Source organism: Rhodococcus sp. ZPP (genome assembly GCF_017656075.1).
Lineage (GTDB): Bacteria > Actinomycetota > Actinomycetes > Mycobacteriales > Mycobacteriaceae > Rhodococcus_F > Rhodococcus_F oxybenzonivorans.
Genome location: NZ_CP058638.1, coordinates 346,030 through 400,642, shown reverse-complemented (window position 1 = coordinate 400,642; position 54,613 = coordinate 346,030). Strand labels below are relative to the sequence as shown.

Here is a 54,613-nt window from a genome sequence, read left to right as displayed (position 1 = left end):
TCCACGGCAGCGGGGTGTCCCTCATGCTGGTCCGGCCGGGTTTCGTCGTCGGACGGATGACGGAGGGGATGTCCGCGGCACCGATGTCGAGTACGCCTGGGCAGGTCGCGGACGCTGTGGTCCGCGGACTGCGCCGGGGGTCGGCCCGGGTGTGGGTGCCGGGACGGCTGCGCCCGGTGTTCTTCGTTCTGCGGCTGGTGCCGCAGGCACTCTGGCGCCGGATGCCGCGATGAGTGATGTCGTCGCCGTGGTGGGTATCGGCGCGGACGGCTGGGACGGGCTGTCTCCGCGCGGGCAACGGGAGATCCGGGAAGCCGATGTGCTGATGGGCTCGAGTAGGCAACTCGCGCTGATCCCCGAATCTCCTGCGCTGCGGGTTGCATGGCCGTCGCCGCTGGTGCCGGCGCTCGGTGGTCTGTTGGACGCTCATGCCGGCCGGAAGGTGTGCGTGCTGGCGAGCGGCGACCCGATGTTCCACGGCATCGGGGTGACACTGGTCGAGCTGCTGGGTCCGGAGCGGGTGCGCGTCGTCAGCCATCCGTCTTCGGCGACGCTGGCCTGCGCCCGGTTGGGCTGGCCGGCGCACGACACTCCTGTGGTGAGCCTGGTGAACCGGCGGCCGGAGACATTGTTGCCCGCCCTGCACGAGCAGGCGCGCATTCTGGTGCTCAGCCGCGACGAACACACCCCGGCCGCGGTGGCCGCGCTGCTGCGAGGTCACGGGTTCGGCGACTCGCACCTCACTGTGCTGGGGGAGCTGGGCGGGCCCGGGGAATCCCGGGTCGACGGGACGGCGTCGATGTGGAACCACGCCGCCGGGGCCCGGCTGAACGTGATCGCCGTGGCGTGCCGCGCGAGCCCGGACAGCCCACGGCTGACCAGGCTTCCCGGCCTTGCCGATGCGGCGTACTCGGGTGACGGTCAGATGACCAAGCACGAGATCCGGGCACTGACGCTGTGCGCCCTGGCGCCGGCTCCGGGAGAGGTCCTCTGGGATGTGGGCGGCGGGTCGGGCACGATCGCGATCGAATGGATGCGCAGTCATCCCCGGTGCCGGGCCGTCGCGTTCGAGCGTGATCCCACGCGCGTCGTCCAGATCGAGGCGAATGCAACAGTACTCGGGGTGCCCGCCCTCACCGTCCACGGTGCCGCGCCCGCGGCGTTCGGTGACGTGCGGGAACAGGAGGGACTTGTGCCGGACGCCATTTTCGTCGGTGGCGGCCTCACCGAGGACGGTGTTCTCGACGGGTGCTGGTCCCGGCTCCGTGACGGCGGCCGATTGGTGGCCAACGCAGTGACGGCGGAATCGGAGGCGCTGCTGCTGCGGTGGTTCTCCGTGCACGGCGGGCAGCTTCGCAAGTTCCAGGTGTATCGCGGCCAACCGCTCGGCGGATTCACCGCCTGGCGTCCACAATTGCCGGTCGCGCAATGGTCGGTGACGAAGCAGGCGAAAGGTGATTCAGCATGACGGTCTACTTCATCGGGGCCGGTCCGGGAGCGGCCGATCTCGTCACCGTGCGGGCGCAGCGCATCATCGCGGCCAGCCCCGTGTGCCTTTACGCGGGAAGTCTCGTTCCCCGAGAGTTGCTCGCCGAATGCCCCGACGGCGCACGGGTGATCGACACGGCCCGCCTGAGTCTCGACGAGATCGTCGCCCTGCTGATCGAGGCCGACGCCGCCGGTCAGGATGTGGCGCGGCTGCATTCGGGGGATCCGTCGATCTTCAGTGCGGTCGCCGAGCAGGCGCGCAGGCTCGACGCCGCGGGCGTCGCGTACACCATGGTGCCTGGAGTTCCCGCGTTCACCGCTGCGGCAGCGTCGCTCGGGCGGGAACTGACGGTGCCCGGCGTGTCCCAGTCGATCGTGCTGACCCGGGTGTCCACGTTGTCCACCGCCATGCCGGAGGGAGAGGATCTGCGGTCGCTGGGTCGCAGTCGCGCCACCCTCGTGGTGCATCTCGGGGCGCACCGGATCGATCAGATCGCCCTGGAACTGACCGAGAACTACGGTCGCGACTGCCCGGCCGCCGTCGTCGCCTTCGCGTCCCGACCCGACGAGATCGTGTTGCGCGGCACCCTCGCCACCATCGCGGACCAGGTGAAAGCTGCCGGCGTCACGAAGACGGCTGTTGTGATCGTCGGCAAAGTCCTTGCTGCCGAGGGCTTTCCGGACAGCTACCTGTATTCGGCGGCCCGCGAGCGCACCACCCACTGACCGTGCGGCGGATACTGATCCTCGGAGGTACCGGGGAGGCGAGGTCGCTGGCAGCGGCGTTGGCGGATGATCCGTCGATCGACACCGTGTCCTCCCTCGCCGGCCGGGTTCGGGATCCGCGGATCCCGGCCGGCGACGTCCGGATCGGCGGATTCGGTGGGGAGGACGGCCTCGCGGACTGGTTGCGGGGCAACCCCGTCGACGCGATCGTCGATGCCACCCACCCGTTCGCCGCACGCATCACCGAGAACGCGGCCGAGGCGGCCCGGCGCTGCAGAATTCCCCTGGTCGTGCTGCGACGGCCCCAATGGTCACCCGTCCCGGGCGACGACTGGCGCCGCGTCCCGGACCTCACCGCGGCCGCCACACTTCTTCCCGGGCTCGGAGCGCGCATCTTCCTCACCGTGGGACGGCAGGGTGTCGGGGCATTCGCCGACCTGCGTGCACTGTGGTTCCTCGTGCGCGCGATCGATCCACCGGAAGTCGACCGTCCGGCGCGCTCGATTCTGCTTCTCGCCCGCGGGCCGTTCACCGTGCCGGCAGAGATCGACCTCATGCGGGAGCACCGCATCGACGTACTCGTCACCAAGAACAGCGGTGGTGAGCAGACCGCCGCGAAACTGCACGCGGCGCGCGACCTCGGGCTTCCCGTGGTGATGATCGACCGCCCACCGTTACCCTCCGCCGCCGCGATCGTCGGCGACGTTGCGGGCGCACTCGACTGGATCCGCTCGGACCGGTAGGTCCCGGCACAGCGTCAGCACGTGACGGCGGGCGCGTCCTCCGACAGGGGTTTGCCCTCGGGTTCGGTGTAGAACGCCAGCAGAACCAGTGGAACCTGCCCGAAATTGGAACCGATGTGCACGTGGTCGCTGCCGAAGTTCTCGGTGATCGCCTGCCCGGCAGCGGTCACCACTGTGGTGCAGTCGTCCAGAGTTCTTGTGAGCACCCCTGATTCGACGAACGCGTAGACAGGACCGTCGTGGTAGTGCCACCCCGTGGTGCCGCCGGGTGCGATCTCGATGCGGCGCAGGGTGAGGTCGGTGGCACCGGTCTCCGCGGAACCGGTCATGGCGGGCACGGTGGTTTCGAACAGGACCTGCGCCGTCACGCCCGACGACGGAGTGGCCTGCGCAGGGGAGGGAAGAAGCACTGCCAGGGCTACGCAGGACAACGCAGCCAGACTCGGTTTGACGGACATCGCCACCACCTCTCGGGGCACGGAAGTGCCCGAACACCCCAGCCTACGGTTGGCGGGGTGACCCACGGGCCCGTTTCGGGATCGGATACTTCGGGCCCATTTTCGCCTCCCGCGCCCATCACACCGGGTTAGAGTCGGGACGGTTTTTCCTTCGTCAGCAGGGTGGGATCACGATGAACTTGGTGAAGAAGACAGTAGCGTCGGCTCTCGTTGCGGGAGCGTTGACCATGGGAGCGGGTACGGCGCACGCCGATCCGGTGGAGCCGAGCGGTATCGTGCCCGCTCAGGTTGTTCCCTTCCGGCACGAGGTCGACAAGCAGAAAGCCCTCGAGAACATGCTCAACGAGCTCGGCGTCGGCTGGGCCAACGGCGGAGCGGCGGGGACGGCGATCGGCGCCCTGATCGGTCTCGGGGTGGGGTGTGTGTCGATGTTCCCCGGTAGCCTCGCCGGTTGCATGATCGGGACCCCCATCGGTGCCATTACGGGCGCCATCGTGGGTATCGGTAACGGAAATCCCAGGGCACAGCAGGCCATTCAGGAATACATCACCACGCCGTAGCGGTGAGCGGTGGTCCGGACGGTGACCGTCCGGGTCACCCACGCTTGCGGAGAGCGTCGATGACGGGCGCGAATGCCTCCATGTAGGGGTCGTGAACGGTGATGTACGAGAAGCCGTACCTTTCGCGGTGCCGCGCGAGTTGTTCGGCCATCTCGTCTACGGTTCCCAACAGCAGGTATGGCGTATCGAGCACGGCGTCGGCTGTCATGCTTCCGGCCATCCGTTCGGCGATGCGCTGCGCCGCGGACTCTCGGTCGTCTGTCTCGACGACCATCTGCACGAGCAGGTGCCATTCGATGCCGTCCGCCCGATTTCCGGCGTGTTTGCGCACGAATCGGATTCGTTCGTCGGTTTCTTCGGCTGTGGCGAGCCGGAACGTACCCGGTGGCTTATCGGGAATCTGGAATGTGCCCGCCACCCCGACGGTGTCCGCGTGTGCCGCAGCGATGCGCAGCACACGATCACCTGTGCCGCCGATCAGCAGGGGCGGTCCCGACCCTTCGAAGCCCGACCGCTGGAGTGGTCGGGGTGCGTCCCGTTCCTTGGGGAGTTCGTCGAAATCGGTGGTGAAGAACGTGTGGAGTTCGTCGACCGTGGTCGCCAACTGTTCGACCCGCCCACCGAACGGTTTCCACTCGATGTCGGCGGCGTCGAACTCCCACTTCATGTGCCCCGCGCCGAGACCGATCTCGAGCCGGCCGTCGGTGAGGACGTCGGTGGTCGCGATCTCCCGCGCGAGGAGGGCCGCGTTCCAGAACGGCGCATTGAGCACCAGGGTGCCGACCCGCTGCGGGGTGGCGTCGGCGATGGCCACCAGCAGCGGAAATGGTGCCGGTGCGCCGAGATGGTCGGCGGCGAGCACGACGTCGTAGCCCAGTTCCGCGCTGCGGCGACAGCGATCGATCAGCGCGTCGCGGGAACCGACATCGAGGATGTTGAAGGAGAACCGGAAATCGCGCATGACCACCACGATGCCTGATCGGCGGGGGAGTGCGCAGGAAATCCGGGACCGCTGTCGTGAAGCGATGGTAACGATAGTTCTGCGGTGAACGACCTAACGGCACAGAATTGTCGTGTCCCCGCCATGTGAAGGAGCTTTCGTGCAGAAGAAGTCCGTTCGGCGAACCGCAGCACTCGTCGGCCTCCTGGCCGCACCTCTCGTTCTCGGATCCACCGTCGGGGCAGGCACGGCCGGGGCCGACCCCTGGCATGTCGGGCCCGTCTACCGCGCCGAGACGTCCGGTGAAGGTGGCGAGTACTTCTGCAACAAGGCAGCAGCGCTCGAGCAGACCACCGGTTACATCATCATCCCCTGCACCTTCGATTCCGCGGCGGACGTGTGGTATCGCGTGGTGTTCAATCCGGTCAACTGGGCTTTCGACATCTGATCCGTGACGAGTCGGGTCGGCACACCTGACGAAGCGGCAGCTTTGTGTGCCGGGCACACTCCACTTCGGCGAGTGTGTCCGGGTGCCGGTCTTCAGCAGACTGTCGAGCATGGCAGAGCGTAGAGCGACATGAGTATCGACATGGTCCGGACCTCGTCGGCCGATGCCCTGATGGCCCGCAGCTGGTTCCTGGTTCCCGCAGTCGATTCCGAAACAATTACCGCCGCAGCACAGTCCGGAACCGACTGCCTCGTCGTCGACCTGGAGGACGGGCTGCCTTCGGCCGCAAAGGACGACGGACGTGCCTGCGTTGCCGGCTGGCTCGACGGTCAGCGCGGCTGGGTACGTCTCAATGACGCGACCACCGACCAGTGGCAGCGTGACCTCGAGTCGATCCGGGGGTCGAGGGGCCTGCAGGGGGTGATGTTGTCGAAAACGGAGTCGCCCGAACAGATTCGTGCCACCGCCGTGGCACTTCCCGGTGTGCCGGTGGTTGCCCTGATCGAATCGGCCGCCGCGGTGGTGGCCGCCGACGAGATCGCCCGCACTACGCCGGTGGTGCGGCTGGCATTCGGGATTGGCGACTACTGCCGCGACATCGGCGCGGGCCGCAGCCCGATGGCGCTTGCGTATGCGCGGTCACGGCTGGTCAACGCCAGTCGCGCCGCGGGCATCGGTGCGCCCGTCGACGGGCCGACACTCGTGCTCGACGCCGAGGTGACGCGGTCCGATGCCCTGCTTGCTCTCGACATGGGTATGACGGGCAAGCTGACCTTGTCGAGAGAGCAGGTCCCGGTGATCAATTCGGCGTTGGCCCCGGGTGCGGACGAGGTGGTCTGGGCCGAGACGATCATCGACCGCCTCGGCGCCGACGGCAGTCGCGCCACCCATGGCGGTCACCGACCTCAGCTCGCCCGTGCCCATGACATCTTGCGGCGATCCGCGCACTTCACGGGGCGTCGAGCGCTCCGATGACCGCCGTTGTGGTCTCGGCAATGGCGTCGCTGTTCGGTTGAGCTGCTTCCTGGTTGGTCGAACTGTCGGTCAGGATGACGAGCAGGAGGGGGTTGCCCTCCCGATCCCACACCACGCCGGCGTCGTTGGCGGTTCCGAATCGTCCGGTTCCGGTCTTGTCGGCGGCGGACCACCCCGGCGGCAACCCTGCCCGGATACGCGTGTCGGAGGTGGTGCTCGCGCGTAGCCAGTCGAGCAACTGCCGTCGGTGGGTGGGCTCGAGCTCGTCGCCGAGGAGCAGTGCCCGGTAGCCCTCGGCGAGGCCGTCGGTCGTGGACGTGTCGCGGGGATCGCCGCGGAGGGCGGTGTTCAGTTCGGTCTCCCAGCGGTCGAGTCGGGTGGTGTCGTCACCGATGCTGCGAGCGAGTGAGGTGATGGCTTGCGGACCCCCGATTTCCGTCAACAGTAGGTTTCCGGCGGTGTTGTCGCTGCGGGTGAGGGCCGCTTCGGCGAGCTCCGCCAGCGTCATCGAGGTGCCCACTGCCGCCGCGGTGACCGGTGAATTCTCCACCAGAGCAGAGGCTTCGACGGGAACCGCCTTGTCGAGTGACGAGGTGCCTTCACTCGTACGGCGGAGAACCTCTGCGGCGGCGTACGTCTTGAACGTCGAGCACAGGGCGAACCTTTCGGCGCCGCGATGCCGGTACACGGCCCCGGTGGTGGGATCGACTGCCGTGACACCGATGCGGGTCGAGTGCCGCGCCTCCAGCTCAGCGATGCGTGAGTCGAGGAAAGCTGCCTGCGCCGATGAGACCGCCGACGCGACGGCCGGTGCCGACGTGGCGGGTGGAACGGATTCCGCGGCGTCCGTGCAGGCGGCGAGCAGCAGAGGCAGTGCGAGCGCGAGGGTGTAGACGTGGCGAGGAGATCGGGGTCGGGTCATGCACACAATCTCGGCCTGATGGGGCGCGAACGCAAAGACGTGAACGCCGCCGCACCGAGTCGTCTTCGATATCACCGCAGCGTGGCACCCGCCCGCACAGGACCTTTTTCGTGGACGCACCCGCCGCGTTGTTCGCCGCTGGTTCAATGGTGGGCATGGATCTTCTCCGCCATCTCCGTTTCTTTGTCGCCGTTGCGGAAGAGGGTCACTTCGGAAACGCCGCAACCCGGTTGGGGATGACACAGCCGCCGCTGTCGCAGGGACTTCGGCGGCTCGAACAGCGACTCGGCACCGAACTCGTTTCCCGCAGCGCGCGCGGTGTCGGGCTGACGGAGGCGGGACGGCACCTGTTGCCGCGGGCGCGGCTGCTCGTCAACGATGCCGCCCGGTTCGAGGACGAGGCGCGCCGCCTCGCCGTCGGAAGCGACGCGGTGGTGCGATGGGGTGTGACGCCCGCGCTGGGCGACGATGTCGTGGTGCGGTGCGTTCGTGTCCTCCGCGACGCGGACCGAGCCCACCGGACGAGGGTGATGACGCGGACAGCGGCAACGACCGACTTGGTGGAAGAGGTCCGCAGCGGCAGTCTCGACGTGGCGGTAATCGAACATCCCGCGCTGCTCACCGGGCTCGGCAGTGGGCCTGTGCTGAAGATCCGGCGCTGGGTGGTGGTTCCGGACGATCACCCCGCAGCGACCGCCCGACAGCCGCAGGTCCGAATGTTGCGGGGGTTGACGCTGTCGACCGGCCCACGCTCGGACAACCCACCGGCGCACGATCTGTTCGTCGACCTGTGGCGGGCCCGCGGCCTCGACCCGGACGTCGTCGTCGCGCCGGGACCACGGGAGGTGCTCGCCCACGTGGCGGCCGGTGGCTGTTTCGGGGTGACCACGACTTCGCCGACGGACATGCCGGGGGTGGCCTGGCTCGACCTGGTCCGCCACGACCTGGCCTTGCGCGTGCGCATCGTCTGGCGGTCGGGCAGCGACGTCTCCGTCTCCGCAGGCGCACTGGACCGGGTGCTGTTGAAGGGCGGGCGATGACTTCGTCACCCGAGAAACGGATCCGTGACGTCTTCGCCGACGCCGGGTGCGTCGGCTGGCTCCACGCGCGCCGGGTCGGCCCGACCGATGACGGCGTTCCGGCCGTCACCGTCGACGGTGACGACCTGGTTGTCACCGCGTCGGTGTACAAACTGCCGCTGCTGGTCGCCCTCTGCCGCGCCTTCGACGCGGGCACGCTGTCGCCGACGTCGACGGTGCGTGTCAACCCGGCGGACTGCACGCCGGGGCCGACCGGGGTGTCGATGTTCCGCGATCCCGTGGTGATGAGCTGGCGGGATCTCGCGCTGTCGATGATGACCGTCTCCGACAACGCCGCGGCTGATCTGATTCTCGGCGGAGTCGGTCTCGACGCCGTCGACAGGGTGCTCACCGACCTGTGTCTGACGCGGACCCGCATCGTGGGCGGGACGGCGGACGCGCATCGGAAACTGGTGATCGACTCCCACGCGCACACCACTGCGGAGGCGTTCGCCGCGCTCGCCGACAACGACGATGCGTGGACGGTGTCGGCCTACGACCCCTCGTACGCGAGTGCCACCACCCCGCGTGAGATGACGGCGCTGCTCGACGCGATCTGGACGGACCGGGCGGTGTCGCCGGTGCAGGGCGAGTTCATCCGGCAGGTGATGGCCGCGCAGGTGTGGCAACACCGAATCCGCTCGGGATTTCCCTATGCCGACGTCACGGTGGCGGGGAAGACCGGCACCATCGGGGCGATCCGCAACGAGGCGGCCGTGGTCACCTTCCCGGGCGAGATCCCGGTGGCCGTGGCCGTGTTCACCCGGGCCGCGCGGGCGGATCCCCTTCTGCCCATGGTGGATCAGGCGATCGGCCGCGCCGCCCAGATCGCGGTGACCGAACTTCGGTCCGGACGCATCGAGTGAGACCCGGTGTCGATGTGCTGCGTCCGCTCAGCCGGGGTAGCGGCGGGGGGTGAAGACCCGGGTGCCGTGTTCGCTCTCGACGACGGTGGTCATCGAGGAGCCGACGATCAGCAGGCACCGCATGTCGATCTCGGCGGGGTCGAGATCGGCGAGGCGGACCACCCGAACCGATTCCTGCACGCCGGCCACATCGCGTCCGATGATCACGGGGGTGTCGGGGGAGCGGTGCTCGAGCACGAGGTCGCGCATCGCGGCCACCTGCCAGGTACGTGACTTCGACGCCGGGTTGTAGACGGCGAACGCCATGTCGGCGCTGGCGACGGCGGAAATGCGTTGCGCGACAATGTCCCACGGCTTCAGCCGGTCCGACAGGGACAGGACGGCGTAGTCGTGGCCGAGGGGAGCACCGACACGGCTCGCCACCGCGTTGGCGGCGGTCATGCCGGGGAGCACGCGGACGGGAACGTCACGCCACTGGTCCTCGGCAGCCACCTCGAGCACGGCCGCGGCCATGGCGAACACCCCCGGGTCACCGGAGGACACCACGGCCACCCGGGCACCGTTCTTGGCCAGGTCGAGCGCCATCGCCGCGCGTTCGGCCTCGACGCGGTTGTCGCTGGCATGTCGGCGTTGACCGGGCCGTTCGGGCACCCTGTCGATGTACGGACCGTAGCCGACCACATCGGTGGCGAGGGACAACTCGTACTGCACCTCGGGGGTGGTCCAGGCCTGATCGCCCGGGCCCAGTCCGACGACGACGAGTTCGCCGGTGGGTGCTGTGGTGTCCCCGCGGCTGGTGGACGGGCTCGGGATCACGGCGATCGAGAAGTAGGGCACGTCGCTGTCGGAAACTTCGTCTGCGGAGGCGATCCGTTCCCGGTCGGTGCTGGCCCGTTCGACATACCAGGCCTCGTCGATGCGGCCGGAATCTTTCAGCGCCTGGCGGACCGCCGGATAGGTGCGGCCGAGCTTGAGGATCGCTGCGGCGTCGGTCTCGCGGAGGCGTCGGGTCAGCTCCGCCTGCGGCAACGTTCCGGGCAGGACGGTGAGCACTTCCTCACCCTCGACCAGCGGCATGGCCAGGGCGGCCGAGGCGGCGCTCACGGCAGTCACACCGGGAATCACCTCGGCGTCGAACCGCTGCGCCAACCTTTTGTGCATGTGCATGTACGAGCTGTAGAACAGCGGATCACCCGCGGCCAGCAGCGCGACCGAACGACCGGCCTCGAGATGCGCGGCGAGCCGCCCCGACGCGTCCTCGTAGAACTCGTCCATCGCCCCCTGATAGCCGCCGGGATGATCGATCGTCTCGGTGGTGACGGGGTAGACGAGGTGCTCCTCGATCTGGTCCTCACGCATGTACGGGGCCGCGACGCCGCGGGAGATACTTTTGCCGTGCCGGGCGCTGTGGAACGCCACCACGTCGGCCTCGGCGATGACCCGCGCCGCCTTGACCGTCATCAGTTCGGGATCGCCCGGACCGATTCCGACTCCCCACAGTTTGCCGTGCGCACTCGTCTCGGCGCTCATTCCACTTCACTCGCAATCGCGTTCAGGGCGGCCGCAGTGATGGCACTGCCACCCCGCCTGCCGCGCACCACCAGGTAGTCGAGGCCGCTGGGATGCTCGATCAGTGCCTCTTTCGATTCGGCCGCGCCGATGAAACCGACGGGACCTCCGATCACGGCAGCGGGCCGCGGCGCGCCCGACTCGATCATGTGGAGCAGGTAGAAGAGGGCGGTCGGGGCGTTCCCGATCGCGACGACGGCACCCTCGAGTTTGCTGCCCCACAACTCCAGCGCGGCGGCCGACCGGGTATTCCCGATCTGCGTGGCCAGGACAGGGACCCGGGGGTCGCGGAGCGTGCACACCACTTCGTTGTCCGCGGGCAGTCGCTTGCGGGTGACGCCGGCCGCCACCATCTGCGCATCGCAGAAGATCGGGGCGCCATTTGCGAGAGCCTCCCGCGCGGCTTTGACGACACCAGGGGTGAATGCGACGTCGTCCACCAGATCGACCTGGCCGCTCGCATGGATCATGCGGACCACGGCCTGCGAGACGTCCGCGGGGAAGGCGCTGAGATCTGCTTCGGCGCGAATCGTGGCGAAGGACTGGCGGTAGATCTCTGCGCCGTCTCGGATGTACTCGATCATGGCCTCACGATAGAGGCAGTGCTGTCAGCGGTGGTCCACCCGGTAACCGGTTGCGGTCGCAACGACATCGGTCACCTCACCCTTGGGACGCCCGCAACAGCGGTCGCAACCCGACCAGTGTTGCCTCCCGGCGACGGGGAGCTCGCCCCCGAGAACGGCGTCGCGGGCGTCGGTGCGCACGTCGGCGAGCGCCTTGTCACAGCCCGGCCTGCCCGTGCAGGCAGTGACGTTCAACCAGGGGGAGTTCTCGTCGAAGATCAGGCCCATCGGTGCGAGGACACGGACCACCTGCTCGGCGGACCACTCGTCGAGATCGCACAGCAGCACCGACCTCCACGGGGTGACGATCACTGGTTTATCCACCGCGGCGAGGAACTCCGCCATCCTCGAGTCGAGGACCCCGAACGCGAGGCCGCCGCCGAGCGTGACGGTGCCGTCCGGCTGATCCAGCCACCCGATCGGGGGCCGGTGCTCGGCGAACCCGGTCACCGGTTGTGCGGTGGGCGCAAGGGCTAGGGCGGTAAGGGTCCGTTCGACGCCGTCGTCGATCTCGGACAGCCGCCACTGCCCGTCGCGCAGGCCGAGGAAGGTGCGGGCCGCGTCGAGCAGCACGTGCACCGACTCGGTCGCGGAAATCCGGGCCCCGCTGTCGCGGCCGGCCAGCACCAACGCCACCTCGGTCTCGCTCACCGCGTGTATACCGAAATCGCCGCCGAGCGCGGACACGTCACCGCGGCCGTCGTCGAGGGTGAAGAGGACACGGCCGGGGAGGTCGGCCAGCGCGGTGTCGGCGCACAAACTCCGGTCGAGTTCGTCGACCACGTCCCGCAGGTCGGCGACGCCACCGATGCGACCCGTCAACGGCGAGGCGAGGATGTTGCGTACCCGTTCGTGGGTGTGCGAGGGCAGCAGGCCGGTGTCTGCGAGCCTCCTCGCGAACTCCGGGGGATCGCCGACGGCGCGAAGCTGCACGTTGCCGCGGGAGGTCAGTCCGATCTCCCCGTTCCCGAGGTCGCGGGCCGACTCCGCGAGCACCTGCAGCTGCGCGGGCGTGAGAACACCACCGGGCAACCGCACGCGGGCGAGCGGACCGTCGGCGGCCTGATGGACCTGCAGCGCCCCCGGGCAGGCGTCGGGGCGGGAACGAGGGGCGACCATGGTCCCAGGTTACGTCGGCCGCCCGGTAGCATCACGAGCACTTGCGGCAGCAGGAGAGGAAGCCGGTGCAATTCCGGTGCGGTCGCGCCACTGTGAGCTCGCCGAACCCGGTGGGCGAGCCAGACCCTCACCTGCCGTCCTGTTGACCCACGGTTCCGAAACCGACCCGGTTTTCGGCAACCACCGCCACGGGGCGCGACACCCCAGGAAGGCTCCACCTGTGATCCTGCTGCTCTCCACCTCCGACACCGACCTGCTCAGCGCACGTGCCAGCAAAGCGGACTACCGCTGGGCCAACCCGGCACGGTTGCTGGTCGAGGAGGACCTGCCGGGACTGCTCGCGGGCGTAGACCTCGTCGTGGTCCGGATTCTCGGTGGCCGCCGGGCGTGGGAGGACGGGCTCGACGCGGTGCTGGCCAGTGGCCTGCCGGTGGTGGTCCTGGGCGGTGAGCACGCTCCCGACGCCGAGTTGATGGAGTGCTCGACGGTGACCGCCGGCGTCGCCGCGGAGGCGCACAACTATCTGGCCGAGGGCGGAGCCGACAACCTCGCCCAACTGCACCACTTCCTGTCCGACACGGTCCTGCTCACCGGTCACGGTTTCGAGGCGCCCGTGCATCTGCCGAGCTGGGGTCTGGCCCCGTTCGCCGTCGAGCCCGAAGCGCAGCGCCCCACCATCGCCGTGCTCTATTACCGAGCCCAGCACCTGGCGGGGAACACCCGCTACATCGAGGCGCTGTGCGCCGCGATCGATGCTGCCGGGGGCAACCCGCTGCCGATCTACTGCGCGTCGCTGCGCACCGCCGAGCCCGAGCTGCTGCAGACGCTGCGCCGCGCCGACGCCATGGTGGTTACCGTGCTCGCCGCAGGCGGCACCAAGCCCGCCGGTGCGTCCGCCGGCGGCGACGACGAAGCGTGGGATGTCGCCGCGCTCGCCGCGTTGGACGTGCCGATCCTGCAGGGGCTGTGCCTGACGAGCAGCCGGGAGTCGTGGGAGTCCAACGACGACGGACTCTCCCCGCTCGACGTCGCCACCCAGGTCGCGGTGCCCGAGTTCGACGGACGCCTCATCACGGTGCCGTTCTCGTTCAAGGAGATCGACGCGGACGGGCTGTCCACGTATGTGCCCGACGCCGAACGGGCATCCCGGGTGGCCGGTATCGCCGTCCGGCACGCCCGCCTGCGCCATATTCCGGCGTCCGAACGTCGCATAGCCCTGATGCTGTCGGCGTATCCCACCAAGCACGCGCGGATCGGCAACGCGGTCGGTCTCGACACCCCCGCGAGCGCGATCCGCCTGCTCACCGACATGCGGGCGGCCGGGTACGACCTCGGCCCGGACGACGGCCCGGACGCGGTGCCCGGTCTCGCCGCGCAGGACGGGGACGCGCTCATCCACGCCCTGATCGCCGCGGGCGGCCAGGACCCCGACTGGTTGACCGCCGAGCAGCTCGAGGGCAATCCGATCCGCATTTCCGCCGCCCGCTACCGGGAATGGTTCTCGGCGTTGCCCGCGGACCTGCGCGACGGGGTCGAGGAACACTGGGGCCCGGCACCGGGCGAATTGTACGTCGACCGCTCCCAGGACCCCGACGGTGAAATCGTCATCGCCGCAATGCAGTTCGGCAACCTGGTGCTCATGGTGCAGCCGCCCCGCGGTTTCGGGGAGAAGCCGGTGGCCATCTACCACGACCCGGACCTGCCGCCGAGCCACCACTACCTCGCCGCCTACCGCTGGATCGCCGCGCAGACCGCGGACGGTGGTTTCGGCGCCGACGCGGTGGTGCACCTCGGCAAGCACGGCAACCTCGAATGGCTGCCCGGCAAGACCCTCGGCATGTCGGCGTCGTGCGGCACCGACGCCGCCCTCGGCGACCTCCCGCTCATCTACCCGTTCCTGGTCAACGATCCCGGCGAGGGCACACAGGCCAAACGGCGTGCGCACGCCACCCTGGTCGATCACCTGATTCCACCGATGGCCCGCGCCGAGAGCTACGGCGACATCTCCCGGCTCGAACAGCTCCTGGACGAGCACTCCAACATCTCCGCCCTCGACCCGTCGAAGCTGCCGGCCATCCGCCAGCAGATCTGGACGCTGATGCGGGCCGCCAAGATGGACCACGACCTCGGGCTCGAGGAACGACCCGACGAAGACGTGTTCGACGACATGCTGCTGCACGTCGACGGCTGGCTGTGCGAGATCAAGGACGTCCAGATCCGGGACGGGCTGCACGTGCTGGGGCAGGCGCCACGCGGCGACGCCGAGGCGGAGTTGATTCTCGCCATGCTCCGTGCCCGGCAGATGTGGGGCGGCGAGCAGAATGTTCCCGGTTTGCGGGAGGCCCTCGGACTCAGCGAGGACGGCGACGAATCGCGCACCCGCGTGGACGACGTCGAGGCCCAGGCCCACGCGCTCGTGCGGGGCATGGCCGACGCCGATTGGCGGCCCGAAGCAGCCGACTCGCTGACCGAGGACGCCACGGTCGCGAAGATCCTTCGGTTCGCCGCCACCGAGGTGGTGCCCCGACTCCGGGAAACCGACAACGAGATCGCGCAGGTTCTGCACGCCCTGGACGGTGGATTCATCGCCGCCGGGCCGAGCGGTTCACCGCTGCGCGGGCTCATCAACGTGCTTCCGACGGGCCGCAACTTCTACTCCGTCGACCCGAAGGCCGTGCCGTCGCGGCTTGCCTGGGAAACCGGGCAGGCGATGGCCGACTCGCTTCTCGAGCGGTACCGAGCCGACCACGGGGACTGGCCGCGGTCGGTGGGGCTGTCGGTGTGGGGCACCTCCGCGATGCGTACGTCCGGCGACGACATCGCCGAGGTGTTCGCGCTGCTCGGTGTGCGGCCGGTGTGGGACGAGGCCAGCCGCCGGGTGGTGAGCCTCGAAGTGATCGACCTCGCGGAGCTGGGCCGCCCGCGCATCGACGTGACCGTGCGGATCAGTGGCTTCTTCCGTGACGCGTTCCCGCACGTGCTGGCCCTGCTCGACGACGCGGTCCGGCTCGTCGCCGCGCTGGACGAACCGGCGGAGAGCAACTTCGTGCGCGCGCACGCGCAGGCGGATCTGGCGGACCACGGTGACGAGCGGCGCGCGACCACCCGCATCTTCGGGTCGAAACCCGGAACCTACGGCGCCGGACTACTGCAGCTGATCGACTCCAAGAGCTGGCGCGGCGACGCCGATCTCGCCGAGGTGTACACCACCTGGGGCGGTTTCGCCTACGGACGCGGACTCGACGGCGCCCCCGCCGCCGACGACATGCGTGCAGCGTACCGGCGAATCACCGTGGCCGCGAAGAACACCGACACCCGCGAGCACGACATCGCCGATGCCGACGACTATTTCCAGTATCACGGTGGCATGGTCGCGACGGTGCGCGCGCTCACCGGGACGTCACCGGAGGCGTACATCGGTGACAGCACCCGACCCGACTCGGTGCGCACCCGCACCTTGTCGGAGGAGACGTCCCGCGTCTTCCGCGCCCGGGTGGTCAACCCGCGCTGGCTCGAGGCGATGCGCCGGCACGGGTACAAGGGGGCGTTCGAGATGGCCGCCACCGTCGACTATCTGTTCGGGTACGACGCCACCACCAACGTCGTCGCCGACTGGATGTACGAGAAGCTGGCCGAGTCGTACGTTCTGGACGAGCAGAACCGCAAGTTCATGGAGAAGTCGAACCCGTGGGCGCTGCACGGAATCGCCGAGCGGTTGCTCGAGGCCGCGGAGCGGGACATGTGGGAGCACCCCGAGAAGGACACGCTCGATGGGCTCCGTCAGGTGTACCTCGACACCGAGGGTGAACTCGAGGGCGACTGAGACGGCGTTCCCGCGGGCTAGCATGGCCGGGTGACCACAGAATTCGATCGGGTGTCGGCCGCCAAGTATGTTCTGCTCACCACGTTTCGCAAGGACGGCTCCCCGGTGGCGACGCCACTGTGGGCGGCCCCCGACGGGGACCGGCTACTGATGTGGACGGTCACCGATTCCTACAAGGTGAAACGAATCCGCCGCAATCAGGAGGTCACGGTGGCGGTGTGCGATGCCCGGGGAAAGCCGAAGGGACCGGAGGTGCCGGGGCGGGCGGTGGTCCTCGACGCTGCGGGCACCGATCACGCGCGCGACGTCATCGCACGCAAGTACGGGGTTCTCGGGTGGATCTCGATGAAGCTCAGCCTGCTTCGGCGAGGCAGGACGGGCACCATCGGACTCGCCGTCACCGCGGACGACCGGTAGCGGCCACCCGCGCCGACGCGAGACCGTCGGCGAGTTGCGTGATGTCCGCGGGGTCCGGAAGCAGGACATCGGCGTACCAGGGGAGTGCATGCACCGTGTCCGCGGACTGTGCTCCGAGGAGACCACCGACCAGGGCGGCGACGGTGTCGGTGTCGTCGACCGGGACGAACCACCCCACCGGCAGCGCTCTCATCACCGCACCGTTCGTGTTCCGCCCGCCTCGGGTGGGCGGCCATGGTCGCGGTAGTGCTGGATCGCTGCGTGTGTCGAGGGGCCGATACCGGGAACGCGGTCGGCGCGCTCGCTCAACAATCGCAGGAAGTGCTCCGCCGGATCGGCGTGTGCAACCTACAACAGCCCTGTCCAGGTTTACAGGGCAGCCGGCGACGACGCACCCGGCGGCAGGGTGGGAAGCGGCCACCCAGGTGTGCGATTTACCCACTTCGGGGTGGTGGTCACCGATCCCGTTGCGCGCGACGATCGATCCTGTGCGCCGTGTCAGGTCTCGATCCGCCCGATTGCTTGCCGCCCAGCCGAAGGACGGCACCCGATGAGCCGTCGGATGATGGTCGTGGCCGTCCTCTCGGCGGTCGCGCTGGCTGTCGCGGTGACGGCGTCCGTCGAGTGGCGGATGTGCCGAACAACCTTCGGCCCTACGGAATTGGCGTTGTTTCTGACGGTCGGTGGGGTGTTCGTGGCGGCGGGTCTGGTCGCGGGCCGGCACCGGCCGGCCGACACTCTGGGACGCCTGCTGGTGGCGGCCGGGTTGCTCTGGATGACGAAAGGTCTTCGGCTGTCGTCGATTCCGGTGCTGTTCACCACCGGCACGGTCTTGACCAACATGTATATACCGGTGCTGATCCAATTGGTGTTCAGTTTCCCCTGGGGGCGGTTGCACCACCGGTGGGAGCGTCGGTTCCTAGGCGGGTGTTACGCGTATTACGCGGTGTCCGTGGTCTGTGAGCTGGCATTCCTGGACACCCGCCGCGTCGATTCCACCCATCCGCCCGGGTTGAACCTTCTCCTGGTACGGGACGACCCGACGGTCTTCGCAGCGATGCAAGTCGTCTTCGGAGTCGGGGGAATGGCGATCGGTCTGGTGCTGATCGGTGTTCTCCTCGGGCGGTGGCGTTCGGGTACGCGGGCATACCGGGCCGCCGTCGCACCGTTGTGGTTCGCCGCGCTGCTCGGTACCGCCGCCACCGCCTGGACCCCGCTCGCCTCGGTCTGGGTGCAGGGTCCACAACAGGCGTGGACCCTGCTTCTGCGGTATCCGTCGACCGCGCTGATCCCGCTCGCCGTGTTGGTGGGGCTGTGGCGATACCGAGTCACCCGGGCTGCGGTGCGCAACCTGTCGATCGATCTCGGCGCCGCCCCCTTCGGTGCGGGCGTGGTCGACGCACTGCGTGAGGCACTCCGCGACCCCAGCCTGGTGGTGTGGTGGTACTCCCGCGCCCACGACGGATATGTGGATGCCCAGGGACGACACCAGGTCCTTCCGCGGAGAAACGATCCCCGGGAGGCGACCACTCTCATTCACGACGGAGTTCTGATCGGGGCCTTGGTGTACGACAAGGCGGTCGCCGATCAGCCGCGGCTCCTCGCGGAGGTGCGCACCGCCACCAGCCGGGCGCTCGGTACTCGGCGACGGGACGACGCACTCGGGCAGCGTCGTGGGGTGTCAGCACGGGACAGCAGGTAGCGCGAGGGACGCGGTCCCGTCACGCAGTCGGCACCGACGGAGCAGGTGGGCGACCCGACGGCGAGAGGGAGGTGGCCCAGTCGCCGAACGCCATTGCAGTCGATCCGGCGGGCAGCGGCGCCGCCTGTCGCCGATCGGTCAGTACGACCAGCATTCGTGCGGCGCGTTGCACGCTCACGTGGTGATGCCGGGAAACATCCAGCAGTTCCTCGAATGCTTCGGCGTCGCCATACCCGCGGCTGGCGATGAGAATGCGCTTCGCCGCGGCGAGGATTTCGCCGGGGCCGGGCGGGGCCTTCGAGGTGGTGGGTTCCGTTGAAGGACGCAGACGGAGTGGAGTGCTCATACAGCGGCAACGGACAGGGCGGTCGCCAGAAGGACAATCAGCCCCACGGACGCTCCCACCAGCAGCGAGTCGGTAAGGACGCCGCTGCCCACACCGGAGACAAGGCACACGAAGCTCGCAAGGGCAACATTCCCGAAGTCGGCTTTCGCTGCGACGATCGATCGGCGCGACTCGGGGGGCAGCGTGTCGCGATCGAGGGCACTGGAGTGCATACAACCTCCTGGGCAGAGTGCAAAGGACATAACTCGGCGCACGCCGAATACGCGGCAAAGTCACCTGAGTTGTGGTCCCTTTCTCTGGAGACCGAAATGTGACGTCCCTCGCCACTTCCTCGGTGAGTGAGAAATGTCATAAACGGGACGCCTGGACCTTTATAGCGCATACGGGCACCTGATGTCATCTGGACATTTGTCCAGTAAGATGCGGCGCCGTTTCGGTGTGCGTCGCCGCGGGTACCGACACGACATGGATTTCCCACGCACCGCGGTCGTCACCGGCTCCGATTCAGGAATAGGTCGCGCAGTGGCGGTGGCCCTCGCGGCAGCAGGGGTGAACGTCGGTATCACCTATCACACCGACCGGGACGGCGCAAAGAACACAGCCCGGGTGGTCCGCGACAACGGTGCCGACGCGTACGTCCGCCACCTCGACCTGACCGACCTGCCGAACTCCAGTGCCGTCATCGACGAACTCGCCGCCGATCTCGGCGGCGTCGACGTGCTGGTGAACTGTTCCGGCACGGGTACCGCGGTGCCGGTCATGGAGATGGATTTCGCGACGTGGCGCGAGGTGTGTCGGTCAACCTGGACGGCGCTTTCCTGTGCACGCAGCGCGCCGTCCGGCACATGATCGATGCTGGGCGCGGCGGCCGCATCATCAACATCACCAGTGTCCACGAGCACGCACCCAAGTTCGGGGCGGCCCCGTACTGCGCGTCGAAAGCGGGGCTGGGCGGGTTGACGAAGGTACTGGCGCTCGAACTGGCGCAGTACGGAATCACGGCCAATTCCGTGGCGCCCGGCGAAATATCTACGCCCATGACGGGACAGACGGACGAGGAGCCCCGTGCGAAGGACCGGCCGGGCGTCCCCGGGCGTCGTCCCGGCGACGCGCGGGAAGTGGCCGCCGTCGTGTCGTTCCTCGCGTCACCCGAGGCGAGTTATGTCACCGGGTCGTCCTATGTGGTGGACGGCGGAATGCTCCTGATGGGGCCGGAGGCCAACGCCCGCTTGCAGAGCGGTGAATGGACGGTCGCGTCGGGAAACGCCTGAACTATGATGCCTGACTCACCGAGGACATGTGGAAGTCGGGAATCCGCAACGGCGGCATGGCTGTTCGGGTGAACCAGTCCTTCCATTCCCGCGGCAGCGTGCGCTCGGTGGCCCCGGCCTGGGAGACCCTTCGGAGCAGATCGAGGGGGCTTTCGTTGAATCGGAAGTTGTTCACGGCACCCGTCACCTTCCCGTTCTCGACGAGGTAGACACCGTCGCGGGTCAGCCCCGTCAGTAACAGGGTCGCCGGGTCGACCTCGCGGATGTACCACAGGGTGGTCAGCAGCAGCCCGCGTTCGGTCTCGGCCACCATCTGATCGAGCGACAGCGAACCGCCGGCGTCGAGGATCAGGTTGTCCCCGGGCACGGTGACCTCGGCGCCGAACTCCCGGGCCGCCGCACGCGGATAGGCGAGTGCATGGACCGAGCCCTCCCGTACCCAGTCGACGCGGCCGGCGTCCAAGCCGTTGTCGAACACCGACACCGATTCGGAGGAGGATCGGGTCGCGACGAACGGGGCGTATTCCAGGCCCAGTGCGGCGGGATCGGAGGTGAGAGTGAGAGGGAGCGCGGAGAGGCGTTCGCCGATTCGGGTGCCGCCGGGCGCCGACAGCGCGGAGTGTCCTTCTTCCGCGGCCCTGCCCTCCATGGTCCACATGAGATAGATCATCAGATCTGCCACGGCCGACGGCGGAAGAAGGGTTTCGTAGCGGCCGGCGGGTAGCTCCACCCGGGTGCTTGCCCAGTCGAGGCGAGTGGACAACTCCTCGAGCATCTTCGTGCCGGGGACGTCGGTGAAGTCCTTGGTGCTCGTGCCCACCCACGCGCTGGCGTCGCCGCGTTTGGCATTGATCTCGACAGACCCGGTGGGCTGGACGAATCGGCGCCGGATTCCGGTGGAGGTCCCGAGCCAGGTGGTGTGCAGTTGGTGATGGGCGAAGCCGTAGAGCTGATCGGTGCCGTCGAAGCTCATCGCGAGGTCCTGGGCGAGTTGCTCGAACGCGCCGATCTCGGTGACGGCGGCCGTCTCCTCCCACTGCGGGTCGGTGTCGGTCGCGGCGAGGAGCGGCATCGCGTCGGAGGCGGGACCGGCTGCACGAGCGGCAGATTCGGCCGAACGGACGACGCCGTCGATGTCCGCGGCGTCCACGGAGGCGGAGGTGACGATCCCGACCTTCGCCTCGTCACCGTCCCGGACGATGGAGACCACCGTCCAGCTGCGTGACGTCGAGAGGCCGTTGGTGGTCATCGAGTTGCCGGCCCACCGCAGGGCGGCCTCGCTGGCGTCGGTGACGAGGACGATGGTGTCGTCCACCGTGGCGCGGGCGAGGACCTGCTCGACGAGTTGCTGTGGGGCTATCATCGGGCACCTTCCGTCCGGGTGTTCAGTACGTTGACGCCGCGGAACAACGCGGACGGGCAGCCGTGGCTGACAGCCGCGACCTGACCGGGTTGCGCCTTGCCGCAGTTGAACGCGCCGCCCAGTTGCCAGGTGGAACGTCCCCCGAGGGCCTCCAGCGACCCCCAGAAGTCGGTGGTCGTCGCCTGATACGCGACGTCGCGTACCTGCCCGTCGATCCTGCCCCCGCGGATGCGGTAGAACCGCTGGCCGGTGAACTGGAAGTTGTACCGTTGCATGTCGATCGACCAGGACTTGTCGCCGACGATGTAGATCCCGTTCTCCACGCCGGAGATGAGGTCTGTGGTGCTGCGATCGGTGTCCGGGTCGGGCTGCAGCGACACGTTGGCCATGCGCTGAATGGGCACGTGATGGGGTGAGTCGGCGTAGGAGCACCCGTTGGACCGGTCGAGGCCCAGTCGTGGCGCGAACGCCCGGTCGAGTTGATAGCCCACCAGCACACCGTCCGCCACCAGGTCCCAGGACTGCGTTCCGACGCCCTCGTCGTCGTATCCGACGGTGGCCAGGCCGTGGGGTTCCGTCCGGTCCGCGGTGACGTGCATGATCGGGGTCCCGTACCGCAGGGTGCCGAGCTTGTCGGGTGTGGCGAACGAGGTGCCCGCGTATGCGGCTTCGTACCCGATCGCCCGGTCGTATTCGGTGGCGTGCCCGATGGATTCGTGGATCGTCAACCACAGGTTGCTCGGGTCGATCACCAGGTCGGTGGGTCCGGCCACCACGGTCGGAGCTTTCACCTTCTCGGCCAGTAGTTCCGGGAGTTCGGCGAGTTCGGTGGTCCAGTTCCACGTCTTGTCGGATCGGAGGTATTCCCAGCCGCGGCCGACCGGGGGCGCGAGCGTGCGCATGGTCTCGAACACCCCTGCCGACTGGTCCACGGTGGTGGCCTCGAGTTGTGGGTGCAGGCGAACCCGCTGCTGCACGATGGAGGAGCCGGCGAGGTCGGCGTAGAACGTCTGTTCTTTCACCTGCAGGCACTCGGCGGTGACATGGTCGACACCGTCGGTCGCGAGCAAACGGTGGGAGTACTCGCCGAGCAGCGAAATCTTCTCTGCGGTCGGCACTTCGAACGGGTCCACCTCGTACTCCGACACCCACTGCGCCTCGGCGTACACCGGTTCGTCGGCGAGTTCGACGTGTTCCCGGTTCAGTCCGCGCAACGCCCTGGCCACCGCGACCGCCTGTTCGGCCGTTGCCGCGGCGGTGGCCGCGGTGAGCTCGGCGTGGGAGGCGAACCCCCATGTGCCCTCCACCACCACGCGGACCGCGAAGCCCACCTCGTTGGTGTCGACCGCCGCCTGAACCTTGCCGTCGCGCAGCCGAAGGGACTGGCTGGTCAGTCGGTGAACCCGCAGATCTGCGTGGGAGGCGCCGGCCGCGCGCGCGGCGCCGAGTGCGGCGTCCGCCAGCACACGCAGAGGGAGGGCGAGGAATTCCGGATCAACCTGTCGTGGAGCCGTCACGGGGACCACCGTAGTCGGAAACTCAGCCGAACTGTTGCCAACCCAGCCGCAGCACCATGCCGATGACCACCACCAGCAGTGTGATTCGGACGAATCCGGCACCCTTGCTCAACGCCATGCGCGAACCGACGACCGCGCCCAGCACATTGCACACCGCCATGCCGAGGCCCAGCGCCCACAACACGTTTCCACTGGCCGCGAAGAACGCCAGCGCACCGAGGTTGGAACCGAGATTGATCACCTTCGCCATCGCGGCGCTGCGCACGAACTCGGTGCCGAGGAACGTCGCAAAGGTGATGATGAGGAAGGTTCCGGTGCCGGGGCCGAACAGCCCGTCGTAGAACCCGAGCAACCCGCCGGCAAGCAGTACCACGGCGACCATCTTCCGCTGCGTCGGCGGATCTTTCGCCAGGGTGATGCCGAGTTGCGGCCGTGCGGTCACGAACACGGCGACACCGACGAGAACGACCATGATCAGCGGGATGAAGACGTCCTTGTCGATGCGGGTCACCGTTGCTGCGCCGAGCGCGGACGTCGCCGCAGCAAGGAGACCTGCGGGGATCAATAGCCGCCACGCCATCCGGACACGCCGTGCGAAGGTCACGACGGCCGCGAAGGTGCCGGTCACCGCGGTCAGTTTGTTCGTGCCCAACGCGACCTGGGGCGTCAGGTGCGGGGCGACGAGGAACAGCGCCGGGATGAGGATCAACCCGCCGCCGCCGACCACGGCATCGACCCAACCAGCGGCTGTCGCGGCGATCAGCAGCAGGCCCCAATCGCTGGCGGTCACTGCCGAGTCGCCGCCGCGGACGGAGTGGGCAAACTTCTGCGGACCAGCGATCGTCGGGACACGGCTCACCATAGTAGGAGTGGGCACGGTACCTCCCTGCGTTCGGGCGCAGCGACCGCACAGCTACTGGGTTCGGCCTTGGGGACTCAGTGCTGAAGGAGTTGAGCGACACGATGTGTCGGTGAGGGCTCCTCTCTGCCTGGTAGCGAGCAGATTGTCCACCAGAATCGAAATCTGCTGTCGCAGAGCACCACCGGACGGGTCGGTGTCGACGGCGGCTCTGTCTCCCGCCGCCCAGACGTTCGGTGCGCGCGATGCCGGAAGGTGTTCGGATCGATGTCGACGAGTCCGTGCGGATCGTCCCCGGTCAGGTTCGACGTCTCGAGCCAGCGCGGGCCCCGGAAGGGCGGCACCAGGTGGAGCATGTCGTACGACAGGTGCTGGGGTGTCCCGTCGGAGTCGGTCACGGTGATCGCGCGCTCGTCCGGTTTCAGCTCGGTGACCGTGGTGCCGTGCAGCACGCGAACGCCGAGGTCGCGGAGATGGTTCAGGAGCCGGGCGTCGAGGTCCGGAACACCCAATAGCTGGGGGCGGTCGATGACCAGCGTGATGTCGACACCCGGCAGCCGTCCGGTGTGCTTCCAGTGCGCGGCTGCCAGGAACAGCGGTTTGACAGTGGTTCCGGTGCAGCTGACCAGTGGACGCGGCACGGTGAACACCGCGTGCCCTCCGGCCGGCATCGCCTGCACCAGCTTCCACGTCTCCTCGGCGCGGTCCACATAGTTGCTCGCCACCGCGGAAGTGTGCAGTGCCGCGTCGATACCCGGCAGGGCGTCGGTGTCCGGCACCAGGCCGGGCCCCAGCACCAGGTCGGTGTACCCGTAGGTCCGTCCGGATGCGCACCGCACGGTCTTCGTCGCCGCGTCGACGACCAGGGCCGTGTCCTGGAGTCAGGTGCACCGGTGCGGCGTCACCGATCGGTGGGTGCGTTCTGCGCTCCGCAGGGGTGCCTGTCCGCCGCCGACGTAGGACAGCAGCGGGCGGTAGGTGTGCACGCGCTGCGGCTCCACCACTGCGACGTCGGTGATGCCGCGGCGGATCAGCCGCCCTGCCGCGCTGAGTCCGGCGTTGCCGCCGCCGATGATCATCACAATCGACGGATTGGTCACTCTCGCCGCCGTTGGCATCCATTCTTCGGGCAGTACCCGGGACGGAAGTCCGGCAATCATCCAGGACGTGAGGGGGTGCCCTGGCGGTGGCACGTGCTCACCTGCTGGGCTCGCACTACCTACGCTGTGGTCATGCGAAGGTTCAGTCTGTGGCTGCGAGGCAAGCCGACGGTTGCGGACTCCATGCTGGCGGCGATTCTGTTCACGCTCGAGGTGTTCGCGTTCGCGGCGTCCGACGACCGGCCGCCGTGGGTGCAGTTGTTCATGGGTTTTCTGGTGTGCGTGCCGATCGTGTGGCGCCGCCGCTATCCGCGTGCGGCTGCCGGCGCCATCCTGCTGGTCTCCATCACCGTCACCTTCGTCAGTTATTCGCTCGGTGACGTCGACGCCGAGCATCCCGCCCTCCTCGCACTCGCCGTCGCCCTCTACACCCTTGTTGCGTATGTCGACCGGCAGACGGCGGCCGTCTACGCGGTCGGGCTGGTCGTCGACTCCGCTCTCTCCATCTGGTTGCTCGACCAGCGGGTGATCGAGATCGGTCTGTATTCCGCGCTGATCTACGCGCTGTCCTGGATCACCGCGGAATTTTTGGGTGCCCGCCGGGCCTACGACGAGGAAGTGGCGGCGCGGCTGGCGGTCGCCGACTACGACCGCGACCGCCGTGCCGAGGACGCGGTAGCCGCGGAGCGCACGCGCATCGCCCGGGAATTGCACGACGTGGTGGCACATGCCGTGAGTGTGATGATCGTTCAGGCGGATGGCGCGTCGTATGCGATGACGAAAAATCCGGCGGTCGCGAAACAGGCGCTGACCAACATTGCGAGCACCGGGCGGGAGGCGCTTGCGGAACTGCGGCGCACGGTGTCGCTGCTGCGGACCGAACCCGCCGTCGACGACATGCCCCAGCACGGGACCGCTGGTCTCGCCCGGGTGGTCGACATGATGCGCAGCGCTGGTTTGCCGGTCGAACTCGAACTGACCGGGGAACTGGACGACATCAGCCCCGCCGTCAGCCTGGGCATTCACCGGTTGGTGCAGGAGTCGTTGACCAATGTGTTGCGCCACGCGGGGGAGCGTCCCCGGGCCAAGGTCAGGGTTCGCCGCCGTGAAGTCGACGTGCTCGTCGAGATCACCGACAACGGCAACGCAACCGAAAAATTCACACTCGGCTCGGGCAACGGGTTGCTCGGGATGCGGGAACGGGTGGCCGTGCTGCACGGCACCCTCGAGGCGGGTCGGCAGACCGACGGAAGCTGGCGGGTGACCGCGGAGTTACCGCTGCAACTCGAGGACTGAACCCGGCCAATTAGTTAGCCCTTGACCTAAGTGTTCAGCCGGTGATACTTTGCCTTATGGCTCAGTATTCGGAGCAATTGGACGGCATTTTCCAGGCACTCGCCGACCCCACCCGCAGGGCAGTGTTGACCCGACTCGGTGAAGGGCCGGCGAGCGTCGGCGAATTGGCGAAACCGTTCGACATGGCATTGCCGTCGTTCATGAAACACATCCGGTTCCTCGAGGACAGTGGGTGGATTCAGACCCGTAAGCAAGGGCGCGTTCGCACCTGCGTGCTGGAGGAGGAGTCGATGATAACCGCTCAGGCGTGGCTGGCGGAACAACGCGCCCTGTGGGAGGGCCGCACCGACCGGCTCGCGCAGTTCGTCACTACTCGAGAAAAGGGCAATCGGAATGAATCCGTCACTGATACATGAGCTGGACCTGACGATATCGCGCATCATCGAGGCGCCGAGGTCGGCTGTCTGGAATGCCTGGACGGACCCCGCCAGCTTCGAGCAATGGTGGGTGCCGGCTCCCGCCAAGTGTCGCGTTCTGGAGATGGACCTTCGCCCGGGCGGGGCGTTCACCACCCAGATCAGCGAGGACGGCGGTGAATTCGCGCGCCACATCAACGGATGCTTCCTCGCGGTCGACCATCTCGAGCGGATCGTCTTCACCAACTCCCTCGTCGGTGGATGGCGACCCGCAGAAAACCCGTTCATGAGCGCGATCATCACCCTCGCCGACCATCCGAAGGGCACCGAATACGTGGCCCATGTAATGCACAAGAACAATGCCGACCGGAACATGCACGAGGAAATGGGTTTCGCCGACGGGTGGGGCACCGTGATCGCGCAGCTGGCCGCACTGGTCGAGCGCTAGGGGACCGCACGGCGGGCGCATCACACCGGCCGCCGTGGTGGAGGTGGCGCCGATGTCGATCAGTGCCCACACTGGAAGAGGTACCCCACCCGAGGACGTTGGGTGGGGCGAACCGTCAGGAGACCGCTATGGCCAACGAGAGACCGTTCGGATTCGACCCCGACGACCTCGACCGCGTGATTCGGGAAGCGAGTGAGGAGCTGCGCGGCTTCAAGGACAAGATCGTTCACTTCGTCGAGGCGGACGCCCAGATTCCCTGGACAGGCCTGTTCGCCGACATTGCCGCCAGAACGAAGCGTCCCGAACCCCGGCCGGAAACGACCGGCGACACCGGCGACGGCGTGTGGGCAATCTACAGCGTCGACGACGGCGGCGTCGCCCGCGTCGAGGAGGTGTACGCCACCGAACTCGACGCCCTCCGCGCCCACAAGCACAACACCGATCCGCGGCGATCGGTGCGCTTCCTTCCCTACGGCGTCACCGTCAGCGTCCTCGATCAGCCGAAGGAGCCGCCGACACCGGCAGCTGAGTAACCGGACGCGCCAGCGTGGAGGGTCTTGGTGGCCGCCGAGCGCGGAGTGACGGCGACGCCGGTCGTGGTACCAGAGTCGAACAGCTCCGTCCGTGCCTGCGACTTCGACGTCCAGGTGCGTCCGTGCAACCATTCCCTCTCGAGTCCGGGGAAGAACGACGCGGCGAGAGCAATGTCGTAACTCGAGCCCACCCGTCTCGACTCGGATTGATCTTCTGGCGATGGTGTACGTCGACGAAAGACGCTGCGGTGTACTGTGATCCGCGGTCGCTATGGAAAAGCACCCCGAACACTGCGTCGACGATTCCAGGCTTGCACACCACAGGATGGGTCAAACGCGGGCCGTCGGGCGTGATCGACACTAACAAACAAGCAATGCGCCCACGACACGGTGGCAGCGTTGATCGACGCATGGTCGCGGGACGGCTACCGCACCCGAAGTTCGTGACGGAGAGGCTCTGGCCACATCGGTCCACGAGCGCCGCCCCGAGGTTGTCGACCAGGAAAGCTGGTTGGCAATCGATGCGGAGGAACGGTCGCCCGGACGCGAGCGCGGCCGACCTCGAGTTCAAGCTCACCGCTATCAAGGAGATGCTCGATATCGCACACATGGTGATAATTACGGCGAGATAGAGCGCGACCAAGTGCTGCCAACCAATCGGTCAAATATGGCGTCCGCAGCGCACGGAGCCGCTGGACCTACTGGTGTCTCGCTCTAGCTTCCGGACTCCGATAAATACGCAAACCTTTGCCTGAAGTTCCTGCACGGGGTTGCCCGTCCGGGTTGACCATTATGGGGCTCGCCCGGGTCGTCGGGTCGTGAGTGGGCGAGCGGAACGTTGTGCCACCGCCCGGTGTGGGAGGCCGCCCTGGCTACAAGCGCCAGGCCACTGACCGCGAGTCCAAGGCGGCAGCTCACGTCCTGGGAAAACAGGCGAGAATCGATTAGGGCTGCTAAATTCTCCTGTATGCGGAGTGAGCGCTCCGCTTGCTGTAGGGAGAATCTATGGAAACCGCTTCACGGCGGGCGTCTTATCAGCTGACGTTTGCGGTGCTGACTGTTGGTGTCGGTGCCTTTGCCCTGCTGCAGTCGCTGGTGATGCCGGTGTTGCCGACCCTCGAGTCGGCGCTGGGCACGACACAGGCCGATATCACGTGGGTGTTGACTGCCTACCTGTTGTCGGCGTCGATCTTCACCCCGGTCATGGGACGCCTCGGTGACATGCACGGTAAGAAGCGGGTGTTCGTGGTTGCCCTCGTTGCGCTGGCGGTGGGGTCTGTGCTCGCGGCGCTGGCCACGTCGCTGCCGGTGATGATCGCCGCTCGGGTGATCCAGGGAATCGGAGGCGGGGTGTTGCCGTTGGCCTTCGGCATCATCCGTGACGAGTTCCCGGAGGAGAAGGTGGTGGGAGCGGTTGGCATGATCGCCGCACTCACCGCTGTCGGCGCCGGTCTCGGCATCGTCCTCGCCGGTCCCATCGTGACCGTGCTGGGTTACCACTGGCTGTTCTGGATTCCGCTGATCATGGTCGTGCTGGCGGGGTTGGCCGCGCAGATCCTGGTCCCTGAATCCCGTGTTCGCACCGCCGGGAAGATCAACTGGCTCACCGCGCTGCTGCTGTCCGGGTGGCTGGTCGCGTTGCTGCTCGGGGTGAGTCAGGCACCCGCATCGGGTTGGGGTTCTCCGATCGTCATCGGGCTGCTGGTGGCCGCCGCGGTACTCGTGGCGCTCTGGGTGACGGTGGAATCGCGGTCGGCGAACCCGCTGATCGACATGAAGATGATGCGGATCCGCAGCGTGTGGGCCGCCAACTTGTTGGCCCTGCTGATGGGGGTCGGCATGTACGCCGCGTTCGGCTTCCTGCCGCAGTTTCTGCAGACACCGCCGTCGGCAGGTTACGGCTTCGGTGCGTCGGTTACCGAGTCGGGTCTGATGCTGCTGCCGGTGAGCGTGGGCATGTTCGTGCTCGGACTCGCCTCCGGTCGCCTGGCGGCGCGACTGGGTTCGAAAAACCTGTTGATCGCGGGGTCGATCGTCAGTGCGGTCGGGTACTTCGTGGTGGCGCTTGTGCACGAGACGGAAGTGGAAATCTACCTCGCCATGTCGTTGGTCGGCATCGGTTTCGGTCTGGCCTTCTCGGCGATGTCGAATGTTGTCGTCGCCGCGGTGCCACCGGAACAGACCGGTGTCGCGAGCGGCATGAACGCGAACATCCGCACGATCGGCGGCGCACTGGGGGCGGCGTGCATGGCCACCGTTGTCACTGCCGGGGCGTCCTCGTCGGGGGTTCCGCAGGAATCCGGTTACATCCACGGATTCATCATGCTGGGTGTCGCAGTTGGTCTCGGCGCCGTCGCGGCCCTGTTCATCCCGGCAATGCAGCGGAACACGACCACAAATCTCGAGCGGTCGCCCGAATTGCGACACCCGGAGCTCGCGATGATCGCCGGAGGCACGCTCGTGGGCGACGAATCCGAATGAGGTCCGATGTGAGCGTTCAGGGAAGCGGCAAGGCGCTGCGCCGCGACGCCGCGGAGAATCGGCAACGGCTCCTCGATGCGGCAGCGACCGTGTTCAGTGCGCGCGGCTTGGATGTGGGTGTCGACGAGATCGCCCGGGTCGCCGGCGTCGGCGTCGGCACCCTTTACCGCCGGTTCCCCACCAAGGATGCGTTGATCAGTGAACTGGTTCGCCAGGTGCTCGAAGACTTCGTGGCCCTGGCCCGGGATGCCCGTTCCGCGCCGGACGGCGGGGGTCTGGAGCAGCTGCTCTACGGCAGCGGTGCCATCCTGGCGTCGAACCGCGGATGCCTGTCGCGTATGTGGAACGACGACGAGACCACCCTTCTCAAGAATGAATATCGTCAGATCCTGATCGAGTTGCTGGCGCAGGCCAAGCGGCACGGCCGCATCCGCGAGGATGCCACCGACGCGGACCTGGAGTTGATCCTGTGGTCCCTACGCGGTGTCGTCGCGACAACCCGAGGCGTCACCGACACGGGGTGGCGGAGAATCCTGGCCGTGATGATCGCGGGATTGCGACCCGGCGCAGAGGAGCTCGGAGTGCCGCCGATGAACTCCGAGCACGTCGCGCACATCAAAGAACTGCTCGATACTCGATAGCGGCCGCTCCGCGGCCCCACGCCGTGCGGCCGCTCGTGGAAGTGCTGACCCGTGCCGGACGGGCACGGAGAGAGCTAACGGGCACCGGACGGGGACTACGGCATCGATGCGCTGGTCGCCGACCTGACAGCGGTCATCGGTGAGCTGGGGAGAAGCCGGTACGCGTCGGTGCCTCGATGGGCGGAATGACGTCGATCATCGTCCTCCATCGTGTGCCTTACGACGACCGACTTGCAACCACCGACGCCGGGGCCACCGCAAGGTCGGCCAGCGTTTTCGGCGGTGTCGACCGTCCCGTGCGCGGAGCGACTATTTCGCGCACCAGGACGGCCGGCAGCGCTGGACCCTTCGGAGCAACCGTATGTCCCAGGCCCGTCAGGGTGGTCGCCCGATTCGGCAGGATGTGCAGCACACTTGCGTTTCCGAACAAGCCGCGCGGGTATCCCGTTCGAGGGACGAGGAGGTCTGAGGAATGCCTGTTTGGGGATGGATTTTGATCGCGGTTATCGTCGTGATTGCCGTGGTGGCCGTCATCGTTGCGCGCTTGGTCAGCAGCCGTCAGCGGACGGAACGGCTGAGGGGACGGTTTGGTCCCGAGTACGAGCGGACTGTGGGCGAGGTCGGCAACCTCGATGCCGCGGAGGACGAGCTCGCCGCGCGCGAACGAAAGCGGGAGAAGCTCGATATCGTCTCGTTGCCGCCCGAGGCGCGGGCGAAGTACGCCGACTCGTGGCGGACGGTGCAGATCGAGTTCGTCGACAATCCGTCCAGTGCGGTCGGGGCGGCAGACCGGCTCGTGATCCAGGTCATGCGCGAGCGTGGTTACCCGATCGACGACTTCGATCAGCGGGCGGCCGACATTTCGGTGGATCACCCGAAGGTCGTCGAGAACTACCGAAGGGCGCACAGCATTTATCTGGCGCAGGAGCAGGGCGACGTCGGTACAGAGGATCAGCGTGAGGCGTTCGTGCACTATCGAGCGCTATTCGAGCAGTTGCTCGAGACGGATGAGAACAAAGACAAGCCTAAGGAGACGCGCGCATGACCACCCCAGATCAGCAACCCGAGAGCGCCAGCACGACCGGACGGGTTGAATCACCGACGACGGCGCCCGGCACTTCGGGTGAAGGAACCTCGCCGCGGGCAGAAACAACCGAATCGTCGACCGAGACTCCCGGCCCAGCAGCCGCGAGCACCCATCGGTCCACGGACCCCTCCAGTTCTCCGGTTGAGGACCAGCGGTCCACGGACGCCTCTCGTTCTCCGGTTGAGGACCAGCGCTCGACTGATGAGCCCGGCCGCCAACCATCTGTTGAGGAGACCGAATCAGCGTCTGATCAGACACTTTTTGGTGAGGACGAGTTGTCGGTCCTCCGCTCGCGTTGGGACGAGGTTCAGGCGGGCTTCGTCGATGATCCCAGAGAGTGTGTTCAGAAGGCTGATGGTCTCGTGTCGGACGTCGTCGATCGGATTACCACCGGATTCTCGGAGTCCCGTTCGCGGCTCGAGGAGCAGTGGGCTCGGGGCGAAGAGGGTTCGACGGAGGATCTTCGTCTCGCGCTTAAGCGGTACCGCGAGTTTTTCCAGCGGCTGCTCGCACTCTGAGGAGCCTAGAGCCAGGAGCAACGGGCTGCGGCCTTACTCCCGGACCACTGCATCCTGCCGCAGGGTTGGCGTTCTCGGTCACCGGGGCAGGAACGATTTGACACGTTCGAAGTTTGTCGAGCACCGGGGAGCTAGACCGGTGGTTGGTGCGGGGATATCGGGCGACCCCAACGGGGGTGCAATGTGACGGCGCCGCACTAGCGTTCGAGTATCTCCCTTGCCGGAATTGGGAGATGCGAAAACAAAAGTGGCACTGCGTAGATAGGGGGCGAATATATAGCGACGTCACCGCGAGGAGGTCACGTTGGTGCGCCGCCTCGGCGCGAGTGGTCGGCTCATATCCGCATGTCGGGCACGTCCGAGATGGGCGGACAGGTGGATCGGCGACCACGGCGTCTCTGCTGCGCGACCGGTGCGCTGTCCTTCCGCCGTTTGTTCGGATGCCCATAGACCGTGGTGCGCGGCACCTTCAGCGTGCCCGCGACCTGGACGACGGTGTGCTCGCCTGCGTCGTAGAGGTGTTGAGTGAGTTCGATCTGATCCGCGCTGAGCTTCAATGGCCCGCCACCCTTGCGCCGCGGGCGCGGACCGCGGCCAACTCGTCTCGGGTATTGGCCACCGATCGCCGCGTGGAACGTTCCGGTTTTTCACACGCACGTCCGATTTCGACGACGAATTGTTACGCGCCGAGTTCCGCCCGCGTGCGATGGTCGATGTGACCGGCGCTGGGCACGGCACCGGGCGGAAGGAACGCCGATGGTGGGATCGGTCTCCGAGGATGAATCGGTGGACGCTGCGCGCACGGCGTACGAGCGCATGCGTGCCGCCCATCTCCACGGGGTGCAGGCGGCGCTAGAGGACCACGTCGAGCGCCTGGATTGGACGCGGGAGCAGATCGATCGGTACCGCGACCAGCGGCTGCGGGCCTTCCTGGGTTACGCCGTCGAACGGTCGCCTTTTCACGCGCGCCGATTGCCTGGTCTCGATCCTTCGTCGGCAACGGTCGCCGACCTGGCGCGGTTGCCGATGATGACGAAGCGCGACGCGCAGGACGAATGGGACGCCATCGTCACGGTCGCCGACCTCGACCGCACGCGAGCCGAGAGAACACTGGCTGGGCAGCAATGGTTTTCGTACACTCGAGGCGACCAGCAGATCTTCAGCTCCGGCGGGTCGAGCGGCGTGCGCGGCGTGTACGTATGGGATTGGGGCTTCTTCGTCTCCGCCGCCTCCCTGGCCTGGCGGATGCAGGCGCGGGAGGAGCGGCGCGGGTCGTCGCCGGCGTCGGGTGCGCGCCTGGCCGTACTGGCTGCGGGCGGCCCACCGCATGCCAGCACACCGCTGTTCGATGTGCCGACCGCACCGGAGATGAGCACGGTCGTGATCCCGGCGGGCGCACCGTTCGACGAGGTCGTCGCCGCCGTGGCGGCCGCGCGGCCCACGCACCTCGTCGGCTACGCGACGGTGATCGGTCGCCTTGCCCGCGCGGCGGCGGTGGGCGATCTGCAGATCAGCCCGGTGCGGGTGAGCACCAATTCCGAACCGCTGCTCGAGGAGGATCGCGAGGCGATTCGGCAGGCGTGGAACATTCCCGTGCACAACCTGTGGGGATCGACCGAGATCGGGGTGCAGGCGGTGGGGTGCGGGCACGGTGAGGGACTGCACCTGTGCGAGGACGAGGTCGTTCTCGAACGTGTCGACGACGACGGGACGCCGGTCGCTGCCGACATGCCCGCCGCCCGCACGCTGGCCACCGGTCTCGCCAACCGCACGTTTCCGTTCATCCGCTACGACCTCGGCGATCAGGTCACGTGGCTACCCGGAAAATGCCCGTGCGGCAGCGCATTCGCGCGGCTCGCCGACATCGGCGGGCGGCGCGACGACGATTTCCGCTACCCGACGTGCACGATCCCCGCGAGTGTCTTCCGGCACGTCCTCGGCACGGATCCTCGCGTCTCCGAATACCAGGTCAGGCAGACCGCCGCCGGTGCGGAGATCCTCGCCGTCGGTACCCCCGACGTGGACCGGCTGACCGTGTCGGTGATCGCCGCGCTGCGCCGGCACGGGCTGAGCAAACCGGAGATCCAGATCCGTGTCGTCGAGCGTCTTCAGCGTCATCAGAGCACCGGGAAGCTGCCGCGATTCATCCCGTTGCGTTGAGCCGCTCGAGTTCGGCGGCGCGCGTCGCCGCCTCGACGGTCATCACGATGAACTCGGCTCGCCGGGCGTCCCGATCCCGACCCGACGGCGTCGCGAACAGTTGGTCTGCGGTCTGGGCGTCGCCGCCTTCTCCGCTCGTTACGCTGAGCATGACACTGATGGCCTTGTTGGGCCCGCCGCGTGTATCTCGTGGTGCCGCGGGTGCTGGCGCCGTCCGGCCGGTGGATGACCTGGCGCTCCGACGGAACGGCGCGCCTACGCCTGAGGAACTCGCAGGATGAGGGCGTCGCCCTGCCCGCCGCCTCCGCGGAGCGCGACGGCCCCGGTGCCGCCGCCGCGGCGCTGCAGTTCGAGGGCGAGGTGCAGTGTGATCCGGGCGCCAGACATGCCGATGGGGTGGCCGAGGGCGATGGCATCGGCCGGAAGAGAACTCCTGCTAGCCGGCGACGGGTCGCGTATGCCGAGAGTGGTTGGCACGACGGACTTCGGGGATCAGGCGAGCGATCTGGGTGTCGTTGAGTGCGTCGGCTGGCCCGGTAACGCCGAGGACGGCGACGCGGGTGCCGTCGGCGGCTCCGACGGGTGCGGAGACGGAGGCGATGCCAAATAGCTGTTCGCTGACCGACACGGTGAAGCCGTCGCTGCGGATCTTGTCGAGGTGTGCGAGCAGTTCCGCTGGCGACGTTGTCAAGGGCATCGAGATTGGAGGGATTGATCGCGAAGGTGACCACCGCACGCGGGGACAGCGCAGGCTCCCGCGCTAGTCGGCGTGCTGACGTGCAGGTTCGCATCTAGCGTGGTACCCGGGCGGGGTCGTCGGCGATGATCCGCTGGAGGTGGTCCTCGTTGACGTACGCGGTCATCTCCGGGGTGGCCCAGGCGCCTGGGAACAACACCTAGCTCGCCCGCATTTGCAGCCCGTTTCCGTCGGCGTCGACCAGTCGCAGCGAGTCCGAATGGACGCTGTAACTGGTCTCGCCCGTCAACGCCGCGAGTACGGCACGTTCGACCTCCGATACGTCCGGGGGGCACGCCATTCGGGTGGTCGCCCAGGGCCCGAACACGATCGAACTCCGCCGCACGTCTGCGGTCCCGGTCATGCGGTTGCAGCCGGTGAAACCGGACGCGGAACCGTCGCCGGCGATCAGCAACTGCGGTGCCGTTTGCTCCAACGCCGCTGTCGTCGTGACCGCGTCCGGGCTGATCAGTGCGGTGACCGTCCATGTGGTCCCGACGAGAGGCCGATCCGGCCGGACGATCTTCTCGTCTGTCAAAGTTACCGACACCGTGGGCGTGGTGAGCCTGAGGGTGTCGCCGCCGAGGGTCCAGCTCGGCTGCGCGTCCAGTAGTGCCGCCACCCAAGCGTCTGCGCCGGCGGCCTCTCCCGGACACGCCATGAGGGTCATCGCGAGCGGACCTGCCACCATCTTCCCGCCGGACAGGTCGATGTCGGCGCTGCCTTGATTGCATCCGGCATCGACGGAGAGGCGTCCGGGGTCTTTGAAGCCCATCACGAGCGGCCCACCGCCGGGAATGGGATCGCCCTCGACGGAGGTGGAGACGAAGGTGCGACCCGCCGGGTCCGGGGCCGAAGTTGGCGCATCCCCGCCGCAGGAAGTGAGCGCCGCGAACGTCAGGAGGCCGAGAACGATGGCGGTGGCGCGCATTCTTCGAGGTTAGACACATCGTCCGCTTTTGGTATCAGCATGGGGCGAGGGGCCTGCACGGAATCCACACGGCTGCCTTTGCACTCCTGCCGGACGGCCGATGCGCCTGACTGATGGGCTGAGATATCCGTTGGTGTACGAGTACGAAAGCGAGTAGGTAAGGTTCTTCTCGTGATCGGATTTCCCATCACGTCCGGTGCCGGAAATCGTCGCGCCGCTCATCGGTGTGGTGATGGTGACACCACCATGAAGGCCACGACACCGTCGGTCCGGCAGCAGGGGGCGGTCGACTGCGTCATCGAAATGCGCGGATTGTCGAAATGCTTCAGTGATCTCGTCGCCGTCGACGCGCTCGACCTCGATGTCCATCGGGGGGAGGTCTTCGGCTATCTCGGCCCCAATGGGTCGGGGAAGAGCACGACGATCCGCATGCTGTTCGACTTCATCCGTCCGTCCGCCGGAACCTATACCGTGCTCGGCGGCAGCGGCGCCGACCCGGCGATCCGCCGTCGGCTCGGCTACATCCCCGGCGAGCTCCGATTCGATCCCAAATACACGACGGCAGACCTGATCGCATTTTACGGCCGGCTACGCGGTGGCATCGACATGACCTATGCCCACGAGCTCCTCGAACGTTTCGACCTCAATCCAATGCGGCCGATCGGACAGCTCTCCACGGGCAACCGCCGGAAGACCGCAATCGTGCAGGCCTTCATGCATCGGCCGGAACTGTTGATCCTTGACGAACCCACGGCCGGTCTCGACCCACTGCTGCAACACGAATTCCACCAACTGATCGGTGACGTGAAACGCGACGGCACCACCGTTTTCCTGTCCTCACACGTCCTGCCCGAGGTGGAAGCGCTCGCTGACCGCGTCGCGATCTTGAAGAAGGGCACGCTCGTCACGGTCGCCGCAATCGACGATCTCCAGCGCCAAGCCCGCCAGCACATCGACCTCTACCTTGCCTGCGAGGCTAATGCCGAGCCGTTCGAGAAACTCCCGGGTGTCCTGAGCGCCACCTCGTCCGGAGCGGTGATCGCGCTCGTCATCGAAGGTAATATTGCCGACGTCCTGAAGCACGCCGCGACGCTGCCGGTGCGGCGGATCGTCACGCACGAAACCGACCTCGAGGACGTGTTTCTCAACCTGTATCGGGATCAGCCTTGAGGATCTTCGGGCGATTCCTCGAGGACCGGCGCCGTTCAACGGTGTGGTGGTCGGGCGGCGTGGCCGCCTACGTGGCGGTCAACAACGCGTTCTACCCGACGATCAAGAACACGGCCGGCATCGAGAACCTCGTCAAGAACCTTCCGGACACCTTCAAGACACTGATCGGCTCGAGCGACCAGATCCTCATCACTTCCCCGGCGGGGTACCTGCAGGGTCGTGTGTTCGGTCTCATCCTGCCCGTCCTGCTGTTGGTCTTCGCCGTGGGAGCCGGCGCATACGCGATCGGTGGGAGCGAGGAGGACGGCACCCTCGAACTACTCCTGTCCAACCCGGTGACCCGCGGACGTGTCCTGATCGAACGATTTTTCGCCGTCGTCGCGCTCTCAACCAGTCTCGGGATCGTCACCGCTGCAAGCATTCTCGCGTTCTCCCCGCCGTTCGGTCTGCTCGAGGGCGTATCGATTCCCGGACTCGTAGCGGCGGTGTTCGCGGCGACTGCTTTCGGCCTCATGCATGGTGCGATCGCGTTTGCTGCCGGCGCCTGGACGGGCCACCGGTCGGTGGCGATCGCCACGGCCACGACCGTGGCCGTCGTGGGCAATCTTCTCAACGCCGTCGCGGCGGCGAGCGAGAGCTTGCACATCTTGCGCTTCGCTTCGCCCTGGCATTGGTACGGGGGCCGCAACATGCTTGCGCAGGGGATCGCGCTCGAGCCCTTCCTCGTTCCGATTGCCGTTTCCGTAGTCTGCGCGGCAGTGGGCTGGTGGAGTTTTCGACGTCGAGATCTGCACTGAGCACGGGGCGATGCGGAGCGGAACATTACGGCCGAGGAACCAGGCGACGAAAGAGTCGGGTGCCGCCCACCGCCAGGCGTTTCGCCCTTTCCGATCCGGTTTCGAGGATCACCTCGAAGGGTAATTGCGGTGTATGGGTGCACCAGATAGCGTCGACGGCCGGACCGCACCGGCCAGGCCTGACCGCGCAGGCACTCGCTCTCGCGGCACTCCCACCGGCAGCGGCAGCCAGGCGTCGGCGGTTCAGCCTGGCGCAGTGGCCCGTCCATCCAGGCCAGCGCCTTCCGAAGCAGCATCGGGGCGGCTGCCACGAAGGCGCCCGCTTCCCCCCAGGCAACCGGCTGCCAAGACCGCGACCGTGTCCCGTGGCAGCGTTCCACGGAAGAAGGTCTCGACGTCACGCCCGACACGAACCGATACCACCGCACCGTCCGCAGGCGCGCCCCGTCGGTCACATCCGGACAGCACCGCCTCCACCGAACGTGCGCGGAAACAGACCGGCATCGCGAAGCCGACGGCTCGGAAGCACCCCCGAAACACCGGGGCCCACGCACAAGCGCATTCCCGGTCCACCACGCCGGTCCGTATTCGACCGCTCGACACGGCTTCACGAGGGACGGAACACGGCCCGCTCTCCGACGCGATTATCGAGTGGCTGAAGAACACGGTTCACGGGCTTCTGGACACGGCGCGGGATCGCGGCGACACTCTGACGCAGAAGATTCAGCAGAGAATCCGGAAATATAGGGACACTCTCGTCGACCCCGCCGCACATGGCAACGCGGGGGTCATAGCGGGACTCGAAGCACTTCGCGCCGTCCTGACGGGTAAAAGTCCGGTGTGGGCGGCGACCAAGGCGCTGGTGTCTCGACTGAGTAGCAAGACCAAGATCATCATCGTTCTTCTTCTCATTCTCGGACTCCTGCTCGGGCCGGTGCTGCTCGTAGTCCTCCTCCTGGCTCTTGTTGTCGCGGCGGTGGTTGCGGCAGTGCGGGCCGCTGCCAGATGACGTCGCCGAGCGGGATGCCGAGACCAAGGGGGTGCTCGAGTCCGCGGGTGAAAGGATTCGACGTATCCGAAATGCTTGAGCGTGAACCCATTTTGCGCACGTCAACTCGGTTCGGCACGCAGGTCCACCCGATGTGGACGCCGGACAGGATGCGGTCGGCGGGGGAGACGGACTCAACATCGCCGCCGGCACTGTCGTCAACGGAGTTCAGTGAGGCTTGCGGCGGGAGGCGGGTTCGCGTTCGGTTCCCGATCCGCCGAGCAGCTCACCGAGCGACTCTCCTACGGCGTCGAGCGCGCCCTTGGTCTTCGCCTTCGCACTGCCGAGGTCTACTCAGCACCCCGTCTGTGGGGCCGCCGTCGCGCCGGTCGCTCCTCGGCCTGCTCGACCGGCTCGACTCCCTTCGGCCGCTTCCTGCGCCCAAGCGAACCCAGCGCGCCGCCGGTGACGTCTCCCACCGTGCTCACGGTGTCGCCGGTGACGTCTCCGGCCATGTCCGCGGTATCCTCGACCAGCTCTTCGGCTGTCTCGAGTACCGCATCGTCTCCGGAGAGGAGCCGATTGTTCAGGGCGTCGATTCGGGCGGTGGTAGCGGTCATGGCCGCCACTTTCACGGCGTCGAGAAGTTGGCCACGCACCGATTCGCTGAGCTCGGCGAACTCGGGCGAGGACCGGAGTAACTTGGCGGCCCGGTCAACCATCTCCTGGGGCCCCCGGCGAGGCGGCCGGCCCCGGCAGCCGCGAGCAGGATTCCCAGTTTCTTCCGGTGACCTCGGCCCAACCAATAGCCCACCAGTACCGCTGCCGCGACCGGCACACGGGTCATCATCGTCGACTCCCTTCACCCGGATCGCCCATCTTGGGTAGGGGCCGGGCGACTCGGAGGTAGCCGCCCGGCGTACCCGAAATCAGGCCCTGCCCGGCGCGAACCGCCCAAACCTGACTACCCGCAACGGACAAGCTTCAAGCGGTCAAAGGGGTGATTGAGTTCCCGTGGCTTGTCCACGCGCGCACCGTAACAACCCCGACACGCCCACCCGAGGCACCGCCTTCCTGGTGGGCGTGTTCTCGCGGGGGTCAGCGGGCGAAGCGCTGATCGATCGGAGGCAGAACGGTGGGCCCGAAATTGTTCACGATCGGCATCATCGCCTTGAACCAGGTGCGGGCCGGTTCGGTGCCACCGAACAGGTTGCCGTCACCGCACGAGCGCAACGGGCTGGTGCAGATTTGGCCGGGGGTGGGTGAGTCCCCGAACACGTAGACGCTGCCAGCCAGGTTGTTGGTGTACCCGAGGAACGCCGACGACATGTGCGACTCGGTGGTTCCAGTCTTGCCGGACATCGGGAGCTTCCAGCCGGAGCCGGCAGCTGCCGCCGACGCGGTGCCCCCGGGCAGGTCGTCCTTGCTGAGCGCGTTGGACAGGGTGTCGGCCAGGCCGGGGTCGATGACCTGCTCGCACGCCTGTTGGGTGAGCGGGACCGGCCGCCCCTGCCGGTCGACGATGGAATCGATCGGGGTCGGTGGGCACCACTTGCCGTGCGAGGCCAATGTCGCGGCAACATTCGACAGCTCGAGCGGATTGATCCACATCGGGCCCAGGGTGAAGGATCCCAGGTTTTGATCCTTGACCATGTCGGCCAGGCTCTTGTCCCCGAACCCGGAGGTGCCCGGTTCGGTGTAGGAGCGCATGCCCAGCCGTACCGCCATGTCCACTGTCGCATCCACCCCGGTGGTTTGGATCAGCTTCACGAAGGCAGTGTTCGGGGACTGGGCGAGGGCGTCGGTGACCGACAGTGCCCGCGGATACGGGGCGGCGTTCTGCACGCAGTAGGTCGCTGCCGGGCATCCGGGGGCACCGCCGTCGCCCATCCCACGAGCATCGAATCGGCCGGGCACATCCAGGATCGTGTTCAGCCGCAAACCTTTCTCCATCGCGGCGGCGGTGGTGAAGACCTTGAACACCGATCCGGCACCGTGCCCGGACAGTGAGTAGGGCAACTCCTGCACAGTCTCGGCCGCGGCCGCGTCCAGACCGTAGTTGCGGCTACCCGCCATCGCGAGGACCCGGTGCTGGTCCTGCCCGGGCTGCACGACGTTCATCACGCTCGCAACATCCGGAAGTCTCGCATCGGCGTAGGACGACACCGCCGATTTCACCGATCCCTGCACGGCAGGATCCAAGGTAGTACGGATCAGATAGCCGCCCTTGTCGAGTTGCTCCCGGGACAGGCCGGCGTTCTGCAGGTACTGCAACGCGTAGTCGCAGAAGAATCCGCGGTCGCCGGCGGCGATGCACCCGCGGGGCAGATTGTTCGGCTTCGGCAGCACCACGAGCGGGGTGTCCTTCAGGGCGCGGATCTCGTCAGCCCGATCCGGCACGTTCACGATGAGGGTGTCCAGCACGACATTGCGGCGTTCGATGACCCCGTCCGGGTTGGTGTAGGGGTTGAGCGCCGAACTGGACTGCACCATGCCTGCGAGCATCGCCGACTGCGCCAGGTTCAGGTCCTTGGCGTCGATGCCGAAGTAGGTGCGGGCGGCGTCCTGCACCCCGAAGGAGCCGTTGCCGAACGGCACCAGGTTCAGATATCGGGTGAGGATTTCCTCCTTGGAGAGTTCCTGATCGAGAGTCAGGGCCATCCGAATCTCCCGGATTTTGCGGACCGGAGTGGTCTCGATCGCCGCGCGGCGTTCGGCGTCGGTCTGGGCGACGACGTGCAGCAGGTAGTTCTTCACGTATTGCTGATTGATGGTCGAGGCACCCTGCTCGATCTGGCCGCTCGAGGCGTTGGTGAAGAACGCACGCATCGTGCCCTGCCAATCCACGCCCTGATGCTGGCCGAACCGTTTGTCCTCGATGGAGAGGATCGCCAGTTTCATGTCGTTGGAAATCTGGTCGCTGGGCACTTCGAAGCGGCGTTGGTCGTAGAGCCAGGCGATGGGGTTGCCGGCGATGTCGGTCATCGTCGTCACCGCGGGCACCACCCCGTCGGCCAATTCCGCCGAGCTGTTTCCGACGCTGTCGGCTGCCCGGTTGGACAGGTAGCCGACGCTGGCTGCGGCCGGAAACAGGATTCCGGACAGCAGCACCCCTGCGGCGGCGGTGGCGCCGGCGAGTTTGGCAATAGTCTTCGAATGCAATACGGCACCTCATTCGGACGGTGCACCGGAACGCGAATCAACCGGTGCAAGAACGATTATCGGGCCAAGGGCAGGGTACGGGCGGGAATGACACACCCTGCGGCGCCCTGACCGTGATCGTCACAAGAGTGGCGAGGCGTCAGTTCTCGCGGGGAGGGCAGCCGGCGACCTGTCACACCCGTAGCACGCAGGTGGTTCTGAGCACGGGCATCGGAGATACCGCCGCGGTCGAGGCTTTGAACGCGCCGGGCGCGAGGGTTTCGGTGACGACGAGCAGCGCCGAACGCCGCCGCGAGAATTGCCGAACACCACGCACAGGGCTCAAGGTAACACCGCGGGTTGGGCGGGGTGGGGCATCGGACACTCCCGAACGTGTTCGGCGTGCTCGCTGCCAGTGAGGCCCCTCTCGGGATGGGTCGCCGAAGACGGCGATGTCGAGGACGTCGGAGTTCGGTGGAGGCGTTATTCCGTCCCGCTGATCACGTCCAGCACGTCGCGGAGCGCGGACACGGAATGCGCGGGGAGGAAGGCATCGCAGAACGGCAGCGCGGCCGCCATCGATCCGGCGAGGGGTCGGAAGTCGGGGTCACCGGCGCGGGGGTTGAGCCACACCAGTCGGTGGGCGCGGCGACGGACCCTGGTGAGGGCATGCGCCAGGCGCTTAGGGTCGTCGCTGTCCCAACCGTCGGACGCGATGATCACGACTGCCCCGCGCAGCGCGTTGCCGTGCGGGGACGCCAGCAGTTCGCTCACGCTGCCCGCGATGTGGGTGCCACCGAATCTGTCGACCACCTTGTCGTTCGCCTTACGAACCGCGGTCTCGGCGCTGCGGTGGGCGAGGACGGGGGTGAGCCGCGTCAGCGACGTGGAGAACGCGAACACCTCCGGCCTGCCCGCGGTCTGCCGTTGCACCGCCGCGCGCATGAGATGGAGATAGATCGCAGCGTACGGCTGCATCGACCGGCTCACGTCGCACAGCATCACGATGCGCCGCGGACGGCTCCGGGCACGAGTCCGCACGAGAACCACCGGCTCCCAGCCCGTCGCTCTCGACCGGTTCATGGTTCCGCGCAGGTCGATACGCCGGCCGCGGCGATGCACTTCGCGACGCCGGGTGCGGCGGGACGGCCACGCGGCGGTGGCCTGTTCCAGCCAGGATCCGAGGAGCCGGAGGTCGCCGGCGTCGAATCGGGCGAAGGGCTCGTCGGCGCGCGCCACGAGCCTACTGGGCAGGGTGTCCGGCACGGTGGTGAGCGCGTCGCGAAAGTCGTTCTCGCCGCTGTCGTCGCCGCCGGTCATCATCGGTCGTGTCACCCACGGCACGCCCTCGACATCCTGCGCGTCACCGGGCCGGTCGCGACCGTGGCGGACACCGGCGAGGGCAGGCTCCCGTCCCGTATCGGATCGCCGCGCATGCGGGTCCACGGACAGCACGGTGTCCTCGAAGACCGCGGAGAACACCGCGTCGAACGGCGCGAGGTCGTCGACACGGTTGACGAGCGTCAGACGCGCCGACCAGTACAGCCGCGACCGCGAACTCGGCGGCGACAGTTGCAGCGCCTGCACGAACACCGCGGGGCCACTCGCCGAGACGACGACACCACGGGAGCGCAATCGGGCGACGAGTGCCACCGCGAACGCCGCGAGGTCGACGCCCCGCAGGACGCCCGACGCGCTCATCGCCTGCGGCGGCCCACCACGAGCACGACCACGATTCCCGCGAGGAGGGCGGCGAGAATCGGGGCGTACCGTTTCCACGCACCCGCACCGGACAGCGCCAGCAGGTCTAGCGGCGCCGGTTCCGCGGCAGGCCGGGCCACGGAAAGGTTCGTGGTGCCGGCCGCCTCGGGCTCGGCCGTGGGCTGGTCGGCGGGTCCCCCGGCGAGCTTCGCTTCCAGCGACTCCGCGAACTGCCCCATGAGTTTCTCCGACACCTGCTGGATCATTCCGCTGCCGAACTGCGCGAGTTTGCCGACGATCTTCATGTCGGTGTCCACGGTGACGCGGGTGCGGTCGCCGACCTCGTGCAACTGGGCGATGATCGTCGCGGACGCGTTACCGGATCCGCGCGAGTCCCTCCCGCGGGCATCGATCACGGCGCGATGCTCCTTCGGGTCACGCTCGACGAAGGCGGCCTTGCCTTTGAACTCGCTGGTCACCGGGCCGACCTTGACCTTCACCTTCCCCAGGTAGTCGTCACCCTCCCGCCCTGTCATCTGAGCTCCGGGGAGCAGGGGAGCAACCTCCTCGAGGTCGCTGAGCACCTCCCAGGCCTGCTCGATCGGGGCGCTGACGGTGAACTCGTTGGCGATCTTCATGGCATTTGCCTCTCATCCGGTGGCCAGGCCGTGCGCGTAGTCGGTGAATGCGTCCTGAACTATTGTGCGGTCGTCCGGGGTTTTCGCGAGGGCACTCAGGCTCTGGATCGCGTCGTCGCGCACCAGATCGGCCACTCCCAGCGCCGCGAGTGCGGACACCCAGTCGATCGTCTCGGCGATTCCGGGCGGCTTGTCGAGATCGAGTTCGCGGGCCCGGCCGACGAAGTGGGTGGCGTGCTCGATGAGGGGTGCCGTCGCCGCGGGGACCGTACGGCGCACGATGGCGGCCGCCCGGGCCGGCTCCGGATAGTCGATCCAGTGGTAGAGGCACCGCCTGCGCAGCGCGTCGTGGAGGTCGCGACTCCGGTTTGATGTCAGCACGACGACGGGGTGCTGTTCGGCCGTGAACGTTCCGAGTTCGGGTACGGTGACCGACGCCTCGCCCAGGAATTCGAGGAGGAGTGCCTCGAACTCGTCGTCGGCCCGGTCTATTTCGTCGATCAACAGTACGGGCGGGGTCAGTCCCCGATATCTCACGCAATGGAGGATCGGACGTTCCAGCAGGAACTCCTCGGTGAACAGGTCGTCCTCGGTGAGGCCGTCGCCCCGCGATTCGGCCAGCCGGATGGTGAGCAACTGCCGCTGGTAGTTCCAGTCGTAGAGGGCTTCGTTCGCGGTGAGGCCCTCGTAGCACTGCAACCGGATCAAAGGGGCGCCGAGGACGGTCGCGAGAGCCTTCGCCGCGGTGGTCTTGCCGACTCCGGGTTCGCCTTCGAGCAGGAGCGGGCGGCGCAGGGCCGCCGCGAGATACAGGGCCGACGCGGTTCCGAAGTCCAGGAGGTAGTCCTCGGCATCGAAGCGCCGGACCACGTCCGCCACGTCCTCGAATGCCGCCGTCATACCGCTCCCGTCTCCTGCGCGAACGATGCCCGGCAACCCGGCCCGCAGAACCAGAAGTCGTCGCCGCCGCGCCGTAGGTGGGCGGTGTCCCGCCCCACGACGACGCGCATCCCGCATACGGGATCGATCACCTCCGTCACCGCCGCTCGCGGAATCGAATCATCTTCGGGCGCGCGAAGTCCCGCGGTCCGCAGTTCCTGCACCAACTCAGCCGCGATCGACACCGCGATCTCCGCCGACGTCCGCGCCCCGATGTCGAGACCGACGGGGGTGTGCACCCGCGCCCGTTCGGATTCGGTCAGCCCCAGAGTGTCGAGGATCGCCCCACCGCGTGTTCGGCTGGCGACGAGCCCGACATACCCGACCCCGGCGTCGAGCGCCGCACGGATGACCTCCGCTTCGGGTCCGCCGTGACCGGCGAGCACCACCGCCGTCGTGCCGGAGAACTGCTCGAAACCGGCGTCGTCGTGCTCGACGGTGAATCCCAGCAGTTCCGCTATGCCCCCCAACGCCTGCGCGATCGGAGTGGTGCCGAAGATCCGCACCAACGGGGGTGGCAGTTGCGGCTCCAGGAAGATCTCCATGGCACCGCCGGACAGGCACGGATTCACCACGACGGACGCGCCCGGAGTCTCCGGGAATTGCACCGCCCCGTCGGGAAGGACCCGCAACAGCACGCTCTCGTTGGTCGCCAGCGCCCCCAGGGCGGCCGTGCGCACCGAATTCTGCGCGCACTGACCGCCGACGAACCCCTCGATCGTCCCGTCCTGCAGGAGGATCGCCTCGTCGCCGGAATGACTGGATGTGGGCGGCTGCGCCCGCACCACGGTCGCATGGACGAACGGCCTGCGGTCGCGCGCCAGTTGCGCCGCACGCTCTTTCAGATCCATCGGGCCTCCTCGCAGCCGACGGGCGACATTCAGATCGGGGGTGTCGCGCGGCCCTGCATGGCCTCCCACACCCGGGACGGGGTGAGCGGCATGTCGGCGTGCCGGACACCGAACGGTGCGAGCGCATCCACGACGGCGTTCACCACGGCCGGCGGCGACCCGACCGTCGCGGACTCGCCGATGCCCTTGGCACCGATCGGGTGGTGGGGTGACGGGGTGACGGTGAAACCGGTCTCGAGCTTCGGGACCTCGAGCGCGGTGGGGATCAGGTAGTCCATCAGTGATCCGCCGAGGCAGTTGCCGTCCTCGTCGAACTCGATGATCTGCATGAGCGCCATACCGATGCCGTCGACGATGCCGCCGTGAACCTGCCCCTCGATGATCATCGGGTTGATGCGCGTGCCGCAGTCGTCGACGGCGAGGAACCGCCGCACCTTCACCACCGCGGTGCCGGGATCGACGTCGACGACGCAGAAGTACGCGCCGTAGGGGTACGTCAGATTCTCGGGGTTGTAACAGATCTGCGCGTCGAGTCCGCCCTCGATTCCCTCCGGCAGGTCGCCGGCGCCGTGCGCCCGCATCGCGATGTCCTGGATGGTCACCTTCGCCGAGGGATCGCCCTTGACATGGAATTCGCCCTTCTCCCATTCCAGATCCGCGACCGAGGCCTCGAGCATGCCCGAGGCGATGATCTTCGCCTTGTCCCTGACCTTGCGGGCCACCAGCGCCGCGGCCGCCCCCGACACCGGTGTCGACCGGCTGCCGTACGTGCCGAGCCCGAACGGCGTGTTGTCGGTGTCGCCGTGCACGACGTCGATGTCGTCCGGTGGGATCCCCAGTTCCTCCGCCACGATCTGTGCGAACGTCGTCTCGTGACCCTGCCCCTGGGTCTGCACCGACAACCGCACGACGGCTTTGCCCGTCGGGTGGACGCGCAGTTCGCAGCCGTCGGCCATGCCCAGACCCAGGATGTCCATGTCCTTCCGGGGTCCGGCACCGACGGCTTCGGTGAAGAACGACATGCCGATTCCCATCAGCTCGCCGCGTTCGCGGCGTTCCTTCTGCTCCTCGCGCAACTGCTGGTAGCCGATCATGTCCATGGCCTTGCGCATGGTCGTCTCGTAGTCGCCCGAGTCGTACACCCACCCGGTCTTGCTGGTGTACGGGAACTGTTCCGGTCTCAGCAGATTCTTCAGCCGCAGTTCCGCCGGATCCATCTTCAGATCGAACGCCAGGCAGTCGACGAGCCGCTCGACCAGATACACGGCCTCGGTGATGCGGAACGAGCAGGCGTACGCCACCCCGCCGGGCGCCTTGTTCGTGTAGACCGCCGTCATCGCGCAGTGCGCGGCCTCGATGTCGTAGCTGCCGGTGAAGACGCCGAAGAAACCGGCCGGATACTTCACCGGGGCCGCAGTGCCGTTGAACGCACCGTGGTCGGCCAGCACCTTCGTGCGGATCGCGAGCATCTTGCCCTCTGCGGTCGCCGCGATCTCGCCGACCATGATGTAGTCGCGGGCGAAGCCTGTGCTCATCAGGTTCTCGCTGCGATCCTCCATCCACTTCACCGGTTTGCCCGTCACGAGCGACGCCACGATGGCACACACGTATCCCGGGTAGATCGGGACCTTGTTGCCGAATCCCCCGCCGATGTCCGGGGACACCACCCGGATCTTGTGCTCCGGGATCCCCGAGACCAGGGCGTAGACCGTCCGGTGCGCGTGCGGTGCCTGCGACGTGGTGTACAGGGTGAGCTTGCCGGACACCTTGTCGACGTCGGCGATCGCACCGCACGTCTCCATCGGCGCCGGATGCACCCTGGGGTAGACGATCTCCTGCTTCACCACCACGTCCGCCTTTGCGAACACGGCCTCGGTCGCGGCGGCATCGCCTGTCTCCCAGTCGAAGCAGTGATTGTCCGTCTTGCCCTCGAGGTCGTCGCGGATCACCGGCGCGTCGGGCGAGAGTGCGGCGCGCGCGTCGACGACGGGATCGAGCATGTCGTATTCGACGTCGATCAGTTCCAGCGCGTCCCGGGCCGAATAACGGTCCTCGGCGATGACGAACGCCACCTCCTGGCCTTGGAAACGCACCTTGTCGGTGGCCAGCACGGCCTGCACGTCGTTGGACAGCGTCGGCATCCAGGCGAGGTTCTTCGCGGCGAGGTCGGCGCCCGTCACCACTGCCGTCACCTTCGGGTGTTCCTGTGCGGCAGTGGTATCGATGCTCACGATCCGTGCGTGCGCGACCGGTGACCGCAGGATCGCCAGGTGCAGCATGCCGGGTAATGTGATGTCGTCGACGTAATTCCCGAGCCCCCGGATGAAGCGGGGATCCTCCTTGCGGAGCATGCGGCCGTGGCCACAGGGTTTCTTGTCGTTGTCGATGATTTCGGCGTCGCCCGACGGCGGACGCGATTCGACGGTGGTCATGACTTACTTCCCGTGGTCGCGTGTTCCTCGACTGTCATCGGTGCGCCCTCGGCGCCCCGCGTCTTGTCCTCCTGGACCTCCGCGTCGAAGTCGCCGGCCGGTTCCGGCTCGGCGGCCTCGCCCGCCCGATGGTCCGCCGCCCACTGGATCGAGCGCACGATCGTCGTGTACCCGGTGCAGCGGCAGATCTGCCCGGAGATCGCTTCCCGGATGGTGGCCTCGTCGGGGCTCTCCTCCCGGTCGAGCAGTGCCCGCGCCGTCATCATCATGCCGGGGGTGCAGAACCCGCACTGCAGTCCGTGGCACTGCATGAAGCCCTGCTGGACGGGATCGAGTTCGCCGTCGTGTTCGAGGCCCTCGACCGTGCGAACGTCGTGTCCGCTCGCCATCGCGGCGAGCATCGTGCACGACTTCACCGGATCGCCGTCCACGGTGACGACGCACGTGCCGCAGTTGCTGGTGTCGCAGCCCCAGTGGGTTCCGGTCAGGCCGAGCTGGTCGCGGAGGAAATGGACCAGCAGCATGCGCGGTTCCACCTCGGCGCTCACTGCTTCACCGTTGACGGTCATGTTCACCTGCATGGCTATGCCTCTTCTCCGGTCGGCTCGTGCTCCACGTCACTGCGGAGCACCCGGTCGACCGCTGTACGGAGTGTGCGGATCGTGAGTTCGGATGCGAGATGGCGTTTGTAGTCGACGGTGCCGCGGGCGTCGGCGACGGGTTCGCAGGCCTGCGCGGCCATCCGCCCGGCCTGGGCGAACGCCTCCTCGGACGGGGGACGTCCGGTCAGGTAGTCGGCGACATCCGAGAGTCCGGACGGATCCGGGTTGACCGCCGTGAGGCCGACCGCTGCCCGGGCGATCTCGCCGCCCTCCACCGTGACGGCCGCTCCGGCCGCGGTGACCGCCCAATCCCCGGTCCGCCGTTCGACCTTGGCGTACGCGCTGGAGCTGTGGCCGTGGACGGGTATCACGATCTCGATGAGCATCTCGTTGTGTGCGAGCGCCGTCTCGTACGGCCCGACGAGGAACTCGGACATGGGGATCTCGCGGCGTCCGCCGGGCCCACGCACCACGCAGGTGGCGTCGAGAACAGAGCAGACAGTGGTGAGGTCCTCGGCCGGATCCGCCTGGCACAGCGATCCGCCGATGGTCCCGCGGTTGCGGACCACCGGGTCGGCGATCACCTTCTCCGCGTCGCGGAAGAGGGGGAACGCCGCCGCGAGTTCGTCCGATTCGAGCAGCCGGCGGTGCCGTGTCATCGCACCGATCCGCAGCCTCGACCGCTCGGTCGTGATGTAGCCGAGTTCGCCCTCGAGATCGTTGATGTCGATGAGGTACTCGGGATTGGCGAGGCGAAGTTTCATCATGGGGAGCAGGCTGTGGCCGCCTGCGACGAGGCGGGCTTCGTCGCCCAGCCGGTCGAGCAGGGCGATGGCGTCCTCGACGCCCGTTGCACGCTCGTATTCGAAGGATCCTGGTACTTGCATTGTGACCTACCTCACAAATGTGGATCCTCTCAGCCTGCGCAGGAACCGGTGGTCCGTCAACCCCGGGTGAACCGCCCTAGTCGACGGAGGAATCGACGGGTTCCTCGTGGTGGATCCGGCCGCTCGACTCAGCCAGCGGGCGCCCCGTGCCACCCCACCGGCGGGCGATGATCTCGGCGGCGATGGACACCGCAGTCTCCTCGGGTGTCCGGGCGCCGATGTCCAGGCCGATGGGGCTCGACAGCCGGTCGAGTTCGGTGTCGGTCAGACCGGCCTCACGTAGGCGTTCACGCCGGTCCAGGTCCGTTCTGCGGGAGCCCATGGCGCCGATGAACGCGACGTCCGGGAGGCGCAGCGCCGTCTCGAGGAGGGGAACGTCGAACTTGGGGTCGTGGGTGAGCACGCAGATCACGGTCCGGCCGTCGATGGCCTGCGCCTCGGCCTGCGCAGCGAGATACCGGTGAGGCCAGTCCACCACCACCTCGTCGGCCGTCGGGAACCGCGCGTGTGTCGCAAACACCGGACGGGCGTCGCAGACCGTCACCCGGTATCCCATGAAGGCGCCCTGCCGGGCCACCGCAGCGGCGAAGTCGATGGCCCCGAACACGAGCATGCGCGGCCTCGGCGCGTAGCTGGCGACGAACACTTCCATGCCCTCGCCGCGGCGCTGCCCGTCGGTGCCATACGTCAGCACCGTGCTGCCGCCCGCCGCGAGGAGACCCCGCGCGTCGTCGGTCACCGCGGAATCGGCTCGGTCGGAGCCGAGTGAACCGCTCACGTTCTCGGGCCGGACGACCAGACGTCGCCCCACACGAGGGGCATCGGGATGCGCGACAACGGTGGCCACGGCGACCGGTTGGTGATTGTCGATGTCCTGGGCGATCTCACTGAGCTCGGGGAAAGTGTTGCGCGACACCGGTTCGACGAAAATGTCGATGATTCCACCACAGGTGAGACCCACCTCGAACGCGTTCTCGTCGCTGATCCCGTACCGCTGCAGCACCGGCGTGCCGGACGCCGTGACCTCGCATGCAAGTTCGTAGACCGCTCCCTCGACACACCCGCCGGACACCGAGCCGGACGCAGTGCCATCGGGTGCCACGACCATCGATGCCCCCGGCGGTCGCGGAGCGGAGCGGAATGTGCGGACCACGGTTCCGACACCCGCTGTCCCGCCGGCGGTCCACACCGCCATCAGGTCCGCCAGCACCTCGCGCATCAGCACCCTTCCCGCTCGAGTCCGGACGTGTGATAGACGCTCACTACAGCCTATTCCGCCGAGGCGGGTTTGGTCCGGAGAGCGAACCTTCGGCCGTGCGAGCCTGACGACACTCTCGCGGCCTCAGGTGCCTGCTGGGTTGTTGCGGCAGTCGGAATTCCCGGCCAAGACCACAGGCGCCGCATTTGTGGATCCGCAACGCGGGGCGGGGCGGTGCTAGGTTGGCGCTGTGCCGATCACCGTGCTACTCGTGGACGACCAGGAATTGATGCGTATGGGCCTCAATATGGTGCTCGACGCGCAGGACGACATCGTGGTGGTCGGCGAGGCCGGCGACGGGGCGGCCGCGGTGGCGGCGGTCCGTAAACTCGAACCCGATGTGGTGCTGATGGATGTGCGCATGCCGGTGGTGGACGGGGTCAGTGCGACGGCGCAGATACTCGAATCCGGGGTCGCCAGCCGCGTACTCGTCATGACGACGTTCGACCTCGACGAGCACGCGATGGGGGCGTTGCGGGCGGGGGCCAGTGGTTTCCTGCTCAAGGACACCCCCTCGGAGGACCTGGTGTCGGCCATCCGCAGTGTGGCGGCAGGAGATGCTGTGGTGTCGCCGAAGGTGACGCGGCGACTGCTGGCCCGTTTCCTCGACGACGGCCCGGCTCCGCGCCGCGACCCGGCGGTACTGGACGTGCTGACCGAGCGGGAACGGGAAGTGCTGCAGCTGGTCGCCACCGGATTGTCGAACACGGAGATCGCGGAAAGTCTGTTCCTGTCCGAGTCGACGGTGAAGTCGCACATCGGCCGGATACTCACCAAATTGAATGTCCGGGACCGCGTGCAGGCGGTGGTCCTGGCCTACGAGACGGGCCTGGTGCGGCCCGGCTCGTAGGCTCGTCCGCCGCCGTGACGGTCAGGACGTGAACGTGCCGACGGTCGGGACCACCGTGCAGTTGACGTCGCCGGGATAGCTCACGGTGCCGAACATCGTGCCGAGTACCGTGCCCGCACCCGTGTCGACGATCTTCGACAGCAGCGGGGTGTTGATGATGGGCAGCCGGTCGTCGAGTTTCACGATCCCGCCCTGGAAGGTGTTGAGGTTGATCCAGGCAACGCTGAGGTCGGAGGACTGCGGTATCGCCACGTAGGCGGGAATTGCTTGGAACCGCAGCTGGCCGGCGGTGATCGGGGGAAAGAGATTCGGTCCTGCCTGAGCGCTTGCGAGGGTGACGGTCGCCGGCTCGTCGGCGACACCGCATCCCAGGGTGGGGGACGGGTACATGAAATCCTGCGGAGTGGTGAGCCCGAGTTCGAGCACGTCCTTCGGGACGAAGACGCTGGCGCCAAGGAGTTGGTTCACCGCGTTACTCGCCACCGGCGACATCTCGGCGGCCAGCGCCTGCAGCTCCCCGATGCCCCGAGCCGCATCGGGAAGGGGCTGGGCCGAGGCGGGCGAGGTCGACAACGTGCAGGCGACAGCGGCCGATGCCAAGACCATCGTGGCACGGCGGAACAGGGTGGACCGGAACATAGCGGCTCCTTGTTGTGCGCGGGATCGGAAGATCCCCCATCCGAGAGAACTGCATCACGACGTAACTCTCAATGTCAACTTTAGGGTTAGATTGTGAGCGGTTCGAGATCTGTGCCGGGAGAAATCTGGGCTCCTCGAACGTTGAACGGACAGACGGCCAGAGTGTCGGTATCCGCCGTTCGAAAGGGGGCGTCATGTACGCCGCAATGTTTCTGCTCTACGTGGTGGTGGAGATCGCCGCACTCATCTGGGTGGGCGGCACGATCGGCGTGCTCTGGACAGCCTGCCTCTTCCTCGGTGGATCGCTCGTCGGACTGATGCTGATGCGCTCGCAGTGGCGCCGGGTGATCCAGGGGCTGCGCGCAGCCGCAGGCGGCAAGGGGTCGCCGGGTGCGGCGGTAGCGGACGGCGCCCTCGTGGCGGTCGGTTCGGCGCTGATGGTGGTGCCCGGGCTCGTCACCTCACTTCTCGGGCTGCTTCTGCTGATCCCGCCCACCCGATGGCTGCTTCGGCCCGTGGTCGTGCTGGTTGCCGGCAAGCGCGCCGCCGTCGTCGCGGCCGGCGCCGAGGCCTTCGCGCGGGCCCCACGTCGAGGCAGCGGTGAAGTGATCGAACGTGAGGTGGTGCACGACGTGTTCGACGGTGAGGTAGTCGATCCGCAACCTCGAACCCCGACCCGTGATCCACGCCTTCTGCCCTAGCAGGCACACTAGGTGCCCGTGACTACCCAACTGCTGGTCGGCGGCCGAATCTACAGTTCCTTTGCACCAGACGCCACGTCGATGGCAGTGACCGACGGAACCGTCGTGTGGGTCGGCGACGACCGCGCAGCCCGCGCACTGCACCCGGACGCCGAGATCGTGGACCTGGACGGCGCGTTCGTCACTCCGGCGTTCGTCGACACCCACGTCCACGTGACCGCCCTGGGGCTGAACATCGTGGGCCTCGACCTGGTCGGTGTCGGCTCGCTGCGCGAGTGCCTCGACCGGTTGCAGTCCTTTGCACGCACCCACGACGACGCCGTCATCTGGGGGCACGGCTGGGACGACTCGAACTGGCCGGAGGGCGCCGGCCCCACGACGGCGCAGCTGGACGAGGCCGCGCCGGGCCGCCCGGTGTACCTTTCGCGGATCGATGTTCACTCCGCGGTGTGCTCCACTGCGCTGCGGCAGCTGGTCCCCGATGTGAACGGAACCGCGGGCTACTCTCCGGACGGACCGCTGACCTTCGAGGCGCACCACGCCGCCCGCACGGTCGCCCGGTCCCTGCTGACGGAACGGCAGCGGGCAGTCGCCCGCGCCGCAGCGCTCGACGCCATTGCCGCCCGCGGAATCGTCGCGGTGCACGAGTGTGGCGGTCCGGACATCGCCGGACTGGACGACTTCCGCGAATTGTTGTCCACCTCCAACGCAGTGGAGGTGCGAGGTTACTGGGGGCAGGCAGTCTCCGACGTCGAGGAGGCTCGGAAACTCCTGCAGGACACGGGCGCTCACGCTCTCGGCGGCGACCTGTTCATCGATGGCTCCATCGGGTCTCACACCGCGTGGCTCCGCGAACCC

Annotated in this window: 58 protein-coding genes, 3 pseudogenes and 1 riboswitch (2 of these 62 running past the window's edge); of the genes and pseudogenes, 29 read left to right on the top strand and 32 right to left on the bottom strand. The window is 67.5% G+C overall.

What is annotated here, in order from left to right; translation table 11 throughout:
- The 4 genes in view from HYG77_RS01825 to HYG77_RS01810 are tightly spaced (at most 2 nt apart) and all read left to right on the top strand, a layout consistent with a single transcriptional unit that may run on beyond the window.
- A protein-coding gene (locus tag HYG77_RS01825) for an SDR family NAD(P)-dependent oxidoreductase (RefSeq protein WP_208961708.1) crosses the window boundary here: on the top strand, nucleotides 1–233 show its 3' end. It extends 544 nt beyond the left edge of the window; 233 of the gene's 777 nt are visible here — the last part of the coding sequence; its start codon lies beyond the left edge, outside the window; the stop codon is at nucleotides 231–233.
- Nucleotides 230–1,468: a precorrin-6y C5,15-methyltransferase (decarboxylating) subunit CbiE gene (gene cbiE / locus HYG77_RS01820; RefSeq protein WP_208961707.1), complete on the top strand. Its 1,239-nt coding sequence runs from the start codon at nucleotides 230–232 to the stop codon at nucleotides 1,466–1,468. The genes HYG77_RS01825 and cbiE overlap by 4 nt, the downstream gene beginning before the upstream one ends.
- Nucleotides 1,465–2,214, top strand: a complete 750-nt coding sequence (gene cobM / locus HYG77_RS01815; RefSeq protein WP_109329595.1) for a precorrin-4 C(11)-methyltransferase — start codon at nucleotides 1,465–1,467, stop codon at nucleotides 2,212–2,214. The genes cbiE and cobM overlap by 4 nt, the downstream gene beginning before the upstream one ends.
- Nucleotides 2,215–2,216: 2 nt before the next feature.
- Entirely contained in the window at nucleotides 2,217–2,957 is a 741-nt protein-coding gene (locus HYG77_RS01810) for a cobalt-precorrin-6A reductase (RefSeq protein ID WP_208961706.1), read from the top strand.
- Nucleotides 2,958–2,971: 14 nt separating this feature from the next.
- Here HYG77_RS01810 and HYG77_RS01805 read toward each other — a convergent pair whose 3' ends face one another.
- A complete protein-coding gene (locus tag HYG77_RS01805; protein ID WP_109335068.1) occupies nucleotides 2,972–3,415 on the bottom strand; it encodes a cupin domain-containing protein in 444 nt (147 codons plus the stop codon).
- Between the two features lie 173 nt (nucleotides 3,416–3,588).
- On the opposite strand from HYG77_RS01805, the gene HYG77_RS01800 reads away from it, so the two are divergent.
- On the top strand, nucleotides 3,589–3,975 hold the full coding sequence (locus HYG77_RS01800) for a hypothetical protein (protein ID WP_109329599.1): 387 nt from the start codon (nucleotides 3,589–3,591) through the stop codon (nucleotides 3,973–3,975).
- 34 nt (nucleotides 3,976–4,009) lie between these two features.
- Here the strand turns inward: HYG77_RS01800 and HYG77_RS01795 are convergent, their stop codons facing one another.
- Nucleotides 4,010–4,936 (bottom strand): LLM class F420-dependent oxidoreductase, encoded by a 927-nt coding sequence (locus HYG77_RS01795; RefSeq protein ID WP_208961705.1) that lies wholly within the window; start codon nucleotides 4,934–4,936, stop codon nucleotides 4,010–4,012.
- A 139-nt stretch (nucleotides 4,937–5,075) separates the two neighbouring features.
- Here HYG77_RS01795 and HYG77_RS01790 point away from each other — a divergent pair, with 139 nt between their 5' ends.
- Together HYG77_RS01790 and HYG77_RS01785 are read left to right on the top strand one after the other, a co-directional pair.
- Nucleotides 5,076–5,363 (top strand): hypothetical protein, encoded by a 288-nt coding sequence (locus tag HYG77_RS01790; RefSeq protein WP_109329601.1) that lies wholly within the window; start codon nucleotides 5,076–5,078, stop codon nucleotides 5,361–5,363.
- A gap of 129 nt (nucleotides 5,364–5,492) precedes the next feature.
- On the top strand, nucleotides 5,493–6,338 hold the full coding sequence (locus tag HYG77_RS01785; RefSeq protein WP_109329603.1) for an aldolase/citrate lyase family protein: 846 nt from the start codon (nucleotides 5,493–5,495) through the stop codon (nucleotides 6,336–6,338).
- Here the strand turns inward: HYG77_RS01785 and bla are convergent.
- Nucleotides 6,313–7,260, bottom strand: a complete 948-nt coding sequence (bla, locus tag HYG77_RS01780) for a class A beta-lactamase (protein WP_109335070.1) — start codon at nucleotides 7,258–7,260, stop codon at nucleotides 6,313–6,315. The genes HYG77_RS01785 and bla overlap by 26 nt on opposite strands.
- A 146-nt stretch (nucleotides 7,261–7,406) precedes the next feature.
- Here bla and HYG77_RS01775 point away from each other — a divergent pair, with 146 nt between their 5' ends.
- Together HYG77_RS01775 and HYG77_RS01770 are read left to right on the top strand one after the other, a co-directional pair.
- On the top strand, nucleotides 7,407–8,300 hold the full coding sequence (locus HYG77_RS01775) for a LysR family transcriptional regulator (RefSeq protein ID WP_208963250.1): 894 nt from the start codon (nucleotides 7,407–7,409) through the stop codon (nucleotides 8,298–8,300).
- Nucleotides 8,297–9,205, top strand: coding sequence for a serine hydrolase (locus HYG77_RS01770; protein ID WP_109329605.1), 909 nt, complete (start codon nucleotides 8,297–8,299; stop codon nucleotides 9,203–9,205). Before HYG77_RS01775 ends, HYG77_RS01770 begins: the two co-directional genes overlap by 4 nt.
- Before the next feature lie 27 nt (nucleotides 9,206–9,232).
- Here the strand turns inward: HYG77_RS01770 and HYG77_RS01765 are convergent, their stop codons facing one another.
- Genes HYG77_RS01765 through cobG form a run of 3 tightly spaced genes read right to left on the bottom strand, consistent with a single transcriptional unit; the run spans nucleotide 9,233 to nucleotide 12,516 of the window.
- Nucleotides 9,233–10,735 (bottom strand): precorrin-2 C(20)-methyltransferase, encoded by a 1,503-nt coding sequence (locus HYG77_RS01765; protein ID WP_208961704.1) that lies wholly within the window; start codon nucleotides 10,733–10,735, stop codon nucleotides 9,233–9,235.
- Nucleotides 10,732–11,358, bottom strand: coding sequence for a precorrin-8X methylmutase (locus HYG77_RS01760; protein WP_109329609.1), 627 nt, complete (start codon nucleotides 11,356–11,358; stop codon nucleotides 10,732–10,734). Before HYG77_RS01760 ends, HYG77_RS01765 begins: the two co-directional genes overlap by 4 nt.
- Before the next feature lie 24 nt (nucleotides 11,359–11,382).
- Complete coding sequence (gene cobG / locus HYG77_RS01755) at nucleotides 11,383–12,516, bottom strand: precorrin-3B synthase (protein ID WP_109329611.1); 1,134 nt, start codon at nucleotides 12,514–12,516, stop codon at nucleotides 11,383–11,385.
- Nucleotides 12,517–12,522: 6 nt separating this feature from the next.
- Nucleotides 12,523–12,666: riboswitch (cobalamin riboswitch) on the top strand.
- Between the two features lie 70 nt (nucleotides 12,667–12,736).
- Between cobG and cobN the strand changes: the two genes are divergently transcribed.
- Nucleotides 12,737–16,339 carry a cobaltochelatase subunit CobN gene (cobN, locus tag HYG77_RS01750; RefSeq protein ID WP_208961703.1) on the top strand — a complete coding sequence of 1,201 codons (3,603 nt, stop codon included), beginning with the start codon at nucleotides 12,737–12,739 and terminating at the stop codon, nucleotides 16,337–16,339.
- Nucleotides 16,340–16,369: 30 nt separating this feature from the next.
- Complete coding sequence (locus tag HYG77_RS01745; protein ID WP_109329614.1) at nucleotides 16,370–16,756, top strand: PPOX class F420-dependent oxidoreductase; 387 nt, start codon at nucleotides 16,370–16,372, stop codon at nucleotides 16,754–16,756.
- On the opposite strand, the gene HYG77_RS01740 is transcribed toward HYG77_RS01745, so the two are convergent.
- Nucleotides 16,737–16,949, bottom strand: a complete 213-nt coding sequence (locus tag HYG77_RS01740) for a hypothetical protein (protein WP_208961702.1) — start codon at nucleotides 16,947–16,949, stop codon at nucleotides 16,737–16,739. The two genes, HYG77_RS01745 and HYG77_RS01740, sit on opposite strands and share 20 nt — an antisense overlap.
- Nucleotides 16,950–17,306: 357 nt before the next feature.
- Between HYG77_RS01740 and HYG77_RS01735 the strand changes: the two genes are divergently transcribed.
- Nucleotides 17,307–18,458 carry a hypothetical protein gene (locus HYG77_RS01735; protein ID WP_208961701.1) on the top strand — a complete coding sequence of 384 codons (1,152 nt, stop codon included), beginning with the start codon at nucleotides 17,307–17,309 and terminating at the stop codon, nucleotides 18,456–18,458.
- Between the two features lie 19 nt (nucleotides 18,459–18,477).
- Here the strand turns inward: HYG77_RS01735 and HYG77_RS01730 are convergent, their stop codons facing one another.
- Nucleotides 18,478–18,804, bottom strand: coding sequence for an ANTAR domain-containing protein (locus HYG77_RS01730; protein WP_109329621.1), 327 nt, complete (start codon nucleotides 18,802–18,804; stop codon nucleotides 18,478–18,480).
- Entirely contained in the window at nucleotides 18,801–19,016 is a 216-nt protein-coding gene (locus HYG77_RS01725; RefSeq protein WP_109329622.1) for a hypothetical protein, read from the bottom strand. The genes HYG77_RS01730 and HYG77_RS01725 overlap by 4 nt, the downstream gene beginning before the upstream one ends.
- 253 nt (nucleotides 19,017–19,269) lie before the next feature.
- Here HYG77_RS01725 and HYG77_RS40905 point away from each other — a divergent pair, with 253 nt between their 5' ends.
- Both HYG77_RS40905 and HYG77_RS40900 read left to right on the top strand, forming a co-directional pair.
- Nucleotides 19,270–19,653 (top strand): SDR family NAD(P)-dependent oxidoreductase, encoded by a 384-nt coding sequence (locus tag HYG77_RS40905; RefSeq protein ID WP_348273573.1) that lies wholly within the window; start codon nucleotides 19,270–19,272, stop codon nucleotides 19,651–19,653.
- Entirely contained in the window at nucleotides 19,584–20,075 is a 492-nt protein-coding gene (locus HYG77_RS40900; RefSeq protein ID WP_348273572.1) for an SDR family oxidoreductase, read from the top strand. Before HYG77_RS40905 ends, HYG77_RS40900 begins: the two co-directional genes overlap by 70 nt.
- A gap of 1 nt (nucleotide 20,076) precedes the next feature.
- Here the strand turns inward: HYG77_RS40900 and HYG77_RS01715 are convergent, their stop codons facing one another.
- The 5 genes from HYG77_RS01715 to HYG77_RS39420 form a co-directional block, all read right to left on the bottom strand.
- The gene (locus HYG77_RS01715) at nucleotides 20,077–21,438 is read right to left on the bottom strand and encodes a metallopeptidase TldD-related protein (protein WP_208961700.1); all 1,362 of its coding nucleotides are present in this window, start codon (nucleotides 21,436–21,438) and stop codon (nucleotides 20,077–20,079) included.
- Entirely contained in the window at nucleotides 21,435–22,955 is a 1,521-nt protein-coding gene (locus HYG77_RS01710) for a TldD/PmbA family protein (protein ID WP_208961699.1), read from the bottom strand. The genes HYG77_RS01715 and HYG77_RS01710 overlap by 4 nt, the downstream gene beginning before the upstream one ends.
- A 22-nt stretch (nucleotides 22,956–22,977) precedes the next feature.
- Nucleotides 22,978–23,745, bottom strand: coding sequence for a TSUP family transporter (locus tag HYG77_RS01705; protein WP_109335072.1), 768 nt, complete (start codon nucleotides 23,743–23,745; stop codon nucleotides 22,978–22,980).
- Between the two features lie 146 nt (nucleotides 23,746–23,891).
- Nucleotides 23,892–24,653, bottom strand: coding sequence for an NAD-binding protein (locus tag HYG77_RS01700; RefSeq protein WP_244373422.1), 762 nt, complete (start codon nucleotides 24,651–24,653; stop codon nucleotides 23,892–23,894).
- A gap of 42 nt (nucleotides 24,654–24,695) precedes the next feature.
- A complete protein-coding gene (locus tag HYG77_RS39420; RefSeq protein ID WP_244373420.1) occupies nucleotides 24,696–25,007 on the bottom strand; it encodes an FAD-binding protein in 312 nt (103 codons plus the stop codon).
- 39 nt (nucleotides 25,008–25,046) lie between these two features.
- Here HYG77_RS39420 and HYG77_RS01695 point away from each other — a divergent pair, with 39 nt between their 5' ends.
- The 4 genes from HYG77_RS01695 (at nucleotide 25,047) to HYG77_RS01680 (ending at nucleotide 27,607) form a co-directional block, all read left to right on the top strand.
- The gene (locus tag HYG77_RS01695; protein WP_159922101.1) at nucleotides 25,047–26,210 is read left to right on the top strand and encodes a histidine kinase; all 1,164 of its coding nucleotides are present in this window, start codon (nucleotides 25,047–25,049) and stop codon (nucleotides 26,208–26,210) included.
- A 56-nt stretch (nucleotides 26,211–26,266) separates the two neighbouring features.
- Nucleotides 26,267–26,626, top strand: coding sequence for a metalloregulator ArsR/SmtB family transcription factor (locus HYG77_RS01690; RefSeq protein WP_208961698.1), 360 nt, complete (start codon nucleotides 26,267–26,269; stop codon nucleotides 26,624–26,626).
- A complete protein-coding gene (locus HYG77_RS01685) occupies nucleotides 26,604–27,074 on the top strand; it encodes an SRPBCC family protein (protein ID WP_208961697.1) in 471 nt (156 codons plus the stop codon). The genes HYG77_RS01690 and HYG77_RS01685 overlap by 23 nt, the downstream gene beginning before the upstream one ends.
- A 128-nt stretch (nucleotides 27,075–27,202) precedes the next feature.
- On the top strand, nucleotides 27,203–27,607 hold the full coding sequence (locus HYG77_RS01680; RefSeq protein ID WP_109329632.1) for a hypothetical protein: 405 nt from the start codon (nucleotides 27,203–27,205) through the stop codon (nucleotides 27,605–27,607).
- Here the strand turns inward: HYG77_RS01680 and HYG77_RS01675 are convergent.
- Nucleotides 27,599–27,897: pseudogene (locus HYG77_RS01675) on the bottom strand (IS3 family transposase); the annotation flags it as partial. The gene HYG77_RS01680 and the pseudogene HYG77_RS01675 overlap by 9 nt on opposite strands.
- A gap of 715 nt (nucleotides 27,898–28,612) precedes the next feature.
- On the opposite strand from HYG77_RS01675, the gene HYG77_RS01670 reads away from it, so the two are divergent.
- From HYG77_RS01670 to HYG77_RS39415, 4 genes are all read left to right on the top strand, one after another.
- Nucleotides 28,613–30,088 (top strand): MFS transporter, encoded by a 1,476-nt coding sequence (locus HYG77_RS01670; protein ID WP_208961696.1) that lies wholly within the window; start codon nucleotides 28,613–28,615, stop codon nucleotides 30,086–30,088.
- Nucleotides 30,085–30,729: a TetR/AcrR family transcriptional regulator gene (locus HYG77_RS01665; protein ID WP_208961695.1), complete on the top strand. Its 645-nt coding sequence runs from the start codon at nucleotides 30,085–30,087 to the stop codon at nucleotides 30,727–30,729. The genes HYG77_RS01670 and HYG77_RS01665 overlap by 4 nt, the downstream gene beginning before the upstream one ends.
- Nucleotides 30,730–31,201: 472 nt before the next feature.
- Entirely contained in the window at nucleotides 31,202–31,774 is a 573-nt protein-coding gene (locus HYG77_RS01660; protein WP_109329638.1) for a hypothetical protein, read from the top strand.
- Complete coding sequence (locus HYG77_RS39415; protein WP_109329640.1) at nucleotides 31,771–32,334, top strand: hypothetical protein; 564 nt, start codon at nucleotides 31,771–31,773, stop codon at nucleotides 32,332–32,334. The genes HYG77_RS01660 and HYG77_RS39415 overlap by 4 nt, the downstream gene beginning before the upstream one ends.
- 335 nt (nucleotides 32,335–32,669) lie before the next feature.
- Here the strand turns inward: HYG77_RS39415 and HYG77_RS39410 are convergent, their stop codons facing one another.
- Nucleotides 32,670–32,891, bottom strand: a complete 222-nt coding sequence (locus tag HYG77_RS39410) for a hypothetical protein (protein WP_244373418.1) — start codon at nucleotides 32,889–32,891, stop codon at nucleotides 32,670–32,672.
- A gap of 199 nt (nucleotides 32,892–33,090) precedes the next feature.
- On the opposite strand from HYG77_RS39410, the gene HYG77_RS01650 reads away from it, so the two are divergent.
- Complete coding sequence (locus HYG77_RS01650) at nucleotides 33,091–34,494, top strand: phenylacetate--CoA ligase family protein (protein WP_208961694.1); 1,404 nt, start codon at nucleotides 33,091–33,093, stop codon at nucleotides 34,492–34,494.
- Here the strand turns inward: HYG77_RS01650 and HYG77_RS01645 are convergent.
- The 4 genes and pseudogenes from HYG77_RS01645 to HYG77_RS01630 form a co-directional block, all read right to left on the bottom strand.
- Nucleotides 34,478–34,645 carry a hypothetical protein gene (locus HYG77_RS01645; protein WP_208961693.1) on the bottom strand — a complete coding sequence of 56 codons (168 nt, stop codon included), beginning with the start codon at nucleotides 34,643–34,645 and terminating at the stop codon, nucleotides 34,478–34,480. The genes HYG77_RS01650 and HYG77_RS01645 overlap by 17 nt on opposite strands.
- 104 nt (nucleotides 34,646–34,749) lie before the next feature.
- Nucleotides 34,750–34,908: pseudogene (locus tag HYG77_RS01640) on the bottom strand (acetyl-CoA C-acyltransferase); the annotation flags it as partial.
- A 22-nt stretch (nucleotides 34,909–34,930) separates the two neighbouring features.
- A complete protein-coding gene (locus HYG77_RS01635) occupies nucleotides 34,931–35,185 on the bottom strand; it encodes an IclR family transcriptional regulator C-terminal domain-containing protein (protein WP_244373416.1) in 255 nt (84 codons plus the stop codon).
- A gap of 205 nt (nucleotides 35,186–35,390) precedes the next feature.
- On the bottom strand, nucleotides 35,391–36,161 hold the full coding sequence (locus HYG77_RS01630) for an META domain-containing protein (protein ID WP_208961691.1): 771 nt from the start codon (nucleotides 36,159–36,161) through the stop codon (nucleotides 35,391–35,393).
- 246 nt (nucleotides 36,162–36,407) lie between these two features.
- Between HYG77_RS01630 and HYG77_RS01625 the strand changes: the two genes are divergently transcribed.
- From HYG77_RS01625 to HYG77_RS39405, 3 genes are all read left to right on the top strand, one after another.
- Nucleotides 36,408–37,331 (top strand): ABC transporter ATP-binding protein, encoded by a 924-nt coding sequence (locus HYG77_RS01625; protein WP_208961690.1) that lies wholly within the window; start codon nucleotides 36,408–36,410, stop codon nucleotides 37,329–37,331.
- A complete protein-coding gene (locus HYG77_RS01620) occupies nucleotides 37,328–38,128 on the top strand; it encodes an ABC transporter permease subunit (protein ID WP_230990176.1) in 801 nt (266 codons plus the stop codon). The genes HYG77_RS01625 and HYG77_RS01620 overlap by 4 nt, the downstream gene beginning before the upstream one ends.
- Nucleotides 38,129–38,486: 358 nt before the next feature.
- Nucleotides 38,487–39,137, top strand: a complete 651-nt coding sequence (locus HYG77_RS39405; RefSeq protein WP_244373414.1) for a hypothetical protein — start codon at nucleotides 38,487–38,489, stop codon at nucleotides 39,135–39,137.
- A gap of 207 nt (nucleotides 39,138–39,344) precedes the next feature.
- On the opposite strand, the pseudogene HYG77_RS39400 reads toward HYG77_RS39405, so the two are convergent.
- The 11 genes and pseudogenes from HYG77_RS39400 to HYG77_RS01565 all read right to left on the bottom strand — a co-directional run.
- Nucleotides 39,345–39,461, bottom strand: a pseudogene (locus tag HYG77_RS39400) (gas vesicle protein); the annotation flags it as partial.
- 5 nt (nucleotides 39,462–39,466) lie between these two features.
- Nucleotides 39,467–39,838 carry a hypothetical protein gene (locus tag HYG77_RS01610; RefSeq protein ID WP_244373412.1) on the bottom strand — a complete coding sequence of 124 codons (372 nt, stop codon included), beginning with the start codon at nucleotides 39,836–39,838 and terminating at the stop codon, nucleotides 39,467–39,469.
- Between the two features lie 376 nt (nucleotides 39,839–40,214).
- Nucleotides 40,215–42,278: a transglycosylase domain-containing protein gene (locus tag HYG77_RS01605; protein WP_208961689.1), complete on the bottom strand. Its 2,064-nt coding sequence runs from the start codon at nucleotides 42,276–42,278 to the stop codon at nucleotides 40,215–40,217.
- 462 nt (nucleotides 42,279–42,740) lie between these two features.
- Entirely contained in the window at nucleotides 42,741–43,958 is a 1,218-nt protein-coding gene (locus HYG77_RS01600) for a VWA domain-containing protein (protein WP_208961688.1), read from the bottom strand.
- Nucleotides 43,955–44,596: an SRPBCC family protein gene (locus tag HYG77_RS01595; RefSeq protein WP_109329652.1), complete on the bottom strand. Its 642-nt coding sequence runs from the start codon at nucleotides 44,594–44,596 to the stop codon at nucleotides 43,955–43,957. Before HYG77_RS01595 ends, HYG77_RS01600 begins: the two co-directional genes overlap by 4 nt.
- A gap of 12 nt (nucleotides 44,597–44,608) precedes the next feature.
- Nucleotides 44,609–45,496: a MoxR family ATPase gene (locus HYG77_RS01590; RefSeq protein WP_208961687.1), complete on the bottom strand. Its 888-nt coding sequence runs from the start codon at nucleotides 45,494–45,496 to the stop codon at nucleotides 44,609–44,611.
- Entirely contained in the window at nucleotides 45,493–46,386 is an 894-nt protein-coding gene (locus HYG77_RS01585; RefSeq protein WP_109329656.1) for an XdhC family protein, read from the bottom strand. Before HYG77_RS01585 ends, HYG77_RS01590 begins: the two co-directional genes overlap by 4 nt.
- A 29-nt stretch (nucleotides 46,387–46,415) precedes the next feature.
- Nucleotides 46,416–48,818, bottom strand: a complete 2,403-nt coding sequence (locus HYG77_RS01580; RefSeq protein WP_208961686.1) for an aerobic carbon-monoxide dehydrogenase large subunit — start codon at nucleotides 48,816–48,818, stop codon at nucleotides 46,416–46,418.
- On the bottom strand, nucleotides 48,815–49,399 hold the full coding sequence (locus HYG77_RS01575; RefSeq protein WP_109329659.1) for a (2Fe-2S)-binding protein: 585 nt from the start codon (nucleotides 49,397–49,399) through the stop codon (nucleotides 48,815–48,817). Before HYG77_RS01575 ends, HYG77_RS01580 begins: the two co-directional genes overlap by 4 nt.
- Nucleotides 49,400–49,401: 2 nt before the next feature.
- Nucleotides 49,402–50,307, bottom strand: coding sequence for a xanthine dehydrogenase family protein subunit M (locus HYG77_RS01570; RefSeq protein WP_005566273.1), 906 nt, complete (start codon nucleotides 50,305–50,307; stop codon nucleotides 49,402–49,404).
- Nucleotides 50,308–50,383: 76 nt separating this feature from the next.
- On the bottom strand, nucleotides 50,384–51,526 hold the full coding sequence (locus tag HYG77_RS01565; RefSeq protein ID WP_208961685.1) for an XdhC/CoxI family protein: 1,143 nt from the start codon (nucleotides 51,524–51,526) through the stop codon (nucleotides 50,384–50,386).
- A gap of 229 nt (nucleotides 51,527–51,755) precedes the next feature.
- Here HYG77_RS01565 and HYG77_RS01560 point away from each other — a divergent pair, with 229 nt between their 5' ends.
- The gene (locus HYG77_RS01560) at nucleotides 51,756–52,415 is read left to right on the top strand and encodes a response regulator transcription factor (RefSeq protein WP_109329663.1); all 660 of its coding nucleotides are present in this window, start codon (nucleotides 51,756–51,758) and stop codon (nucleotides 52,413–52,415) included.
- Between the two features lie 21 nt (nucleotides 52,416–52,436).
- On the opposite strand, the gene HYG77_RS01555 is transcribed toward HYG77_RS01560, so the two are convergent.
- Entirely contained in the window at nucleotides 52,437–53,054 is a 618-nt protein-coding gene (locus HYG77_RS01555) for a hypothetical protein (protein ID WP_109329665.1), read from the bottom strand.
- A 194-nt stretch (nucleotides 53,055–53,248) separates the two neighbouring features.
- Between HYG77_RS01555 and HYG77_RS01550 the strand changes: the two genes are divergently transcribed.
- Nucleotides 53,249–53,755 (top strand): FxsA family protein, encoded by a 507-nt coding sequence (locus HYG77_RS01550; RefSeq protein ID WP_208961684.1) that lies wholly within the window; start codon nucleotides 53,249–53,251, stop codon nucleotides 53,753–53,755.
- A gap of 12 nt (nucleotides 53,756–53,767) precedes the next feature.
- A protein-coding gene (locus tag HYG77_RS01545) for an amidohydrolase family protein (RefSeq protein WP_208961683.1) crosses the window boundary here: on the top strand, nucleotides 53,768–54,613 show its 5' portion. It continues 759 nt past the right edge of the window; only the first 846 of its 1,605 coding nucleotides appear in the window; its start codon is at nucleotides 53,768–53,770; its stop codon lies beyond the right edge, outside the window.

Excerpts from the sequence above, each read along its gene's own strand:
- HYG77_RS01695 (WP_159922101.1), top strand. The coding sequence starts at position 25,047 with ATGCGAAGGTTCAGTCTGTGGCTGCGAGGCAAGCCGACGGTTGCGGAC.
- HYG77_RS01795 (WP_208961705.1), bottom strand. The coding sequence starts at position 4,936 with ATGCGCGATTTCCGGTTCTCCTTCAACATCCTCGATGTCGGTTCCCGC.
- HYG77_RS01590 (WP_208961687.1), bottom strand. The coding sequence starts at position 45,496 with ATGACGGCGGCATTCGAGGACGTGGCGGACGTGGTCCGGCGCTTCGAT.
- HYG77_RS01680 (WP_109329632.1), top strand. The coding sequence starts at position 27,203 with ATGGCCAACGAGAGACCGTTCGGATTCGACCCCGACGACCTCGACCGC.
- HYG77_RS01740 (WP_208961702.1), bottom strand. The coding sequence starts at position 16,949 with ATGAGAGCGCTGCCGGTGGGGTGGTTCGTCCCGGTCGACGACACCGAC.
- HYG77_RS01785 (WP_109329603.1), top strand. The coding sequence starts at position 5,493 with ATGAGTATCGACATGGTCCGGACCTCGTCGGCCGATGCCCTGATGGCC.
- HYG77_RS01630 (WP_208961691.1), bottom strand. The coding sequence starts at position 36,161 with ATGCGCGCCACCGCCATCGTTCTCGGCCTCCTGACGTTCGCGGCGCTC.
- HYG77_RS01730 (WP_109329621.1), bottom strand. The coding sequence starts at position 18,804 with ATGAGCACTCCACTCCGTCTGCGTCCTTCAACGGAACCCACCACCTCG.
- HYG77_RS39415 (WP_109329640.1), top strand. The coding sequence starts at position 31,771 with ATGACCACCCCAGATCAGCAACCCGAGAGCGCCAGCACGACCGGACGG.
- HYG77_RS01800 (WP_109329599.1), top strand. The coding sequence starts at position 3,589 with ATGAACTTGGTGAAGAAGACAGTAGCGTCGGCTCTCGTTGCGGGAGCG.
- HYG77_RS01775 (WP_208963250.1), top strand. The coding sequence starts at position 7,407 with ATGGTGGGCATGGATCTTCTCCGCCATCTCCGTTTCTTTGTCGCCGTT.
- HYG77_RS01550 (WP_208961684.1), top strand. The coding sequence starts at position 53,249 with ATGTACGCCGCAATGTTTCTGCTCTACGTGGTGGTGGAGATCGCCGCA.
- HYG77_RS01580 (WP_208961686.1), bottom strand. The coding sequence starts at position 48,818 with ATGACCACCGTCGAATCGCGTCCGCCGTCGGGCGACGCCGAAATCATC.
- cbiE (WP_208961707.1), top strand. The coding sequence starts at position 230 with ATGAGTGATGTCGTCGCCGTGGTGGGTATCGGCGCGGACGGCTGGGAC.
- HYG77_RS01600 (WP_208961688.1), bottom strand. The coding sequence starts at position 43,958 with ATGAGCGCGTCGGGCGTCCTGCGGGGCGTCGACCTCGCGGCGTTCGCG.
- HYG77_RS01690 (WP_208961698.1), top strand. The coding sequence starts at position 26,267 with ATGGCTCAGTATTCGGAGCAATTGGACGGCATTTTCCAGGCACTCGCC.
- HYG77_RS01585 (WP_109329656.1), bottom strand. The coding sequence starts at position 46,386 with ATGGATCTGAAAGAGCGTGCGGCGCAACTGGCGCGCGACCGCAGGCCG.
- cobM (WP_109329595.1), top strand. The coding sequence starts at position 1,465 with ATGACGGTCTACTTCATCGGGGCCGGTCCGGGAGCGGCCGATCTCGTC.
- HYG77_RS01760 (WP_109329609.1), bottom strand. The coding sequence starts at position 11,358 with ATGATCGAGTACATCCGAGACGGCGCAGAGATCTACCGCCAGTCCTTC.
- HYG77_RS01765 (WP_208961704.1), bottom strand. The coding sequence starts at position 10,735 with ATGAGCGCCGAGACGAGTGCGCACGGCAAACTGTGGGGAGTCGGAATC.
- HYG77_RS01735 (WP_208961701.1), top strand. The coding sequence starts at position 17,307 with ATGAGCCGTCGGATGATGGTCGTGGCCGTCCTCTCGGCGGTCGCGCTG.
- bla (WP_109335070.1), bottom strand. The coding sequence starts at position 7,260 with ATGACCCGACCCCGATCTCCTCGCCACGTCTACACCCTCGCGCTCGCA.
- HYG77_RS01670 (WP_208961696.1), top strand. The coding sequence starts at position 28,613 with ATGGAAACCGCTTCACGGCGGGCGTCTTATCAGCTGACGTTTGCGGTG.
- HYG77_RS01575 (WP_109329659.1), bottom strand. The coding sequence starts at position 49,399 with ATGCAGGTGAACATGACCGTCAACGGTGAAGCAGTGAGCGCCGAGGTG.
- HYG77_RS01665 (WP_208961695.1), top strand. The coding sequence starts at position 30,085 with ATGAGGTCCGATGTGAGCGTTCAGGGAAGCGGCAAGGCGCTGCGCCGC.
- HYG77_RS01595 (WP_109329652.1), bottom strand. The coding sequence starts at position 44,596 with ATGAAGATCGCCAACGAGTTCACCGTCAGCGCCCCGATCGAGCAGGCC.
- HYG77_RS40905 (WP_348273573.1), top strand. The coding sequence starts at position 19,270 with ATGGATTTCCCACGCACCGCGGTCGTCACCGGCTCCGATTCAGGAATA.
- HYG77_RS01570 (WP_005566273.1), bottom strand. The coding sequence starts at position 50,307 with ATGCAAGTACCAGGATCCTTCGAATACGAGCGTGCAACGGGCGTCGAG.
- cobG (WP_109329611.1), bottom strand. The coding sequence starts at position 12,516 with ATGGTCGCCCCTCGTTCCCGCCCCGACGCCTGCCCGGGGGCGCTGCAG.
- HYG77_RS01685 (WP_208961697.1), top strand. The coding sequence starts at position 26,604 with ATGAATCCGTCACTGATACATGAGCTGGACCTGACGATATCGCGCATC.
- HYG77_RS01805 (WP_109335068.1), bottom strand. The coding sequence starts at position 3,415 with ATGTCCGTCAAACCGAGTCTGGCTGCGTTGTCCTGCGTAGCCCTGGCA.
- HYG77_RS01565 (WP_208961685.1), bottom strand. The coding sequence starts at position 51,526 with ATGCGCGAGGTGCTGGCGGACCTGATGGCGGTGTGGACCGCCGGCGGG.
- HYG77_RS01660 (WP_109329638.1), top strand. The coding sequence starts at position 31,202 with ATGCCTGTTTGGGGATGGATTTTGATCGCGGTTATCGTCGTGATTGCC.
- HYG77_RS01650 (WP_208961694.1), top strand. The coding sequence starts at position 33,091 with ATGGTGGGATCGGTCTCCGAGGATGAATCGGTGGACGCTGCGCGCACG.
- HYG77_RS01625 (WP_208961690.1), top strand. The coding sequence starts at position 36,408 with ATGAAGGCCACGACACCGTCGGTCCGGCAGCAGGGGGCGGTCGACTGC.
- HYG77_RS01725 (WP_109329622.1), bottom strand. The coding sequence starts at position 19,016 with ATGCACTCCAGTGCCCTCGATCGCGACACGCTGCCCCCCGAGTCGCGC.
- HYG77_RS01715 (WP_208961700.1), bottom strand. The coding sequence starts at position 21,438 with ATGATAGCCCCACAGCAACTCGTCGAGCAGGTCCTCGCCCGCGCCACG.
- HYG77_RS01555 (WP_109329665.1), bottom strand. The coding sequence starts at position 53,054 with ATGTTCCGGTCCACCCTGTTCCGCCGTGCCACGATGGTCTTGGCATCG.
- HYG77_RS01770 (WP_109329605.1), top strand. The coding sequence starts at position 8,297 with ATGACTTCGTCACCCGAGAAACGGATCCGTGACGTCTTCGCCGACGCC.
- HYG77_RS01645 (WP_208961693.1), bottom strand. The coding sequence starts at position 34,645 with ATGCTCAGCGTAACGAGCGGAGAAGGCGGCGACGCCCAGACCGCAGAC.
- HYG77_RS01610 (WP_244373412.1), bottom strand. The coding sequence starts at position 39,838 with ATGGTTGACCGGGCCGCCAAGTTACTCCGGTCCTCGCCCGAGTTCGCC.